The 43,911-nt window shown below is 73.1% G+C and carries 17 protein-coding genes and 2 tRNA genes; 7 read left to right on the top strand and 12 right to left on the bottom strand.

Features of this window, described 5'->3' with window-relative positions; translation table 11 throughout:
* Nucleotides 1-70 precede the first annotated feature (70 nt).
* From ABZW17_RS40495 to ABZW17_RS40485, 3 genes are all read right to left on the bottom strand, one after another.
* Nucleotides 71-910 carry an SAM-dependent methyltransferase gene (locus ABZW17_RS40495; RefSeq protein ID WP_354826374.1) on the bottom strand — a complete coding sequence of 280 codons (840 nt, stop codon included), beginning with the start codon at nt 908-910 and terminating at the stop codon, nt 71-73.
* 140 nt (nt 911-1,050) lie between these two features.
* The gene (locus ABZW17_RS40490; RefSeq protein ID WP_354826371.1) at nt 1,051-2,148 is read right to left on the bottom strand and encodes a hypothetical protein; all 1,098 of its coding nucleotides are present in this window, start codon (nt 2,146-2,148) and stop codon (nt 1,051-1,053) included.
* A gap of 190 nt (nt 2,149-2,338) precedes the next feature.
* Nucleotides 2,339-2,764 carry a helix-turn-helix domain-containing protein gene (locus tag ABZW17_RS40485; RefSeq protein WP_354826369.1) on the bottom strand — a complete coding sequence of 142 codons (426 nt, stop codon included), beginning with the start codon at nt 2,762-2,764 and terminating at the stop codon, nt 2,339-2,341.
* Between the two features lie 157 nt (nt 2,765-2,921).
* Here ABZW17_RS40485 and ABZW17_RS40480 point away from each other — a divergent pair, with 157 nt between their 5' ends.
* Entirely contained in the window at nt 2,922-3,332 is a 411-nt protein-coding gene (locus tag ABZW17_RS40480; RefSeq protein WP_354826366.1) for a hypothetical protein, read from the top strand.
* A gap of 51 nt (nt 3,333-3,383) precedes the next feature.
* Here the strand turns inward: ABZW17_RS40480 and ABZW17_RS40475 are convergent, their stop codons facing one another.
* The 3 genes from ABZW17_RS40475 to ABZW17_RS40465 form a co-directional block, all read right to left on the bottom strand.
* Nucleotides 3,384-3,548 (bottom strand): hypothetical protein, encoded by a 165-nt coding sequence (locus tag ABZW17_RS40475; RefSeq protein WP_354826363.1) that lies wholly within the window; start codon nt 3,546-3,548, stop codon nt 3,384-3,386.
* Between the two features lie 125 nt (nt 3,549-3,673).
* Nucleotides 3,674-4,216, bottom strand: coding sequence for a type 1 glutamine amidotransferase domain-containing protein (locus ABZW17_RS40470; protein ID WP_354826360.1), 543 nt, complete (start codon nt 4,214-4,216; stop codon nt 3,674-3,676).
* A 147-nt stretch (nt 4,217-4,363) separates the two neighbouring features.
* Entirely contained in the window at nt 4,364-5,917 is a 1,554-nt protein-coding gene (locus ABZW17_RS40465; RefSeq protein WP_354826358.1) for a PP2C family protein-serine/threonine phosphatase, read from the bottom strand.
* A 139-nt stretch (nt 5,918-6,056) separates the two neighbouring features.
* On the opposite strand from ABZW17_RS40465, the gene ABZW17_RS40460 reads away from it, so the two are divergent.
* Entirely contained in the window at nt 6,057-10,739 is a 4,683-nt protein-coding gene (locus ABZW17_RS40460; protein ID WP_354826387.1) for a HAMP domain-containing protein, read from the top strand.
* On the opposite strand, the gene ABZW17_RS40455 is transcribed toward ABZW17_RS40460, so the two are convergent.
* A tRNA-Gly gene (locus ABZW17_RS40455) sits at nt 10,691-10,764 on the bottom strand. The genes ABZW17_RS40460 and ABZW17_RS40455 overlap by 49 nt on opposite strands.
* 79 nt (nt 10,765-10,843) lie before the next feature.
* Here ABZW17_RS40455 and ABZW17_RS40450 point away from each other — a divergent pair.
* Nucleotides 10,844-10,920 (top strand) — tRNA-Pro (locus ABZW17_RS40450).
* Between the two features lie 145 nt (nt 10,921-11,065).
* On the opposite strand, the gene ABZW17_RS40445 is transcribed toward ABZW17_RS40450, so the two are convergent.
* Nucleotides 11,066-11,431 carry a helix-turn-helix domain-containing protein gene (locus tag ABZW17_RS40445; protein WP_354826356.1) on the bottom strand — a complete coding sequence of 122 codons (366 nt, stop codon included), beginning with the start codon at nt 11,429-11,431 and terminating at the stop codon, nt 11,066-11,068.
* A gap of 67 nt (nt 11,432-11,498) precedes the next feature.
* Between ABZW17_RS40445 and ABZW17_RS40440 the strand changes: the two genes are divergently transcribed.
* From ABZW17_RS40440 to ABZW17_RS40425, 4 genes are all read left to right on the top strand, one after another.
* Nucleotides 11,499-12,290, top strand: coding sequence for an NAD-dependent epimerase/dehydratase family protein (locus ABZW17_RS40440; protein ID WP_354826353.1), 792 nt, complete (start codon nt 11,499-11,501; stop codon nt 12,288-12,290).
* Nucleotides 12,287-13,114 carry an alpha/beta fold hydrolase gene (locus ABZW17_RS40435; RefSeq protein WP_354826351.1) on the top strand — a complete coding sequence of 276 codons (828 nt, stop codon included), beginning with the start codon at nt 12,287-12,289 and terminating at the stop codon, nt 13,112-13,114. Before ABZW17_RS40440 ends, ABZW17_RS40435 begins: the two co-directional genes overlap by 4 nt.
* Nucleotides 13,111-14,130 carry a pentapeptide repeat-containing protein gene (locus ABZW17_RS40430; RefSeq protein WP_354826348.1) on the top strand — a complete coding sequence of 340 codons (1,020 nt, stop codon included), beginning with the start codon at nt 13,111-13,113 and terminating at the stop codon, nt 14,128-14,130. Before ABZW17_RS40435 ends, ABZW17_RS40430 begins: the two co-directional genes overlap by 4 nt.
* Before the next feature lie 133 nt (nt 14,131-14,263).
* A complete protein-coding gene (locus ABZW17_RS40425) occupies nt 14,264-14,800 on the top strand; it encodes a hypothetical protein (RefSeq protein ID WP_354826345.1) in 537 nt (178 codons plus the stop codon).
* A 57-nt stretch (nt 14,801-14,857) separates the two neighbouring features.
* Here ABZW17_RS40425 and ABZW17_RS40420 read toward each other — a convergent pair whose 3' ends face one another.
* The 4 genes from ABZW17_RS40420 to ABZW17_RS40405 form a co-directional block, all read right to left on the bottom strand.
* A complete protein-coding gene (locus tag ABZW17_RS40420; RefSeq protein WP_354826342.1) occupies nt 14,858-16,426 on the bottom strand; it encodes a carbohydrate-binding protein in 1,569 nt (522 codons plus the stop codon).
* Between the two features lie 110 nt (nt 16,427-16,536).
* Nucleotides 16,537-25,041, bottom strand: coding sequence for an SDR family NAD(P)-dependent oxidoreductase (locus tag ABZW17_RS40415; RefSeq protein WP_354826340.1), 8,505 nt, complete (start codon nt 25,039-25,041; stop codon nt 16,537-16,539).
* A 33-nt stretch (nt 25,042-25,074) separates the two neighbouring features.
* Nucleotides 25,075-40,410: a type I polyketide synthase gene (locus ABZW17_RS40410; protein ID WP_354826338.1), complete on the bottom strand. Its 15,336-nt coding sequence runs from the start codon at nt 40,408-40,410 to the stop codon at nt 25,075-25,077.
* Between the two features lie 32 nt (nt 40,411-40,442).
* A complete protein-coding gene (locus tag ABZW17_RS40405) occupies nt 40,443-43,802 on the bottom strand; it encodes an SDR family NAD(P)-dependent oxidoreductase (protein WP_354826336.1) in 3,360 nt (1,119 codons plus the stop codon).
* Nucleotides 43,803-43,911: the final 109 nt, after the last annotated feature.

Genomic DNA, 43,911 nt, shown 5'->3' with positions numbered 1-43,911 from the left:
GGCCCCCGGTCTTGTTTTTTTTGGGGGGTTACCACCCCCAAAAACACTCACGACGAGCTGCGGCAGGGCTCTACTGTTTGCGGGCGACGCCGCCGAGGGTCAGGAAGTTGAGTTCGCCCAGCTGGTGCAGCCGGGGGCCGTCCGGCCACCACTCGTGCAGGTAGACCAGCCCCGGCCGCAGCAGTTCGGTGCCTTCGAAGAAGCCGGTGATCTGCTCGCGCGTGCGGTGGACGCTGCCCAGCCCGGTGCCCTGGAAACTGGTCTCCAGCAACCGCGCCAGCTCCTGGCGCGGCGAGTCCTCTTCCGGGTCAAAGTTGTGCGTGAGCAGCAGGAACGACCCGGGCGCGAGCGCGGCGACGTACTCGGCGACGATCGCCCGCGCGCGGTCGTAGTCGTCGATGTGGTGCACGATCGAGGTCAGGATCAGCGCCACCGGACGGGTGAAGTCGAGGTATTCCTTGACGACCTCGTCCGCGAGCGTCTCGGCCGGGCGCGTCAGGTCGGCGCCCGTCACGTGGGTCAGGTAGTTCTCCTCGAGCAGCGCCCGGCCGTGCACCTGCACGACCGGGTCGTTGTCGACGTAGACGACCTGCGCGTCCGGGTTGTACCGCTGCGCCACCTCGTGGGTGTTTTCCGCTGTGGGCATGCCGGAACCGAGGTCGAGGAACTGGTCGATGCCGCGTTTCCCGGCCAGGAACCGCACCGCGCGGACCAGCCAGTCCCGGTGTTCCTTCGCCATCGCGCGGGCGCCGGGCGCGATGGCCAGCAACCGCCGCATCGCTTCGCGGTCGACCTCGTAGTGGTCGTGGCCGCCGAGCAGTGCGTCGGACAGCCGCGCCAGGCTCGCCTTGCTGAAATCGAGAGCGGCCGCACCGCCCTCGGTTCCGGACCGCAGGTCGCCAGGCGTCATCGGCTGTTCTCCCACTCGTCGGTGGCGGACGCCGCCCCTGCCCGGGCTCACCCGCCGTGTCCGGCAACGGACAGTGCTCAGCCTACGACATGCGGTGCACCAAGTGAACCGGGCCGAAGGGCCTTACCTGCCAGGGAGAACTACCCGAACCGCAGTTCCCGCCAGGTGCTTCCCCCATCCGTGGTCCGGTACACGGCGGAGCCGCCGTCGGCATCCGGCTGCCCGTCGACGACGACACCGGTGCCCCGGCCGGGGAAGTCGAGATCGGCGAGCGCGAGCCCGCGTTCGGACAGCGCGAGCGTCGTCCAGGTGCGCCCGCCGTCGGCCGTGTGGTGCAGGAACCCGACGCCCCCGCCCATGGCCGCGACGGTCGCGGACGTCGGCGAGGCGGCCGCGAAGCCCTGGTTGATCCCGGTGAACGGCGCGGCCCCGGTCTCGCTGAACGTCCCGCCGAGCTGCGGCGCGTGCCGCAGCTGCCGCTCGGTCGAGCCGGGCTGCGGCGTGCCGGGGCTGCTGCTGCACAACGCCACCACCTGCCGATCCCGGACGCCGGCGAGCGAAGCGACTTCCCCGCCGGGACACGGCGAAGCGGCCGGGGTGAACCGGACGCCGTCGCGCGAGGTCCAGTACCTCTCACTGCCGTAGTCCGCGCCGAGCGCGACCTGCAGGCCGCCGCCGACGGCCAGGTCGCCGTAGGTGAGCCCGCCGGTGACGGCGAACCCGGGCACGGGCAGCAGGACCGGGGACCCGGCGGCCGCCGAGTAGAGGCGGGTCGAGCCGCGCCCCTCGCCGTAGGTGGTCAGCAGGGCGAAGACCCGGCCGCCGGTCTCGGCGATTTTCGAGAGGTAGTACGGCTCCCGCGCGCCGACCAGGGTGACCGGGTGCCAGGTGGCACCGCCGTCCCGGGTGGCGAGGACGTGGACACCGTCGCTGACGTACGCGACCCGATCGCCGACAGCCGTCAGCGCGACGTGGTTGTGGTTGTCGGGCAGCGGCATCGGCGGCGCCCCCAGCCGGCGCCAGTGCTGTCCCCCGTCGGTGGTGCCCAGCAGCGCGGGACACCACGACCCCGCGCACGGCGAGTACCCGAGGACGTAGCCGCTGCCGGGGCCGGTCCAGCTCGTCGACGCGGGCTGGAAGCCGCCGGGGACGGCGGTCGCGGCGGTCGCGGGCGAGGTGAGGGCGGCCAAGAGGGCGAGGACGGACACCAGCAGCGCAGCGCGCCGGGGAGTTCTCATGATCACCTGGACGTCCGGTGCGGGGCGGGGGTTGCCGCCGTCCGCGGAGTTGCGCCGCGCGGCTCAGCGCCGTGCGCCCGGCCGGGGGCGGGCGGTGCCGGATCGGCCGCCACCCGGGCGAGCGGCCCGGCTCGGCCGCGGAGGGAAGAACGTGGCCCGGGTCTTCCGCCGGCGTCCCGGAGATGCGGGGTCAGGTCAGGTTCTCCGCGACCGAGGCGACCCAGCGCAGCAGGTCCGCACCGGCGGCCAGGTCCCCGAGCACGATGATCTTCATCGTGGCCCGCTCCCCGTCGTGGATGGTCTCGACGCGCAGCGGCCGCTCGCCGGTGTCCCGCGGCCCGTTCACCGAGGCCACCACCATGGTGGCGATCCGGTCGGCCGCCGCGCGGTCGACGCCGGTGATCTCGACGACCCCCGACAGCTCGGCCACCGGAGCGGCCGCCCGCTCGGCGACCGGCAGGCCGGTGAACGCCTCGAGGTCGGCGGCGGTGATCCGGTACTGCTTGCCGATCCGGACCGCCTTCAGCCGCCCGTCCCGCACGTAGTTCCGGACCGTCCGGACGTGCAGGCCGAGCTTCGCGGCGACCTGCTCGACGGAGAAGACGTCCTGCGGCATGACCCTCCTCGCATTCCCCAAACGACCCTATCACGCCCCACCACAGGGAACTTTGCAACAACCGCGGTTCACTCACCCAGGTGACGGGTATTCCCCGGTGTTGTTCCTGCCCAGCCCGATACGTCCACATCGGACAGTCGAAAGGACGGCGCCGACGATGCCGTATCCCCCGCCCCCGGAGCCGTACGGCACGCCGTACGAGCCCGCCCCCACCGAAGAGATCGTGGAGCGCACCCATCCGCGCATCCGGGTCGTGCGCACGGTCAACGCCCTCATCCACCTCGTCTGCGCGGTGTTCGCGCTGGTCCTGGCCGTGCACATCGTGCTGGTGCTGGGCGGGGCGAACTCGGCCAACGGGTTCGCGCACCTGATTTCGGAGTGGTCGGCGGGCGTGTCGCTCGGCCTGCGCAACCTCTTCACGCCGGACTCGGCGGGGCTGCGGACGTTCCTCAACGACGGCCTGGCCGCCGTCCTGTGGCTCGTCATCGGCGCCATCCTGACCGACGTCATCGCCCGCATCGGCATCCCGGGCCCGCGGCGGGTCTGGTACCGGCGCAGCTACCGCTGACCGCGAAGAAGGCCTCCCCGACGCGGTCGGGGAGGCCTTCTTCGTGCTCGGTCAGAGCCGGGGCTGGTCGGCGACCGGTTGGACGGGCTCCGGCTCGGATTCGGGCAGAGCCGGCTCGACGGGCTCGCCGCCCCGGGGTGCGGGAACGCCCTCGGCGGCGATCGCGTCGAAGTGTTCACGGCACCAGCGGCCGTAGCGCCTTGCGTGCACAGTCATCGCGTCCACCTCCTCTCCACGGGCGATCCTGGTCACACCCTCAGCGTCCTCCGCGGTGACGCCGAAAGCCAACAGATTTAAGCGCGACTTAACAGACACGATCGGGTGGATATCGGAACCGGAACTCAGCCGGCGAATTCCCGGACGACCGCCCGGCAGAACGCCGGCAGGTCGTCCGGGTTGCGGCTGGAAACCAGTCCGTTGTCCACCACAACCTCTTCGTCGACAACCGTGGCGCCGGCGTTACGCAGGTCCGTCCGGATGCTCGGGTACGACGTCAACGTGCGGCCACGCACGACATCCGCTTCGACGAGCGTCCACGGACCGTGGCAGATCACCCCGACCGGTTTGCCGGCCCGCACGAAGTCGCCGGCGAACTTGACCGCGGCGGGGTCGGTGCGCAGGTTGTCGGGATTCATCGTGCCGCCGGGCAGCAGCAGGGCGTCGAATTCGCCGATTTCGACATCGGCGACCTTCCGGTCCACCGCGAACCGGTCACCCTTGTCGATGTCGCCGTTCATCGCCTGGATTTCACCGGTGTCCAGGGACACCAGCTCGACCGTCGCGCCTTCGTCGAGGACGGCCTGGCGCGGCTTCTCCAGCTCGACCTGTTCGACGCCGTCCGCGGCCAGGATCGCGACCCGGCGTCCTTGCAGTGCGTTCGCCATGGGGCTCCTCCGTCGGAAAAACTGAGTGCACCGGGGTAATTACCCCCTCGCCGAGGCGTCAAACCAAGTCCATAGTGGACAGTGCAGTGTCATCCGGGGCTCCGCCCCGGGCCGGGGGCTCCGCCACCCGGACCCCCGCAAGATGGATCAGTCCGCACATTCGATGGCGAGCACGGCGATATCGTCGTGCGCGGAGTTGCCGAGCCAGTCGCGCACGGCCTGCCGCAGCCGCCGCACCACCTCGCGGGCGGGCTCTCCCGTCGCCGCCGTGAGGACCGCGCGCAACCGGTCGTCCCCGAAGAGCTCCGTCTGGTCGTGCCGGTTGCGGGCCTCGGTGATGCCGTCGGTGTAGAGCAGGCAGACGTCGCCGGGCTCGAGCCGCACCTCCGCCTCCGCGAACCGGGCCTGCGGCGAGATGCCGACCAGCGTGCCCGGGACGGTGACCTCCTCCACCACGCCGGACCGGCGGACGATCAGCGGCGCCGGGTGGCCGCCGGAAGCCAGCGTCAGGCCGACGCCGCCGTCGGACGGCCGGGCGGTGCCGAGCACCAGGGTGGCGAAGCGGCTGCTGCCGCCGGCGATGAGCAGCTCGTTGAGCAGCCGCAGCAGCGTGCGGCCGTCGCGTTCGACCATGGCGAGCGCGGTCAGCGCGTGCCGGACCCGGCCGGTGAGCGCGGCGGCCTCGGGACCCTTGCCGCAGACGTCGCCGAGCACCAGGAACGCGCTGCCGTCGTCGTGGGCGAGCACGTCGAAGAAGTCGCCGCCGACCGCCAGGACCCCGCCCGCCGGCTCGTACCAGGTTTCGAACCGGGCCCCGTCGAGCTCCGGCGGATCGATCGGGCGCAGCGTCGTCTCCAGGCCGCGGGTCGCCTCCTCCTGCCGGGCGTAGCGCTGGGCGTTGGCGAGCGCCGTCCCGGCCGCGTGCGCGAACTCGGCCACCGCGCGCCCCTGCTCGGCGCCGAACTCCGGGTCGCCGCGGCGGCCCAGCAGCAGCGCGCCGGTGACGCCGGCGCTCGCGCTCGGCCCGAGCGAGACGACCGAGACGTCGGCGTGCCCGGCGAAGCGGTCGGCGACGACCGACGGCAGGGTGGCGACCTCGGCCGGGGGCACCGGGGCCGGCCGGGGTGCCCCGGCGGCGCCGAACGTCGCCGCCAGCACCGGCGCGACCTGGGCGGGGACCCGCCGGATCCGGCCGTGGCCCGGCGCGGCCGGGCGCTCGCAGCTCCACCACTCCCACCGGCCGCGGGTGGTCGGCAGCAGCACGAACACGGTCTCGGCCAGCGCGGCCGCGGCCAGCTCGGCGATGACCCGGGCGGTGCCGTGCCGCCCGCGGGCGGCGGCCAGCCGGGGGCCGGCCTCGGCCAGGAAGTCGCCCACGTGCCGCTGCGGGACGTCTTCGGCGGGGACGGTCCAGGCGTGCCAGCCGCCGGGCAGCGCCCGGATCCGGGCCGGACGCCGGTGGCCTGCCGCTTCGACGTGCCCCGAGGTCTCGGTGGCCGCGTGCAGCTGCGGCTCGGCGGCACCGGTCAGGGCGCGCGCCGCCGGGTTCGACCAGCGCACCACTCCCGCCGCATCCTGCAGGAACACCGCGTCCCGGACGTCTTCGAGGGCCGCCCGGGTGAAGGCGTCGATGCCCGGCGGCCCGCCGTCACCGGGCATCGGCGGCAGGGCCGTCGAGGCCGGGGCCGGACGTGACACCATGCACGGACCTCCTGCCTCCGGACTGCTGTCGCACGGCTACCGCGTGAGCGGGCGGGCTGGCTCGAAGTGTAGGGCGAAGCATGGCACGCTGGGTCGACGACCATGGCTGGCGCATGCGTGGTGGAGAGGGTCGGCACACATGACAACGGAATCCCAGAGCGAAGCGGCCGCGCTGGAGCGGGTGCTCGTGGCGGTGCGGGATCTCGGGGACGGCAACTTCCGCCGGCGGCTCGTCCCGCACGGCGACGGCATCTCGGCGCAGCTCGCGGTCGCGTTCAACGACATCGCCGAGCGCAACCAGCGGCTGGTCAGCGAGCTGCTGCGGGTCCGCGCGGCGGTCGGGCAGGAGGGCAGGCTCAGCGAGCGGCTCGAAGGCCAGGTCGGCCCCGGGGGCTGGACCACGGCCGTCGACGCGGTGAACGGCCTGGTCGAGGACCTCACCCGGCCGGCGATCGAACTGGAACGCGTGCTCGGCGGGGTCGCCGACGGCGACCTGTCCCAGCCGATGACCCTCACCCTCGACGGCCGCCCGCTGCAGGGCGCGTACGCCACGCTGGCCAAAACCGTCAACGGCCTCATCGCGCAGCTGTCGCGCTTCGCCGCCGAAGTGACGAGGCTCTCCCGCGAGATCGCGGGTGAGGGACGTCTCGGCGGGCAGGCGGTCGTCCCGGGCGTGTCGGGCACCTGGCGGGACCTCACCGACTCGGTCAACTTCATGGCCGACAACCTCACCGAGCAGGTCCGCAACATCGCCCAGGTCACCACGGCCGTCGCGCGCGGCGACCTGACCCAGAAGATCAACGTCGACGCCCGCGGTGAGATCCTCGAGCTCAAGAACACCATCAACACGATGGTCGACCAGCTTTCGGCGTTCGCCGACGAGGTCACCCGCGTCTCCCGCGAGGTCGGCTCGGACGGCAAGCTCGGCGGCCAGGCCCAGGTCCCGGGCGTCGCCGGGACGTGGCGCGACCTGACCGACTCGGTCAACCTGATGGCCGACAACCTGACCGACCAGGTCCGCGGGATCTCGCAGGTGGCGACCGCGGTGGCCACCGGCGACCTGACGAAGAAGATCGACGTCGACGCCCGCGGCGAGATCCTGCAGCTGAAGAACACGCTGAACACGATGGTCGACCAGCTCTCGGCGTTCGCCGGCGAGGTCACCCGGGTGGCGCGCGAGGTCGGCTCGGACGGCAAGCTCGGCGGCCAGGCCCAGGTCCCGGGCGCGGCCGGGACCTGGCGCAGCCTGACCGACTCGGTCAACCAGATGGCCGACAACCTGACCGACCAGGTCCGGAACATCTCGCACGTGACCACGGCCGTGGCGAAGGGCGACCTGACCCAGAAGATCACCGTCGACGCCCGCGGCGAGATCCTCGAGCTCAAGACGACCATGAACACCATGGTGGACCAGCTGTCCGCGTTCGCCGACGAAGTCACCCGGGTGGCGCGCGAGGTGGGCACGGAGGGTCAGCTGGGCGGCCAGGCGCAGGTCCCGGGCGTCGCCGGCACCTGGCGCGACCTCACCGGTTCGGTGAACTTCATGGCGAACAACCTGACCACCCAGGTGCGCAACATCGCCCAGGTGGCGACGGCCGTCGCGCGCGGCGACCTGACCCAGAAGATCGCGGTGGACGCCCGCGGCGAAATCCTGGAACTCAAGACCACGCTCAACACGATGGTGGACCAGCTGTCCGCGTTCGCGGACGAGGTCACCCGCGTGGCACGTGAAGTCGGCACCGAGGGCAAGCTCGGCGGCCAGGCCACCGTCCCCGGCGTCGCCGGGACCTGGAAGGACCTGACCGACAACGTCAACTCGATGGCGAACAACCTGACCGACCAGGTCCGCAACATCGCCACGGTGACGGCGGCGGTGGCGAAGGGCGACCTGACCCAGAAGATCACCGTCGACGCCCGCGGCGAAATCCTGGAACTCAAGACCACGCTCAACACGATGGTGGACCAGCTGTCCGCGTTCGCGGACGAGGTCACCCGGGTGGCACGCGAGGTCGGCACCGAAGGCATCCTCGGCGGTCAGGCGCGCGTCCGCGGCGTCGCGGGCACGTGGAAGGACCTCACCGACAACGTCAACGTCATGGCCGACAACCTGACCGACCAGGTCCGCAACATCGCCACGGTGGCGAGCGCGGTGGCCAACGGCGACCTGTCGAAGAAGATCCGGATCGAGGCCCAGGGCGAGGTCGCGGCGCTGGCCGAAACGCTCAACGGGATGGTCGAGACGCTGCGCGCGTTCGCCGACGAGGTCACCCGGGTGGCGCGCGAAGTCGGCACCGAAGGCATCCTCGGCGGTCAGGCGCGGGTGCCCGGCGTGGCCGGGACGTGGAAGGACCTGACCGAGAACGTCAACTTCATGGCGCACAACCTGACCAGCCAGGTGCGCAACATCTCGCAGGTCACGACGGCGGTCGCGAAGGGCGACCTGACGAAGAAGATCGACGTCGACGCCCGCGGCGAGATCCTCGAGCTGAAGACGACCATGAACACGATGGTCGACCAGCTCTCGGCGTTCGCCTCCGAAGTCACGCGCGTGGCGCGCGAGGTCGGCACCGAGGGCAAGCTGGGCGGCCAAGCCGAGGTCGACGGCGTGTCCGGCACCTGGCAGCGGCTCACCGAGAGCGTGAACCAGCTGGCCGGGAACCTCACCACGCAGGTCCGCGCGATCGCGCAGGTCGCGACGGCGGTGACCGCGGGCGACCTGACCCGGCACATCACGGTCGACGCGTCCGGCGAGGTCGCGGACCTCAAGGACAACATCAACCAGATGATCGCGAACCTCAAGGAGACGACGAGGACCAACCGCGAGCAGGACTGGCTGAAGACCAACCTCGCGCAGCTGTCCGGGCGGATGCAGGGCCACCGCGACCTGGCGTCGGTGGCGGCGCTGATCCTGTCCGAGCTGGCGCCGCTGGTCCGCGCGCAGCAGGGCGCGTTCTTCCTGGCCCGCGACGACGACCGCGACGGCACGGTGCTGGAGTGCATCGCCGCGTACGGGCTCGCCCAGTCACGCGCCGGCCTGCGGTTCGGCGTGGGCGAGTCGCTGATCGGGCAGGCCGCCGTCGACCAGCGCACGATTCTGGTCCACAACGCCCCGCCGGAGTACGCGCTGATCTCGTCCGGCCTCGGCTCGGCGTCGCCGGTGAACCTGATCGTGCTGCCGGTGCTGTTCCAGGGCGAGGTGCTCGGGGTGCTGGAGCTGGCCTCGGTGAACGAGTTCAGCACGGTCCACCAGGACCTGCTGGAGCAGCTGCGGCACACGATCGGCGTCAACGTGAACACGATCCTGTCGAACTCGCGGACCGAAGCGCTGCTGACCGAGTCGCAGCGGCTGGCGCAGGAGCTGCGGGCGCGGTCGGAGCAGCTGCAGGCCCAGCAGGGCGAGCTGCGGCGGTCCAACACCGAGCTGGCCGAGAAGGCGGCGCTGCTGGCCCAGCAGAACCGCGACATCGAGGTCAAGAACAGCGAGATCGAGCAGGCGCGTCAGGAGCTCGAGGAGCGGGCCGGGCAGCTGACGGTGGCGTCGCAGTACAAGACCGAGTTCATGGCGAACATGTCGCACGAGCTGCGGACGCCGCTGAACAGCGCGTTGATCCTGGCGAAGCTGCTGTCGGAGAACCCGGAAGGGAACCTGACGGAGAAGCAGATCCAGTTCGCGAAGACGATCTACGCGGCGGGGTCGGACCTGCAGCAGCTGATCAACGACATCCTCGACCTGGCGAAGGTGGAGGCGGGCCGGCTCGACCTGCAGATGACCGACATCACGCTGCCGGAGCTGGTGGACTACGTCGAGTCGCTGTGCCGCCCGCTGACGGCGGACAAGGGCCTGGAGTTCGCGGTCCACATCGATCCCCCGGTGCCCGGCAGCGTCCACACGGACGAGCACCGGCTCCAGCAGGTCCTGCGCAACCTGCTGTCGAACGCGGCGAAGTTCACCAACGAGGGCCGGGTGCGGCTGCACATCCGCGCGGCGGACCCGGCGGAGGTGGAGCAGGAGGCGCTGCGTAACGCGCCGGGCATCATCGCGTTCGCGGTCGAGGACACCGGGATCGGCATCCCGGAGGAGAAGCTGGCGGTGATCTTCGAGGCGTTCCGCCAGGCGGACGGCACGACGAGCCGCAAGTACGGCGGCACCGGCCTGGGCCTGAACATCAGCCAGCAGCTGACGGAACTCCTGGGCGGCGAGCTCCGGGTGGTGAGCGAGCCGGGCGTGGGTTCGACGTTCACGCTGTACCTCCCGGTGGCGGCGGCCAACCTGGTGGACCCGGCCCTGACGGCCCTGTCGTCGCCCCGGCTGCCGGCGGTGCCGAGCACGGTCCTGGTGGCGGCCCCGGACGTCACGCCGAAGCGCTTCCACGGCGAGAAGGTCCTGATCGTCGACGACGACCTGCGCAACGTGTTCGCGCTGGCGGCGGTCCTGGAGCAGGCGGGCCTGGAGGTGATCTACGCGGAGACGGGCGTCGACGGCATCCGGGCCCTGGAGCGCAACGAGGACACGGCGCTGGTGCTGATGGACGTGATGATGCCGGAGCTGGACGGAAACGCCACGATCGCGGCCATCAGGGCGGAGGCGGCGAACGCGGACCTGCCGGTGATCGCGGTCACGGCGAAGGCGACGGCGGAGGACCGAGCGAGGACGCTGGCGAGCGGCGCGGACGACTACATCACGAAGCCGGTGGACACGGACAAGCTGCTGGACGTGATAGCGGCGAAGCTGGAGGCCGACGCCGCCTCGACCCGCGACTCCTGGGCCGAAAGTGGAGCGGGTGACGGGAATCGAACCCGCGTAGCTAGTTTGGAAGACTAGGGCTCTACCATTGAGCTACACCCGCGTGCCCCCGGAGGTACCCGGGTGCGTCGCTAGCTTAGCGTGACCCGCTAGGCTGATCACACACCCCCCTGGGGGTGGACCGGGATGTGGCGCAGCTTGGTAGCGCATCCGCTTTGGGAGCGGAGGGTCGCAGGTTCAAATCCTGTCATCCCGACCAGCTTGATCATCGAGCCGGCCGGAAGGCGGGGTCACTTCGCCCGAAGTGACCCCGCCTTTCCTTTTGCCCGGCCACCCTCGAAGTCCCGCACACTTCCCGTACGTCATACGAGATGCTCGGCGGCCGTCGGCAGCGCGGCCGAGGACTACCTCGCCGAACTGCGCTCGTCGTAGGCCTCGCGGGCCGCGGCCACCCTGGCCAGGTTGCCCGACCACTCCGACAGGGACGCGAACAGCGGGCCCAGGCTGCGGCCCAGCTCGCTGATCTCGTACTCCACCCGCGGCGGGACCTCGGCGTGGTAGGTCCGCACGACCAGGCCGTCGCGCTCCAGCTGCCGCAGCCGCTGGGTGAGCACCTTCGGCGTGATCGTCGTGATGCGGCGCTGCAGCTCGACGAACCGCTGGCGGCCGTACTCGTGCAGCGCCCACAGGATCGGTGTCGTCCAGCGGCTGAACACGATGTCCACCACCGGGGCGATCGGGCAGGCCTGCTCGGGTGTGGTCTCGGTCACTTTCGCCGCCTCCAGCCATTACTTTCCTCTAGGTACCTACTATACGACGGGATGTACCGTCGCCTCCATGATCATGGTTGTGGGAGCGACGGGAAACGTCGGGAAGCCGCTGGTGCGGATGCTGGCCGAGGCGGGCGAAGAGGTGACGGCGGTGTCCCGCCGGATCACCGCGGCACCTCCGGGAGTCGTTGTGCGGCAGGGAGATCTGACTTCACTGTCCGTTGAGGATGTGACGTCGGTGTTCCTGGTGGTGCCGCCGGGGTTCGAAGGCCCGCTGGAACCGGTGCTGGCCCGGGCGGCCGGTGTCGAGCGGGTGGTACTGCTGTCCTCTCAGGGCGTCGGAACGGGACGTCATCCGGCGGGGTTCGAAACGGCGGTCCAAGCTTGGGGTCCGAAGTGGACTGTGCTGCGGCCGGCCGGGTTCGCGTCGAACACTTTGCCGTGGGCGGAAAGCGTGCGAACCCGTCGCGAGATCGCGGCGCCGTTCGCGGACGTGGCCCTTCCGGTGGTCGACCCCGAGGACATCGCGGCGGTGGCGGCGGCCGCGCTGCTGGATCCGTCGCACGAGGGCCGGACGTACGAGCTGACCGGCCCGGCGGCGATCTCACCGCGCGAGCAGGCCGCGGCGATCGGCGAAGCGGTGGGTGAGCCGGTGCGATTCGTGCCGCAGACGCGGGAGGAGGCCCGCGCGGCGATGCTGGCCTTCATGCCGCCGCACGTCGCCGACGCGACGCTGGACATCCTGGGTGCCCCCACGCCGGCGGAGCAGCGGGTGAGCCCGGACGTCGAGCGGGTGCTCGGCCGCGCGCCGCGGCCGTTCGCGGAGTGGGCGTCGCGGTTCGCGGGGGCGTTCAAGTGACGATCCTGGCCCACCGTTCGTCCGGTACCGGTTCGCCGGTCGTCCTCCTGCACGGCAATCCGACGTCGTCCCGCCTGTGGCGCAACGTGGTTCCGCACCTGCCGGGCCGGCGGCTGGCCCCGGACCTCATCGGCATGGGCGACTCGCCCCGGCCGGACATCGCCTACACCTTCGACGAGCACGCGCGGTACCTGGACGAGTGGTTCGACACGCTCGGCCTCGACGACGTCGTCCTGATCGGCCACGACTGGGGCGGCGCGCTGGCCGCGGACTGGGCGTCCCGGCACCCGTCGCGGGTGCGCGGTCTGGCGTTCACGGAAGCGGTTCTGAAACCGATGACGTGGGAGGAGTTCCCGCCGGCGGGCGCGGCGGTGTTCCGCGCGATCAAGGCGGCGGGCGAACTTCCGGCCGAGTTCCTGTCCGGGCTCCCGCCGGAGTACGCGACGACGTTCGACCGTCCGCTGCTGCAGTGGGCGCGCTCGCTGCCGCTGGACGGCGAGCCGCCGGAGATCGTGGCGCGGATCGAGGCGTTCGGCCGCTGGCTGGCGTCTTCGCCGGAAGTCCCGAAGCTGCTGGTCACGTTCGAGCCGGGGCGCGACACGATGCTGACGCCGTCGATGATCGACTGGTGCGTCGCGGAGTTCGCGGCCCTGGAGGTGGTGCGGCGCCCGGAGCGAGCGGGTCACCACACGCCGGAAGAGCAGCCGGCCGCGCTGGCGGAGACGTTGGCGAGCTGGCTGACCACCGTCACGGGTCGACCGGACGGAGGTATTCCGCCGATCGGTGTAGCAGGACCGGCCGCGGGGACGACCTGGACGGCATGAGACAGGCGCGAGCGGGGCTGGCGCGGCGGTGGCGCCGCCGCGGGGGTGCGTGGTGGTGGGCGATCGTCGTGATCGTGGTCCCGGTGGCGGTGGTCGCGGCGGCGGCCGTCTCGGTGCTGCTGACGTTCGTCGACACCGGTGATCCGAAGAACCAGATCGAGCTGATCAAGACGGGGCTCACGGTCGGGGCGGGCACCGGCGGCGTGGTCGCGCTGGTCCTGACCGGCCGCCGCCAGTGGGCCACCGAGCACGACGCGGGCGAGCGGCGCCTGACCGAGCTGTACGTGAAGGCGGTCGAGCAGCTGGGTTCGGAGAAGGCGGCGGTCCGCCAAGGCGGGCTGTACGCGCTCGAGCGCGTCGCGCAGGGGAACCCGGACCAGCGGCAGACGGTCGTGAACGTGCTGTGCGCGTACCTGCGCGCGCCGTTTTCGGTGCCCGGCGCGCCCCGGCCCGGCCGGCGCCGGGGCATCAGCCGTCCGGCGGACCCGCCGCGGGTGGCGCTCGACGAGCTGTCCGCCCAGGAACGCGAGGTCCGCCGCACGGCGCAGCGCATCCTCGGGTTCCACCTGCGACCGGGGCCGAACGGCCGGCACCCGGCGGACACGTTCTGGGCGGGCATCGACCTGGACCTCGCGGGCGCGGTCCTGATCGACTTCGACTTCGGCCGGTGCCGCGCCGCTCAGGCGAGGTTCGACGAGGCCAGGTTCCTCGGCGACGTGACGTTCCGCCAGGCGGAGTTCACCGGCGACGCCTGGTTCCGGGACGCGAAGTTCACGGAGGAGGCGTGGTTCCACGGCGCGCGGTTCGGCGGCGCGGCGATGTTCGAATCGGCGACGTTCACCGAGGACGCGATGTTCGGCGAGGTGAGCGTGACGACGCTGACGACGTTCGAAGGAGCGACGTTCACCGGCGAGGCGTGGTTCCGGGGCGCGAAGTTCGCCGGGGTGCCGGTCTTCCGCAAGGCGAAGTTCGCGCGGGGCGTCCCCGCGGAGGTCGACCCGGGCACACCGTCCTGACCCCCGGCAGAATTGCCGCTCCGAGCCGGGCGCTCTTGCCGGATCTGCCCGGTTCGCGCAGGTGGGGGCGCCTGCGCGCGGGCACGTCTCCGATGCGGATTTCGAGCGTGGCGCGGCAGTAGCGTTCGCGGCCATGAAAACTCGAATCGCTCAGGCACTGCTGGTTTCGGCCTTGACGTTGTCCCTGGCGGCGCCCCCGGCCTCGGCCGCGGACGCGGGCATCCTGGTGGAGTGTTCGGGGTTCCTGCACGGCCGGACCGGCAAGAGGTTCCTCTACGCGGGCGACTGCATGTCCCCGGATTCGTTCCTGGAGACCCCGTGGCACTGGGTCGACGGCCGGTACGAGCAGCTGACGCTGGCCTTCCAGGGTGACGGGAACCTGGTGCAGTACCGCTGGATCCAGGGCCAGGGCTACGGAACGGCGATCTGGTCGACGAACACCTACGGTGTACCGGCGGGCTCGGCCACGTTGCAGCGCGACGGCAACTTCGTGCTGTACGACAACGAGGGCGACCCGTACTGGTCGACGAACACCTGGAACTGCCCGGGGCACTGGGACTGGAAGGAAGTGGAGCTGCAGGACGACGAGAACGTGGTCCTGTACATGCAGTCGGTGGGCGGCAACACCCGCTACGCCAAGTGGGACGCCTGGGGCAACGCCCACTGCTGACCCGGAGCCTCCGGGGTGGGCGACGCCGTCGCCGGCCCACCCCGCCGCCGCGGACGGCTACGGTGAGACGTCCAGGTAGTCCAGGTTCGCCGGGCCGTCGGCCGTCGTCGCGGTGAGGCGGACCGTGTGCGAGCCCGCCGGCAACGACACCGCCTTGGCCACCGTGCTCCACGTCGTCCACGCGCCGGTCGCCGGGAACGACACCCCGGCCGCCACCACCGTTCCGTCCACCGCGATGTCCACCGGGCGGTCCCCGGCCGTTCCGTTCGCGTAGCCGAACGTCACCGCCGACGCCGGGCCCGTCACCTGCCACTCGACGTAGCTGCCGACGGCGTTGGCGCCGTTCGCGAAGCCGGTCCCGGAGAAGCCCGGGTGGTTCGAGTCGATCGTGCCGCCGGCCGAAACGGAAGCGGACTCGGCTTCGTAGCGCGTCGCACCACCCGCACGCGAGACGCGGTACAGCACCGTCGCGTGGGAAGGCACCGACGCGCTGATCGTCCCCGAAGTGCTCCGGACGGCCTTGCTCCACAGGTCCTTCAGCGTGTACGAAGACGCGCTGCCGATCCCGGTCGCCGACGCGGTGGTGCCGATCGTCGCCGTCGCCGCCGTTTCGTTGGACAAGGCCACCGCGCGGTCGCCGTTCGCCAGCACCTTGCTGTACACGACCAGGCCCGCGTTCGCGCTCAGCACCGTCGCCTGCTTGCCCAGCGGGTCCTGGTCGAGCGCGATGACGTCGGTGTTCTTCAGGATCGAGAAGTTGTCGTCCGACACCTTGCGCAGGTCGCTGCCGATCAGCAGCGGCGCCGCCATCATCGCCCACAGGCTGAAGTGCGTGCGGTACTCCGCCGCCGTCATGCCGCCGTTGCCGACCTCCAGCATGTCGGGGTCGTTCCAGTGCCCGGGACCCGCGTACTGCGCGAGGCCGCGGTTGGTCTGGGCCTTCGAGATCATGCTCGACCACTTGTCGGAGATGTCACCGGTGGTGCGCCACAGGTTGCCGACCGGCGCGGCCCACGTCCACGGCTGGCTCTGGCCCCACTCGCAGATCGAGTAGGCGATCGCGCGCCCGGACTTCGCGAGCGCGTCCCGCATCGCCTTGTACCGCTGCTGGGCGTCGACGCCCTGGTTGTTGCAGTTGTCGTACTTCAGGTAGTCGACGCCCCAGGAGGCGAACAGGTTCGCGTCCTGCTGCTCGTGGTTCAGCGCACCGGGGAACCCCGCTTTGTTGCACGTCTTCGTGCCGGCGCTGGTGTAGATGCCGAACTTCAGGCCTTTCGAGTGCACGTAGTCGGCGAGCGCCTTGATCCCGTTCGGAAACCGCGCCGGGTCGGGGACCAGGTTGCCCGCCGAGTTGCGCGAGGGCAGCGCCCAGCAGTCGTCGATGTTGACGTAGGTGTAGCCCGCGTCCTTGAGGCCCTTGCTGACGAAGATGTCCGCGATGCCCTTGATCATCGCTTCGTTGAACTCGGCGCGGCACTGCGTCGAGTTCCAGTTGTTGAAGCCCATCGGCGGGGTGCGCAGCAGGCCGTTTTCGAGGGCCGCCGCCGAGGGCGCACCCAGGACGAGACCGCTGGCCGCGATCGCGAACGCGGCGGCCGCGATCGCGAGGCGCCGGAGTGAGGACATGCGTGCTCCCGGAGGTGAGGTGGAGGACCTCCGATTAGTAAAGGTTCCTTCCAATCGAGCCGTCAAGGTTTGGTGCACGAAACATCAGATATGACACCGGATCATCCCGGTCACCGGCACGCGGCGGGCAGCTCCTCGACCAGCCAGGCGTGGAGCTGCCGGGCCGCGTCCGCCACGTCCTCCCCCGTTTTGAGGGTCAGGACCGGCACCCGCGGTTCGGCGCCCGGCGCGGCGAACAGCCGCAGGTACGCACCGACCGTCGTCAGCTCGGCGTCGCTCGCCGTCTCGGGCAGCTCGCCGAACTCCACCTCCGCCGGGTCGGCGAGCACCACGCCGGTCGCGCCGGCCGCGTCCGCCACGGCGGTGGCGAACAGGGCGCCCGAGCCGGCTCCGAGCACGACGAACGGCTCGCCGTCCGCCTGCGCGCGGATCGCGTCGGCCGCCGTCGCGACCAGCGTGTCCAGGTCGGCCGGGGCCGGGGTCTCGCCGTCGAACCCCGGGGCGGGCAGCAGCCACGTCTCGCGGACGCCGTCGAAGCGCGCGGTGACGTCTTCGCACCAGCGGGTCGAGCCGGTGAGGCTGCCGAGGGCGACCAGCAACGGCCGGGCCGCGCCCGTCGTCGCGCGCCGGAGGCGGGGCGTCCACGGGGAGGCGGGCAGGAACTGCGAAGCCGTGCTCAGGAACGTCCGGAACTCGTCCGTGCGGCCGGTCGCCCGGGCCGTCCGGAGCAGCGTGCCCAGTGAGCCGGCCGGATCGGCCGCGGTCAGGACGACGTTGGCCAGGACGTGCCCGGCCAGCTCGGCGACGGTCGGGTAGTCCCAGACGAGCGCGGCGGGCAGCTCCAGGCCGGTGGCGGCGCTGATCCGGTTGCGCAGTTCGACGACACCCAGGGAGGTGAAGCCCAGGTCGGCGAACGCGGATTCCGGTTCGATCGCGTCGGCGGACGGGTGCCCGAGCGTCGCCGCCACCTCCGCCCGGACCCAGTCGAGGAGCCACGCGGGGCGGTCGGCGGCCGGGAGGTCCGCGAGACGCCCGGTGATCGGCTCGGCTTCCGGTGCTTCCGCCGTCTCGGGGGCCACCGTGTCCGGCATGACCATGTCCAGCCAGTAGCGGCTTCGCTGGAAGGGGTAGGTGGGCAGGTCTGCCCGGGCGGCTCCGGGGAAGAACGGCGCCCAGTCGACCTGGGCACCACCGACGTGAGCAGTGCTCAGCGCCGTGAGCAGTGCTCTCTCTTCGGAGCGGTCTCGTCGCAGCGCCGGGACAGCCACGCAGCTTTCCCCGAGGGTTTCCCGGGCCATCGCGCTGAGCACGCCGTCGGGGCCCAGCTCCAGGAACGTCGTGACGCCCTCGGTTTCGAGGGTCCGGAGGGCGTCGGCGAACCGGACGGCCTCGCGGACGTGCCGCACCCAGTAGTCGGCGGTGAACGGCCCGGCGAGAGCACCGCTCACATTCGAGAGCACCGGTATCCGCGCCGGGTGGTAGGTCAGGGTTTCGGCCACCGCCCGGAACTCGTCCAGCATCGGATCCATCAGGGGCGAGTGGAACGCGTGGCTCACCTTCAGCCGCTTGGTCTTCGGGAACTGCGCCGCGATCGCCAGCACCGCAGCTTCCTCGCCCGAGATGACCACCGACGCCGGGCCGTTCACCGCCGCGATCGAGACACCCTCGGTCAGGACGATTTCGGACTCCGGAACGGCGATCGAGACCATCGCCCCACCCGCGGGCAGCGCCTGCATCAGCGACGCGCGAGCCGAAACCAGGCGGCAAGCGTCCTCAAGGGACAGCACCCCGGCCACCTGCGCAGCCGAGATTTCACCGATCGAATGCCCCGCCACGAAATCCGGCCGGACACCGAAGGACTCCACCAACCGGAACAGAGCGACCTCGAGAGCGAACAACGCGGGCTGCGTGAACTCCGTGCGCTCCAACCGCTCGGCGTCATCGAAGGCAGCACGAAGATCCGGGCCGAACTGCGCGCACACCGCGTCGAAAGCCTCGGCGTACACCGGGAACCGCTCGTAGAGCTCCCGGCCCATGCCCGCCCGCTGCGCGCCCTGTCCGGTGAACAACACCGCGAGCCGCCCGGCCCGTTCGCGGCCGACGACGACGTTCGCCGCCGAGCGCGCGTCCGCCAAGGCGGAAAGCCCGCTCCGCAGCTCGCCGGCATCGGCACCGTGGACCACCGCCCGGTGCGCGAACCGGCTCCGCGAGCAGACCAGCGACAACCCGACGTCGGCCGGGTGCTCCCCGACGTCCAGCAGCTGCGCCGCCTGCGCGCGCAACGCGGCTTCGCTCCGGCCGGACAGCACCCACGGCAGCACTCCGGTGTCCCCGCGGTCCGGCACGACCGGCGGCCGGACCGGTGCCTGTTCGATGATCGCGTGCGCGTTCGTCCCGCTGACGCCGAACGACGAGACACCGGCCCGCCGCGGCCGGTCCACCGCCCACTCGCGCGCCTCGGTCAGCAGTTCCACCGACCCCGCGGCCCAGTCCACATGGGACGAAGGGGCGTCGACGTGCAGGGTCGGCGGCAGCACGCCGTGCCGCATCGCCATGATCACCTTGATCACGCCCGCCACCCCGGCGGCGGCCTGCGTGTGCCCGATGTTGGACTTCAGCGAGCCGAGCCACAACGGCGTCGTCCGGTCCTGGCCGTAGGTCGCCAGGATCGCCTGCGCTTCGATCGGGTCGCCCAGCGTCGTGCCGGTGCCGTGGCCTTCCACGACGTCCACTTCGGACGGCTCCAGTCCCGCCCCGGCCAGCGCGGCGCGGATCACCCGCTGCTGCGACGGACCGTTCGGCGCGGTCAGGCCGTTCGACGCGCCGTCGGAGTTGACCGCCGTGCCGCGGACCACCGCGAGCACCGGGTGGCCGAGCCGCCGGGCGTCGGAAAGCCGTTCCACAGCGAGGATTCCGGCGCCTTCGCCCCAGCCGGTGCCGTCGGCCGCGTCGGCGAACGACTTGCACCGGCCGTCGGCCGCGAGGCCGCGCTGGCGGCTGAAGTCGATGAACACACCCGGTGTCGAAAGGACGGTCACACCGCCCGCCAGCGCGAGGTCGCACTCCCCCTGCCGCAGCGCCTGGCACGCCAGGTGCAGCGCCACCAGCGACGACGAACACGCCGTGTCCACAGTGATCGCCGGGCCTTCGAGACCGAACGCATAGGCGACGCGGCCGGACACCACGCTCGCCGAGCTGCCGGTGCCGAGGAACCCCGCGACGCCCTCGGGCACGGCGAGCGGGCGGGACGCGTAGTCGGAGTACATCACGCCGGTGAAGACGCCGGTCCGGCTGCTGCGCAGCGATTCCGGGTCGATGCCCGCGCGTTCCAGGGCCTCCCAGGACGTTTCCAGCAACAGCCGCTGCTGCGGGTCCATGGCCAGGGCCTCGCGGGGCGAAATGCCGAAGAAGCCCGCGTCGAAGTCGGCGGCGTCGTAGAGAAACCCGCCTTCCTTGGCGTAGCTGGTGCCGGGGTGGTCCGGGTCGGGGTCGTAGAGCGCGTCGAGGTCCCAGCCGCGGTCGTCCGGGAGGCCGCCGACGGCGTCGCGGCCGGCGGCGACGAGGTCCCACAGGTCCTCCGGGCCGCGGACCCCGCCGGGGTAGCGGCAGCCGATGCCGACCACGACGATCGGGTCGCCGTCCACCCGCCGTTCCCGCACCGCCACCGGCGCCGCCGCCCCGGAGACGCGCTCGACGACGTACCGCGTGAGGGCCTGCGGGGTCGGGTGGTCGAAGACGAGCGTCGCCGGCAGCCGCAGGCCGGTCTCGGCGGCCAGGCGGTTGCGCAGTTCGAGGGCGGTCAGCGAGTCGAAACCCAGCTCCTTGAACGCGCGTGCCGGTTCGACGGCGGCCCCCGACGCGTACCCGAGCACGCCCGCGACCAGGCCGCGGACGAGCTCCAGGGCCTGGCGGAGGCGGTCGTCCGCGCCCAGCCCGGCCAGGCGGCCGGCGAACGACGACTGCGTGGCCGCCGCCGTCGCCTGCCGCCGGGGCGGCGGGAGCAGGCCGTGGAGCAGCGTGGGCGTCACCGGCTGCCGGCGCAGGGCCGCGAGTTCGAGCCGGACCGGCGCGAGGACGGCCCGGTCCGCGGCGACGGCCCGGTCGAACAACGCCAGGCCGAGCTCGGTGTCCAGGGGTGTCATGCCCGCGCCCGCCATGCGGCGCCGGTCGCCGTCGGCGAGGTGGCCGGTCATCGAGCTGGCCTCGGCCCACAGACCCCAGGCCAGGGCGATGGCGGGCAGGCCCCGGGCCCGGCGGTGCTGCGCGAGGGCGTCGAGGAACGCGTTCGCGGCGGCGTAACCGGCCTGGCCCGCGCCGCCCATGGTGGCCGAGAAGGACGAGAACAGGACGAACGCGGTGAGGTCCGAGGTGAGTTCGTGGAGGTTGAGGGCCGCCTCGGCCTTGGGCCGCAGGACCGCCGCCAGCCGGTCCGGGGTGAGGGATTCGAGGACGCCGTCGTCGAGCACGCCCGCCGCGTGCACGACCGCCGACACCCGGTGTCCGGCCAGGACTTCCACGAGCTGTGTGCGGTCGGCGACGTCGCAGGCGACGGCCGTGGCGGTGGCGCCCAGCCCGGCGAGTTCAGCCGCGAGCTCGGCGGGTTCGCGGCGGGAGAGCAGCAGAAGCTCCCGGACGCCGTGGTCGGTGACGAGGTGCCGGGCGATCAGGCCGCCGAGCAGGCCCGATGCGCCGGTGATCAGCACCGCGCCGTCACCCCAGTCCGCCGTTTCATCCACAGTGGACGCGCGCGCCAGCCGCGGGGCCAGCCATTTCCCGGCGCGCAACGCGAGCTGCGGTTCGTCGAGCGGCAGTTCCGCCGGGACGTCGTCGGCGTCCAGGAGCACGAACCGGCCGGGGTTCTCGGTCTGCGCCGATCGCACCAGGCCGGTCACGGCCGCGGCGGCGAGGTCGGTGACGTCCTCGCCGTCGACGGAGACCGCACCGGTGGTCACGACGACCAGCAGCCCCTCGGAAGCCAGGGCCCCTTGGAGCCGCTCGAGGACCGCCGTGGTCACGTCCCGCACCGGGCCGCCCGGGACGCGGAACACCTCGAAGTCACTCGTCAGCTCGGTGACGGCCACCTCGGGCCAGGTGATTTCGAAGAGCGCGTCGGCACGTGTGGTTTTCGCGGGCGTGCGCAGCGACAGCGACCGCACGGCACCGACCGGCGCGCCGGTTTCGTCGGCGAAGCTCAGCGCGACGGCGTCCGCGGACACGGGTGTCAGCGCGACCCGCAGGACGGTCGCACCGGAGGCCGTCAGGGAAACGCCGCTCCACGCGAACGGCAGCCTCGGCCCGTCCCCCGCCGCCAGCGCACCGAAGCCGGCCGCGTGCAGGGCCGCGTCGAGCAGCGCCGGGTGCAGCCCGAACCGGGCCGCCTCGGTGCGCCGGGCTTCGGGCAGCTCGACCTCGGCGAAGACGTCGGACCCGCGGGTCCACACCGCGCGCAGGCCGCGGAACGCCGGGCCGTAGTCGACGCCGGTGGCCGCCATGGCCGGGTAGAAGCCGTCGAGCCCGACCCGCGCCGCTCCGGCCGGTGGCCAGGTGCCGAGTGGCTCGGCGGCAACGGGCTCCTCGGTCAGGAGGCCGGTCGCGTGCCGGGTCCACGGGGTGAACTCGTCCGGCCGGGCGAAGATCGCGAGCTCGCCGTCCTCGCCCACCGAGACCTGCAGTCGGATCCCGCCCTGGGCGGGCAGGACCAGCGGCGTCTCCAGGGTCAGCTCTTCGAGCGTCCGGCGGCCGACCTGGTCGCCGGCGCGGAGGGCGAGCTCGACGAAGGCCGTGCCGGGCAGCAGGACTTCGCCGCCGACGCGGTGGTCGGCCAGCCACGGCAGGCTGTGCAGCGAGAGTTTGCCGGTGAGCACCGCGCCGCCCGAGCCCGCCAGGGCCACGACCGCGCCGAGCAACGGGTGCTCCGCCGACGTCAGGCCGAGGCCGCCCGCGTCGCCGACGGACACCAGCCGCGGCCAGTAGCGTTCGTGCTGGAACGGGTAGGTGGGCAGGTCGGTGCGGCGGGCGCCGGGGAACGCGTCGTCCCACCGGACGTCCACGCCGTGCACCCAGGCTTCGGCGAGGGAGGTGTGGAAGCGGGCGAGGCCGCCGTCGTCGCGACGCAGCGAGCCGAGCGCGGTCACCTCGTCGCCGCCGATCGCCATGGTCAGCACCGGGTGCGGCGAGGCTTCGACGAAGGTCCGGAAACCCTGGCCCGCCAATGCTTCCACGGCGGTGTCGAGCCGGACCGGACGGCGGAGGTTGGTGTACCAGTACCCGGCGTCCAGCTCGGGGCCGTCGAGCCAGGTGCCGGTGACCGTCGAGAAGAAGCCCGTCGTGGTGGTGCCCGGCCGGACCGGGGCCAGTACCGCGAGGAGGCGGTCGCGGATGCGTTCCACCTGCGGGGAGTGCGAGGCGTAGTCCACCGGGACTCGCTTCGCGCGGACATCGGTGCAGGCGGCCAGGAGTTCGTCCAGGGCGTCCGGTGCGCCGGAGACGACCACCGCGGACGGGCCGTTGATCGCGGCGAGCGACAGGCGGTCGCCCCAGGGCGCGATCCGGGCCGCCACGGCGTCGGCGGACTCGGCGATCGAGACCATGCCCCCGTCGCCCGCGAGTTCGAGGATGGCCTGGCTGCGCAACGCGACCACGCGGGCACCGTCCTCAAGCGACAGTGCACCCGAGACGACGGCAGCGGCGATCTCCCCTTGGGAATGACCGACGACCGCGGCGGGCTCGACGCCGTACGAGCGCCACAGCTCGGCGAGCGAGACCATCACGGCGAACAAGGCGGGCTGCACGACGTCGACACGGTCCAGCATCGCCGCGTCCCGGATCACTTCGGTCAACGACCAGTCCACAAAGGATGACAGCGCCTCGGCGCACTCGGCCATCCGCGCGGCGAACACCGGGGCCTCGGCGAGCAGGTCCACCGCCATCCCGGCCCACTGGGAACCCTGGCCGGGGAACACCATCGCGACCTTGCCCGTGACCGCCGTCCCCTTGACGACAGCGGGCGCGGGCACGTCCCCGGCGAGGGCCGTGAGCCCGGCGAGGAGACCGTCGCGGTCGCCGACGATCACCGCGCGGTGGTCGAACGCCGACCGCGTCGTGGCCAGCGACAACCCGATGTCGCCGATGGGCCCGGTGACGTCGGCGATCGCGGCCGCCTGGGCGCGAAGGGCCTCGGGCGACCGGGCCGACAGCACCCAGGGCACGACCCGGCCGGGCTCGTCGGGGCCGGCGGCCGAATCGGCCTCGGCCTGCTCCAGGATCGTGTGCGCGTTGGTGCCGCTCATGCCGAACGCCGAGACCGCGGCCCGGCGCGGCCGGTCCGAGAGCCACTCTCGGCGTTCGGTGAGCAGTTCCACGGACCCCGCCGACCAGTCGACCCGCGACGACGGTTCGCCGGCGTGCAGGGTCGGCGGCAGAACGCCGTGGCGCATCGCCTGCACCATCTTGATCACGCCGGCGATCCCGGCCGCGGCCTGGGTGTGACCGAGGTTGGACTTGACCGAACCCAGCCACAGCGGCGTTTCCCGGTCCTGGCCGTAGGTCGCCAGCAGCGCCTGGGCTTCGATCGGGTCGCCCAGGGTCGTCCCGGTGCCGTGCGCTTCGACCACGTCGACGTCCGAAGTGGACAGACCGGCGTCGGCCAGCGCCGCCCGGATCACCCGATGCTGCGAAGGACCGTTGGGTGCGGTCAGGCCGTTGGACGCGCCGTCGGAGTTCACCGCGGAACCGCGGACGAGGGCGAGCACCGGGTGGCCGTGGCGGCGCGCGTCGGACAGCCGTTCCACGACGACCATGCCGCTGCCTTCGCCCCACGACGTGCCGTCGGCGGCTTCGGCGAACGCCTTGCACCGGCCGTCCGGGGCCAGTCCGCGCAGGCGGCTGAACGCGATGAACGAGCCCGGCGTCGGCAGCACGGTGACGCCGCCGGCCAGCGCGAGGTCGCACTCCCCCTGCCGCAGCGCCTGCACGGCCAGGTGCAGCGCGACCAGCGACGACGAGCACGCCGTGTCGACGGTCAGCGTCGGCCCCTCGAAACCGAACGCGTACGCGACGCGTCCGGAAAGGACACTCGCCGCGTTGCTCGTCGCGAGGTGCCCTTCGAGGGCTTCGGCGGAACTGAGCATGAGGGTGCCGTAGTCCTGGCCGTTGGAACCGACGAAGACGCCCGTCCGGCTGCCTTTCAGCGACGGCGGCCGGATTCCGGCGTGCTCCAACGCTTCCCACGACGTCTCCAGCAGCAGCCGCTGCTGCGGGTCCATGGCCAGGGCTTCGCGCGGGGAGATGCCGAAGAACCCGGCGTCGAAGTCCGCGACGCCGTCGAGGAAACCGCCTTCGCGCACATAGGACGTTCCCGGTGTCTCCGGGTCCGGGTCGTACAGCGAGCCGAGTTCCCAGCCGCGGTCCTCGGGGAAGCCGGAGATCGCGTCCCGGCCGCCCTCGACCAGGTCCCACAGCTGCGCCGGGGTGCGGACGCCGCCCGGGAACCGGCAGCCGAGGCCGACGATCGCGACCGGCTCGGTGGTCTGCGCCTCCTGGAGCCGGCGGCGGGTGTCCTGCAGATCGGCCGTGACCCGCTTGAGGAAGTAGCGGAGCTTTTCCTCGTTGTCCATCGTGTTCACTCCATGCAGTCGCGAGACGCCGGGTCAGGAGATGCCGAACTCTTTGCCGAGGAGGTCGAACATCTCCTCGTCGCTGGCGGATTCGAGGCTCGGGGCGGCCGGTTCGCCCGCCCAGCCCGCGGTGAGCAGTCGCAGCTGGTCCGCGACGCGCGCCCGGTCGGCCTCGCCGAGGGTGGCGCCGACGCGGCCGAGCTCGTCGAGCAGCCCGTCGACCCCGCGCTCGTCCTCCCGCAGTTCCGCGGTCAGGTGCCGGGCCAGCGAGGACGGCGAGGGGTGGTCGAAGATGAGCGTCGCGGGCAGGTTCAGGCCGGTGACGCGGTCCAGGCGGTTGCGGAGCTCGACCGCGGTCAGCGACGTGAAGCCGGTTTCGCTGAACGCCCGGTCCGGGGCGACGTCGGCCGCCCGGCCGTGGCCGAGCACCGCCGCGACGTGCTCGCGGACGACACCCAGCACGAGGTCGCCGGCGTCGGCCGCGGACAGCCCGGCCAAGCGGTCGCCGAGCCCGGCGGGCGCCTCGACGACGGGCGCCGCGGGGGCCAGCTCGGCGTAGAGCGGCCGGTTCGCCGGGTAGCTGTCCCAGTCGATGTCGGCGACGACCTGCGACCGGGTGAGCCGGCCGAGCGCCGCCGCGGCGTCGGCCGCGGGCAGCGGGGTGACTCCGGCGCGCCGCATCCGGTCGGCGTTTTCCGCCGCCATGCCTTCGCCCGCCCAGGGACCCCAGGCGATCGAGACGGCCGCGCGGCCGTCCGCACGACGGCGCTGCGCGAGCGCGTCCAGCTCGGCGTTGGCCGCCGCGTAGTTCGCCTGTCCCGCGGCGCCGACCGCGCCGGCGAGCGAGGAGAACAGCACGAAGGCGTCGAGGTCGCCGGTCAGCTCGTCGAGGATCCGGGCGCCGGTCACCTTGGCCCGCAGGACCGCGGCGAAGCGGTCGCCGGTGAGCGTGTCGACGACGCCGTCGTCGAGAACGCCCGCCGCGTGCACCACCGCGGTCACCGGGTGCTCGGCCAGCAGGGCCGCGACCGCGTCCCGGTCGGCGACGTCGCAGGCGACGGCCGTCACCCGCTCGTCCGGCGCTTCGCCGCCGCGGCGGCTCGCCAGGACGACGTGCTCGGCGCCGTGGTCCAGGAGCCAGCGGGTGACGTGCCCGCCGAGGGCCCCGGTGCCGCCGGTGACCAGCACCGTGCCGCGCGGAGTCCACTGTGGACCACCACGGTGGTCGCGGACGAGCCGGCGGGTGAAGACACCGCTGGGCCGGACGGCGATTTCGTCCTCGCCGCCCGCGGCCAGGACGGCGCAGAGCCGCTCGCCCGCCTCGGCGCTGAGGGTGTCCGGCAGGTCGACCAGGCCGCCCCAGCGGTTGGGGTGTTCCATGGCGACCGTGCGGCCGAAGCCCCAGAACTGGGCCTGGGCCGGGTCGGCGACGGGCTCGCTGTCCGCCGTCGCGACCGCGCCGCGGGTGGCGCACCACAGCGGCGCGGTGACGCCCGCGTCACCGAGGCCCTGGACCAGGGCGAGGGTCTGCGGGAGGCCGGCGGCCACGGGCGACGCCGGGGCGCCGGCGGCGAAGGCCAGCAGCGAAAGCGCGCCGACCGGCGTGGCGGATTCTTCGGCCAGCTTGGCCTCGACCAGCTTCGCGACCGTGATGCGGTCGGCGTCCTCGGGCACCCGGACGACCAGGGGCCGCGCTCCGTGGGTCGCGAAAGCACCTGCCACCGCTGTCGCGGCCGATGGGTCGTCGAGGGTCTCCGGCAGGACGAACAGCCAGTCGCCCGATACCGCGGCCGTCTCTTCGCGCACCTTGCGCCAGACGACCCGGTAGCGCCAGGTGTCGGCGCTCGCCCGCGTCTCGCGCCGCCAGCCGGAGAGGGCCGGGAGCGCGGCGGCGACGGCGGTGCGCTGGTCACCGTCCAGGCCGAGCAGGGAGCCGAGCGAGTCCAGGTCCTCGCCTTCGACCGCCGCCCAGAACTCGGTGTCCACTTCGGACATCGGCGCGGCGGGCGCGGGCTCCGGCCAGAACCGCTGCCGCCGGAAGGGGTAGGTGGGCAGGTCGACCGCGCGGGCCGGCGGGTAGAACGCGGCCCAGTCGACGTCGATGCCCTGGACGTGAACAGTGCTCACCGCCGTGAGCAGTGCTCTCTCTTCGGAGCGGTCTCGCCGCAACGCCGGGACCGCGGCGGCGCCGACCATCGGGCTGAGCACGCCGTCCGGCCCCAGCTCCAGGAACACGTTCACGCCCGCGGCTTTCAGCGTCTCGATGCCGTCGGCGAACCGGACGGCTTCGCGCACGTGGCGAACCCAGTAGTCCGCGGTGAACGGCTCGGCGAGAGCACCGCTCACATTCGAGAGCACCGGTATCCGCGCCGGGTGGTAGGTGAGAGTCTCGGCCACCGCCCGGAACTCGTCGAGCATCGGGTCCATCAGCGACGAGTGGAACGCGTGACTCACGGTGAGCCGCTTGGTCTTGATGCCGCGCTCGGCCAATTCCGCGGCGAGCTTCAGCACTGCGGCCTCGTCGCCCGAGATCACCACCGACTCGGGGCCGTTGACCGCCGCGATCGAAACGCCTTCGGTCAGGGTGACAGCCGATTCCGGGGCGGCGATCGAGACCATCGCCCCGCCCGCGGGCAGCGCCTGCATCAGCGTCGCCCGCGCGGCCACCAACCGGCAGGCGTCCTCGAGGGACAGGACCCCGGCCACGTGCGCGGCGACCAGTTCGCCGATCGAGTGCCCGGCGACGAAGTCCGGGCGCACGCCCCACGCCGTGACGAGCCGGTGCAGCGCGACTTCGATCGCGAACAGCGCGGGCTGGGTGTACCCGGTCCGGTCGAGCCGCTCGCCGCCGTCGAAGACGATCTCGCGCAGCGGGGCGTCGAGCAGGCCGTCGAACTCGGCGCACACGGCGTCGAAGGCGTCGGCAAACACCGGGAACCGGTCGTAGAGCTCGCGGCCCATCCCGGCGCGCTGCGCGCCCTGGCCGGTGAACAGCACGGCCAGCCGGCCGCCGGGGACGGCGGTGCCGCGCACGGCGTTGTCCAGGTCCGCGAGCCCGGCCAGGAGCTGCTCCCGGTCCCCGAGGACGACGGCCCGGTGTTCCAGGGCCGCCCGCCCGGTCGCCAGGGTGCGGCCGACCTCGACCGCCGGAGCGTCCTCGCCGACCGCGGTGCGGAGGCGGCGTGCATGCTCGTGCAGGGCTTGCTCGTCCTTCGCCGACAGTGGCCAGAGGGTGAGCCCCGGCGGCACCGGGGACGTGGGCTCGGGCTCCCCTGCTTCGAGGATCAGGTGGGCGTTGGTGCCGCTGACGCCGAACGCCGACACGCCCGCCCGCCGCGGCCGGGCGGCCGGCCACCCGCGCGGCTCGGTCAGCAGCTCCACGGCTCCCGCCGACCAGTCCACTTGGGACGAGGGCGCGTCGACGTGCAGTGTTTGCGGGAGCACGCCGTGGCGCATGGCCATGACCATCTTGATGACCCCGGCGATGCCCGCGGCGGCCTGGGTGTGGCCGATGTTGGACTTCACCGAACCCAGCCACAGCGGCGTTTCCCGCTCCTGGCCGTAGGTGGCCAGCAGGGCCTGGGCCTCGATCGGGTCGCCCAGCCTGGTCCCGGTGCCGTGCGCCTCGACGGCGTCGACGTCCGAAGTGGACAGACCGGCGTCGGCCAGCGCGGCGCGGATGACCCGTTGCTGGGAGGGGCCGTTCGGCGCGGTCAGGCCGTTGGACGCGCCGTCGGAGTTCACCGCCGAACCGCGCACGACGGCCAGCACCCGGTGGCCGTGGCGGCGGGCGTCCGACAGCCGTTCCAGCAGCACCAGGCCGGCGCCTTCGCCCCAGCCGGTGCCGTCCGCGGCGTCGGCGAACGCCTTGCAGCGGCCGTCGGACGCCAGGCCGCGCTGGCGGCTGAACTCCACGAACGTGGCCGGGGTGGACATCACGGTCGCGCCGCCGGCCAGCGCGAGGTCGCACTCGCCGCGGCGCAGCGCCTGCGCGGCCAGGTGGATGGCGACCAGCGACGACGAGCACGCGGTGTCGACGGTGAGCGCCGGGCCTTCGAGGCCGAAGGCGTAGGCCAGCCGGCCGGACACGACCGCGGCGGCGTTGCCGGTGCCGATGAAGCCGCCGACCTCCTCGCCTGCCGAGCCGAGCAGGCCCGCGTAGTCCTGGCCGTTGGTGCCGGCGAAGACGCCGGTTTTCGTGCCGCGCAACGACTGCGGGTCGATCCCGGCCCGTTCGAAGACCTCCCAGGTGATCTCCAGCAGCAGGCGCTGCTGCGGGTCCATGGCGAGGGCTTCGCGCGGCGAGATGCCGAAGAACGCCGCGTCGAATTCGGTTGCGGTGTCGAGGAACCCGCCGTCGCGGACGTAGCTGTGGCCGCTCTTGCCCGGGTCCGGGTCGTAGAGCGCGCCGAGGTCCCAGCCGCGGTCCTCGGGCAGGCCGGTCATGGCGTCGACGCCGTCCGCGACGAGCCGCCAGAGCTCCTCCGGCGTGGCGACCGAGCCGGGGAACCGGCAGCCCATGGCGACGAGCGCGATCGGTTCGTCGGCCCGGACGGGTGCCGGGCGGGTCTCGGCCGGTTCCGGGTGGCGGCCGAGCAGCTCGCGGTGCAGGTGCCGGGCCAGTGCGGCCGGGGTCGGGTGGTCGAACACCAGCGTCGCGGGCAGGCTCAGCCCGGTCGCCGCGTCGAGGCGGTTGCGCAGCTCGACGGCGGTCAGGGAGGTGAAGCCGCTGTCGGAGAACGCTCGCTCGGCGTCGACGGCCGCCGCGTCGGCGTAACCGAGCACCGCCGCAACGTGCATGCGGGTCAGGTCGAGGACCCTTCGATTGCTGTCCTCTTCGGATAGTCCACTCAGGAGTCCGACGGGTTCGGTCGTGTGTGGACTTTCGAGCGGCCCGGCGAATCCGGCGAACAGTGGCCGGGGCCGGACGGCCCGCAGCGCCGGGAGGTAGACGTCCCAGTCGAGGTCGGCCACCACGGCGTCGGCGGCCGTCTCGAGGAACAGCGCGTCGAGGGCGAGGGCGGGCTCCAGGGCGCCGACGCCCGCGGCACGCAGCCGTCGCCGCGTTTCGGCGTCACCGGCGGCCATGCCTTCGCCCGCCCAGGGACCCCAGGCGATCGAGACGGCGGGCAGCCCGGCAGCGCGCCGCTGCTGGGCGAGCGCGTCGAGGTGCGCGTTGGCGGCGGCGTAGCTGCCTTGGCCGGCGGCGCCGAACGCGCCGGCCATGGACGAGAACAGGACGAACGCGTCGAGACCGGAGGTGAGCGCGGACAGGTTGTCGGCCGCGGTCGCCTTCGCGCGCAGCACGGTATCGAAGCGCTCGGGCGTGAGGGACTCGATGACGCCGTCGTCGAGGACGCCCGCGGCGTGCACGACCGCGCGGAGATCATCGGGGAGGACGGCGGCGAGCGCGTCACGGTCGGCAGCGTCGCAGGCCACGATGGAGACGTCGCAGCCGAGGCCGGTCAGTTCCCGTTCGAGATCGGCGGCCCCGGGCGCCTCACGCCCGCGGCGGCTGAGCAGCACCAGCCGTTCAGCGCCGGTGGCGGCCAGGCGGCGGGCGACCTGTGCGCCGAGCGCGCCGGTACCCCCGGTGACCAGGACGGTCCCCCGCGGTCGCCACGCTTCGGCCGACGCCTCCCGACGTTCCAGCCGTCGCGCGAAGACCCCGGAGGCCCGAAGGGCAACTTCGTCTTCGGCACCGGCAAGCACGGCGGCGAGCCGCCCGCGGGCGCGATCGTCGAGGTCGGCGGGGAGGTCGATGAGGCCACCCCAGCGTTGGGGCAGTTCCATGGCGGCGGTGCGGCCGAGGCCCCAGACCTGGGCTTGCGCCGGGGAATCGACGCGGTCCGCGCGGACAGCGGCGACTGCGCCGCGGGTGAGACACCAGAGGCGGGCGGAGGTTTGGAGGTCGCCGAGGGATTGGAGGAGGGTGGCGGTGCCGGCCGCGGCGCCTTGGGCGCCTTCGGTGAGGGCCAAGAGGGAGAGGACACCGTCGACCGCCGCGACCGCCCCGGCCGGAGCTGGCGATGGAAGCGCACCGGCTGCTGCCGCGATCCCGCCGCCATCCTCGGCGGGGGTCGACGAGGAAAGGGCACCGTCCGCCACGACCTCGCGGCCATTGTCGGCCGGGGTCGGCGATGGAAGCGCACCGGCTGCCGCCGCGATCCGGACGCCATCCTCGGCGGGGCCCGACGAGGAGAGGGCACCGTCCGCCGCTGCGACCCCGCGGCTGCCGTCGGGCAGAGCCGGCGAGGAAGGCACACCAGCCGCCGCGATCTCGGCGCCGTTCTCGGGCGGGGCTGGTGATCGATGCGTGCCGGGGCCTTCGGAGGCGGTCAATGCCTTGCGGAGGCGGTCGGTGAACTCCGCGCGTGGCAGTCGGGGGTCGATTCGGACCGGGGTGATGCGGGCTCCGCGTTCGATCATTGTCTGCGCGATGGCCGCCGCGACGCCCGGCTCGGCCTCCTCCGGCACGACCAGCAGCCAGTTGCCGGTGAGTGCGGTCGGCTCCGTCGGTACCGGGCGCCACGTGGTGGTGTAGCGCCAGGAGTCCACTGTGGATTTTCGGGTGCGGCGCCGGTACCAGGCCGACAGGGCCGGGGTGACTGCCTCGGCGACGTCCTCCGGCAGTTCCAGCTCGGCAGCCAGCTCGCCGCTGCGCACGACGTCCCAGAACCCGGAGTCACCGCCGGGCGCCGCGCCGGGGTCTGCCGTGAGCCAGTAGTTCCGGTGCTGGAAGGCGTACGTGGGCAGGTCGACTCGCCGGCCGCCGGCGACGAACGGTGTCCAGTCGACCTCGATGCCGTTGGCGTGAGCGGTGCTCAGAGCTGTGAGCAGTGCTCTCTCTTCGGAGCGGTCGCGTCGCAACGCCGGGATCGCGAGGCCGTCGACCATTGCGCTGAGCACGCCGTCCGGGCCCAGCTCCAGGAAAACGTCCGCTCCCGCGGCCTTCAAAGCCGAGACGCCGTCGGCGAAGCGGACGGTTTCGCGCACGTGGCGGACCCAGTAGTCCGCCGTGAACGGCTCGGCGAGAGCACCGCTCACATTCGAGAGCACCGGTATCCGCGCCGGGTGGTAGGTCAGGGTCTCGGCCACCGAGCGGAATTCGTCGAGCATCGGATCCATCAGCGGCGAGTGGAACGCGTGGCTGACCGTGAGGCGCTTCGTCTTGGGGAACTGCGCCGCGATCGCCAGCACCGCAGCCTCGTCGCCCGAGATGACCACCGACTCGGGGCCGTTCACCGCCGCGATCGAGACACCCTCGGCGAGGGGGATCTCGGACTCGGCCGCGGCGATCGAGACCATCGCCCCGCCCGCGGGCAACGCCTGCATCAACGAGGCCCGCGCCGAAACCAGGCGGCAAGCGTCCTCAAGAGACAACACCCCGGCCACCTGCGCAGCCGAGATTTCACCGATCGAATGCCCCGCCACGAAATCCGGACGGACACCGAACGACTCGACCAACCGGAACAGCGCGACCTCAAGAGCGAACAACGCGGGCTGCGTGAACTCGGTCCGGTCGAGCAGCTCGGCATCCTCGAAAGCGGGCAGCAAGCCCGGAAAGTGGCCGCAGACCTCATCGAAGGCCGAGGCGTAAACCGGGAACCGCTCGTAGAGCTCAAGTCCCATGCTCACCCGCTGCGCACCCTGGCCGGTGAACAACACCGCCAGCCGCCGATCAGGCCGCGCAACCCCGGACACGGCCGGATTTTCCAGAGCGGCCAAGAGTTCCCCGCGGTCACCGCCCAAAACCACGAGCCGGTGTTCGAGGGCGGCGCGCTCGGTCAGAGAAAACCCGACGTCGACGGGCGCAAGCTCCGGCCGAGCCTCGACGTGCCTGCGAAGACGTTCCGCCTGCGCGGCGAGCGCGTCGGCATCGCGAGCTGACAGCAGCCACGGCACCAGGCCGGCGGGCGCGGCGGGCACCGGCTGAGGAGCGACCGGGGCCTGTTCGATGATCGTGTGCGCGTTGGTGCCCGAAATACCGAACGACGAGATGCCCGCACGGCGCGGCCGTCCCGTATCGGGCCAGCGCCGGGCGTCGGTGAGCAGCTCGATCGCGCCGGACTCCCAGTCCACACGCGACGATGGCGCGTCCACGTGCAGCGTCTTCGGCAGGACGCCGTGCCGCAGCGCCATGACGACCTTGATCACCCCCGCGATACCCGCGGCGGCCTGCGTGTGCCCGATGTTCGACTTGAGCGAGCCCAGCCGAAGCGGCTCCTCGCGGTCCTGTCCGTAAGTGTCCAAAAGGGCCTGGGCCTCGATCGGGTCGCCGAGCGTGGTGCCCGTACCGTGCGCCTCGACGGCGTCCACATCGGACGGCGCCAGGCCCGCGCCGGCGAGCGCGGCCCGGATGACCCGCTGCTGGGAGGGACCGTTGGGGGCGGTGAGGCCGTTGGACGCGCCGTCGGAGTTGACCGCGGAACCGCGGACGAGCGCCAGGACTTCGTGGCCGTGGCGACGTGCGTCCGACAGCCGTTCGAGCAGCACCAGGCCGGCGCCTTCGCCCCAGCCGGTGCCGTCCGCCGCCTCCGCGAACGCCTTGCAGCGGCCGTCGGACGCCAGGCCGCCCTGGCGGTCGAACTCCACGAACATGCCGGGCTGCGCCATCACCGCGACACCCCCGGCGAGGGCCAGGTCGCACTCGCCGCGGCGCAGCGCCTGGGTCGCCCAGTGCAGCGCGACCAGGGACGACGAGCACGCGGTGTCGACGCTGACGGCCGGGCCTTCGAAACCGAAGGTGTAGGAGACACGACCGGAGACGACGCTGGTGGCGTTGCCGGTCAGCAGGTGCCCTTCGACGCCGGCCGCCACCTCGGCGACGCCGCTGCCGTACGCCTGGTGCGCGGCGCCGACGAACACGCCGGTGCTGCTGCCGCGCAGCGAGCGCGGGTCGATCCCGGCGCGTTCCAGTGCCTCCCAGGAGACTTCCAGCAGCAGCCGCTGCTGGGGGTCCATGGCCAGGGCTTCGTGCGGCGAGATGCCGAAGAACTCGGCGTCGAAGCCGCCGGCGTCGTGCACGAACCCGCCCTCGGCGGCACCCAGCGCGGCGAGGTCCCAGCCGCGGTCCGCGGGCAGCGGCGTGAGGGCGTCGCGGCCGGTTTCGACCAGGCGCCACAGGTCTTCCGGCGACGTCACGTCCCCCGGGTAGCGGCAGCTCATCGCGACGATGGCGATCGGATCACCGTCGACGACCGCGGTGACCGCCTTCGCCGCCGGCCGGTCGTCGCCGGCGACTTCGGCCTGCAGCAGCGCGGCCAGCGCCTGCGGGTTCGGGTGGTCGAAGACGACCGTCGCGGGCAGCCGCAGGCCGGTCACCGCGGTGAGCCGGTTGCGCAGCTCGACGGCGGTCAGGGAGTCGAAACCCAGGTCCTTGAACGCCTTCTGCGGCTCGACGGCGTCGGCGCCGTCATGGCCGAGGACCGCGGCGACGTGCGTGCGGACGAGGTCGAGCAGGAACCGGCGGACGTCGTCGCCGCCGAGCCCGGCCAGGCGCGCGGCGAGGCCGTCGGTGCCCGGCGCCGCCCCGGCCGCGCGGCGCGTGCGCACGCGGACCAGGCCGTGCCACAGCGCGGGCAGGTGCTCGGCCTGGGCGCGCAGGGCGGCGAGGTCGACGCGGACCGGGACCACGCACCCGGCGCCCGCGACCAGCGCGGCGTCGAACAGCGCAAGCGCTTCCGCGGTGTCGAGGGCGCCGATGCCGGACCGCGCGATCCGGGAGAGGTCCTCGTCGCCGAGCGTGCCGGTCATGCCGCTCGCCTCGGCCCACTGGCCCCAGGCGAGGGAGACACCGGGCAGGCCCTCGGCGCGGCGGCGGGTGGCGAGCGCGTCGAGCGCGGCGTTGGCGGCGGCGTAGTTGGCCTGGCCGGCGGCCCCGGCCACGCCGGCGAGCGAGGAGTACAGCGCGAACCAGGCGAGGTCGCAGTCGAGGGTCAGCTCGTGCAGGTTCAGCGCGGCGTCGACCTTCGGCCCGACGACCGCGTCGATCCGGTCCGGGGTCAGGGAGTCGAGGACGCCGTCGTCGAGCACGCCCGCGGTGTGGACGACGCCGGTGAGGTGCACCGGGTCGAGGAGTTCCCCGAGGGCGGCGCGGTCGGTGACGTCGCAGCGCTCGACGCGGACGTTCGCGCCCGCGGCGGTCAGTTCGGCGGCCAGTTCGGCCGCGCCCGGGGCGTCGAGGCCGCGTCGGCTGGTCAGCAGGAGGTTCTTGACGCCGTGCGTGGTCACGAGGTGGCGGGCCAGGAGGCCGCCGAGGGTGCCGGTGCCGCCGGTGACGAGGACGGTGCCGTCCGGGTCCGGGGTGGCCGGGACGGTCAGGACGTTCTTGCCGACGTGCTTGGCCTGGCTGATGAACCGGAACGCGTCGGGCGCGCGGACGACGTCCCAGACCCGGGTCGGCAGGGGGTTCAGCTCGCCGCTCGCGAACAGCGTCAGGAGGGTGTGGAGGATCTCCCGGATGCGCTCGGGGCTCGGGTCGCCGAGGTCGAACGGGAGGTAGGTGACGCCTTCGGGGTCGCGGAGGTCGGTCTTGCCCATCTCGAGGAACCGGCCGCCGGGCTTGAGGAGGGCGAGGGAGGCGTCGGTGAACGGACCGGTCAGGGAGTTCAGGACGACGTCGACGGGCTCGAACCGCGTCGCGAACCCGAGGTCCCGTGAGGACGCGATGTGCTCGACGCCGAGCGCGCGGACGGCGTCCTGCTTCGCCGGGCTCGCGGTGGCGAAGACCTCGGCGTTCTTCCAGCGGGCGAGCTGCACGGCGGCCATCCCGACGCCGCCGGCGGCCGCGTGGACGAGCACGGACTGGCCGGCTTCGAGGCCACCGAGGTCGAAGAGGGCGTAGTAGGCGGTGACGAAGGCGACGGGGACGGAGGCGGCCTGCGCGAAGGTCCAGCCGTCAGGCACCTTCGCGAGGAAGCGGGCATCAGTGGTCGCCGTGGGGCCGAACGCGCCGGTGAACAGGCCGAAGACACGGTCGCCGACGGCGTGCCCGGTGACGTCCGGCGCGACTTCGGTGACGACCCCGGCGGCCTCGGACCCGAGAACGGCGGCGGGATCGGGGTACATGCCGAGGGCGATGAGGACGTCCCGGAAGTTGACGCCGGCCGCGCGCACGGCGACCCGGACCTGGCCCGGAGCGAGGGGCTGCGGGGGTGCGGGCCGGAGGGCGAGGCCGTCGAGGGTGCCGCCGGTGGTTGTCAGCCGCCAGGGTTCGTTCGGGAGGCTCAGGGCACCGGCGTGGGCCCGGACGAGCCGCGGTGCGGTGAAGGCACCGTCGCGAACGGCGACCTGGGGTTCGGCGGGCAGGGTGGCGAGCTCGGGCGGCGGGGTGTGGTCGAGGTCGAGGAGCTGGAAGCGGCCGGGGTGTTCGGACTGGGCGGACCGGACGAGCCCGTGGGCGGCGGCCGCGGCGGGGTCGGTGCCGGCATCGCGGGTGACGACGACGAGGCGGCCGGGACGGTCTTTTGCCAGCCAGGCTTGGAGGAGGGCGAGGGTGCGGTGGGTGCTCGCCTTGACGTCTCGGCCGTCGATGGCGGCGAGGACCGCGGTGGCGTCGGTGTCCATATCGGACACTGGGGGGAGGTCGAGGTGGAAGGGATTGGGTTCGAGGACGACGGCTTCGGTTCGCGGGCCGGCGGGGATGGGGGTGTGGTCGAGGCGGAAGAGGGAGCCGTCTTGGGCGGGGGCGGTGGGTTCGGCCGAGATGGGGCGGAGAACGAGGGAATCGACGGAGGCGACGGGCCCACCGGCGAGATCGTGGACGGCGACGGAGATGGTGTTGTCGCCGGCCGGGGCGAGGTGGACGCGGAGGGCGGTGGCGCCGGTGGCGTGGAGGGAGACGCCGCTCCAGGAGAACGGCATGCCGCCGGTGGGGGCCGGGGAGGTGGGGGCGGCACCGGCCGGGTGGGCGGGGCCGGCCGCCGAAGCGATGGTGGCGAGGTTGGCCGCGCTCGCACCGGCCGGCGAGGTAGGGCCGGCCGCCGAAGCGGCGGTGGCGAGGTGGGCCGCGCTCGCACCAGCCGGGTGGGCGGAATTCGGCGGCGCGGCGGCGAAACCCGCATCGCCGGGCGGGGCCGCCAAGCCCAGCGGGTGGAGAGCCGCGTCCAGCAACGCCGGGTGGAGGCCGAATGCCTCCGCGTCCCCTCGGAACTCCTCCGGCAGCGCCACCTCGGCGAACGTCTCCTCGCCGCGGCGCCAGACCGCCTGCAGCCCCTGGAATGCCGGGCCGTACGTGAAACCCAAGCCCGCGAGCTGGTCGTACAGGCCGTCGAACGGCACTCGCTCCGCGCCCGGCGGGGGCCACGTGGTCAGCTCCGATGGCTGGGCGCCACCCGTGGTCAGGAGGCCGCTTGCGTGGCGGGTCCAGGTGTCCTGGCCGGGGGCCGCTCCGTCGTCCGGGCGGGCGTGGAGCGTCAGTTCGCGGCGGCCCGCGCCGTCCGCCGGGCCCACGAACACCTGGACCGCCACCCCTCCCCGCTCGGGCAGGACCAGCGGCGCTTCAAGCGTCAGCTCCTCGACCACATCGCAGCCGACCTGGTCGCCCGCGCGGATCGCCAGCTCCAGCAAGGCCGTCCCCGGCACCAGAACCGTCCCGCCGAGCGCGTGCCCGGCCAGCCACGGCTGCGTTTCCAGCGACAACCGGCCGGTCAACACCACACCGTCGTGGCCCGCCAGGGTGACCGCCGCGCCGAGCAGCGGGTGGTCCAGCGCGCCCAGGCCGAGCGAACCCGCGTCACCCTGGACGGCGCCGCCGCGTGGCCAGAAGCGGTCACGCTGGAACGCGTACGGCGGCAGGTCGACGCGGCGGCCGCCCGGGAAGAACGCCGCCCAGTCGACGTCCACGCCGCGAGTGTGAACAGTGCTCAACGCTGTGAGCAGTGCTCTCTCTTCAGAGCGGTCTCGTCGCAACGCCGGGACCGCCGTGCCGCCGGCCAGCGCGCTGAGGACGCCGTCGGGGCCCAGCTCCAGGAAGATGCGCGCGCCCTCGGCTTCGAGCGTGGCCATGCCATCGGCGAACCGGACCGCTTCGCGGACATGCCGCACCCAGTAGTCCGCCGTGAACGGCGACGCGAGAGCACCGCTCACATTCGAGATCACCGGTATCTGCGCCGGGTGGTACGTCAACGACTCGGCCACGGCCCGGAAGCCGGCCAGCATCGGGTCCATCAACGGCGAGTGGAACGCGTGGCTCACCGCAAGCCGCTTCGTCTTGACACCACGCTCGGCGAATTCCGCGGCGACGGCCAGCACCGCGGCCTCGACACCCGAGATCACCACGGACTCCGGTCCGTTCACCGCCGCGATCGAGACGCCCTCGGGCAGGTCCACAGCGGACTCCGGCGCGGCGATCGACACCATCGCCCCGCCCGCGGGCAACGCCTGCATCAGCGAAGCACGCGCCGAAACCAGCCGGCAAGCGTCCGAAAGGGACAGCACACCGGCCACATGAGCGGCCGAGATTTCACCGATCGAATGCCCGGCCACGAAATCCGGGCGGACACCGAACGACGAAACCAGCCGGTACAACGCCACCTCGAGCGCGAACAACGCCGGCTGCGTGAACTCCGTCCGGTCCAGCAGCGAGGGGTCGTCGAACGCCTCCCGCACCGAAGGATCGAAGTGCGCCAGCACCTCGTCGAAAGCCTTGGCATACACCGGAAACCGCGAGTACAGCTCCAGCCCCATCCCGGCCCGCTGCGCACCCTGGCCGGTGAACAGCACCGCCAGCGCCGCATCCGGATCGGCGGTCCCGACGACGTCCTCGCCGTCCGCGAGCCGCGTCAGGCCGTCCCGCAGCGAGTCACGATCGGCGCCGAGCACCACCGCCCGGTGACCGAGCGCCGCGCGGGTGACGGCCAGGGAATACCCGCCGTCGACCGGGTCCGGGTCGGCGGCCAGCAGTCGCCGAGCCTGCGAACGCACCGCGGCCGCACTCGCCCCGGAAACCACCCACGGCAACAGCCCCTCCGCAGGCGCAGCAGGCGAAAGCGGAACAACCGCCGGTGCCTCCTCGACGATCACGTGCACGTTCGTCCCACTGACCCCGAACGCCGAGACACCCGCCCGCCGCGGCGAATCCCCGGCCGGCCACGGGCGTGCCGTAGTGAGCAGCTCCACCGCACCCGCCGACCAGTCCACTTCGGACGAAGGGGCGTCGACGTGCAGCGTGCGCGGCAGCAGTTCGTGCCGCAGCGCCAGCACCATCTTGATGACGCCCGCGATCCCGGACGCCGACTGCGTGTGCCCGATGTTCGACTTCAGCGCCCCGAGCCACAACGGCCGGTCCGCGGGCCGGTCCTGGCCGTAGGTCGCCAGCAGAGCCTGCGCCTCGATCGGGTCACCCAAGGCCGTTCCGGTGCCGTGTGCCTCGACCGCGTCCACGTCCGAAGTGGACAGTCCCGCACCGGCCAGAGCCGCGCGGATGACCCGTTGCTGCGATGGGCCGTTCGGCGCGGTCAGGCCGTTGGACGCGCCATCGGAGTTCACCGCGGAACCCCGGAGCACGCCGAGGATCTCGTGCCCGTTGCGCTGGGCGTCGGACAACCGTTCCAGCAGGACCATGCCGACACCTTCGCCCCAGCCGGTGCCGTCGGCGGCGTCCGCGAAGGACTTGCACCGGCCGTCGGACGCCAGCCCGCGCTGGCGGCTGAACTCCGCGAACGCCAGCGGGCTCACCATCACCGTGACGCCGCCGGCCAGCGCGAGGCCGCATTCGTCCTGCCGCAGCGCCTGGCACGCCCAGTGCAGCGCGACCAGTGACGACGAGCAGGCCGTGTCCACGGTGATCGAAGGGCCTTCCAGCCCGAAGGTGTACGACAACCGCCCCGACATGACGCTGGGCGCCTCGCCGGTGAGCAGGTAGCCTTCGGAGCCCGCCGCACCCTGCAGAGTGCTGCTGTAGCCGGACGCGTTGGCGCCGATGAACACACCGGTCCGGCTGCCGCGCAGGGAAAACGGGTCGAGCCGGCCGCGTTCCAGGAGCTCCCAGGACGTCTCCAGCAGCAGCCGCTGCTGCGGGTCCATGGCCAGGGCCTCGCGCGGCGAAATGCCGAAGAGGCCGGGGTCGAAGGACGCCGCGTCGTGGACGAACCCGCCTTCGACCGCCCGCGCGCCCTCCGCGCCGTACATGCGCTCGACGTCCCAGCCGCGGTCCTCCGGGAAGGCCGACATCGCGTCGGTGCCGCTCGCGACGAGGCCCCACAGGTCCTCGGGCGAGGCCACCCCGCCCGGGTACCGGCAGGCCAGGGAGATGATGGCGATCGGCTCCTGCTCGGCCGCCTCCGCCGCCTGCAGCCGCTGCCGGGTCTGGTGCAGGTCGGCGGTCACGCGCTTGAGGTACTCGAGGAGCTTGTCCTGCTCTGACATCGCCAACCTCATCCGTTCGTCCAGTCAGGGCGTCACTGCGCCGGCGGCGGGGAAATTCCGAGCTCGTTGTCGATGAAGGCGAAGACCTCGGCCGCGGAGGCACCGGCCAGCTCCGCCTGCGGAGCCGGAACCGGAGCGGGGGCCGTCTCCGCGCTCCAGCGGTTCAGCAGCGACTTCAGCCGCATTTCGACGCGCATCCGGACGTTCTCGTCCGGCTCCGCAAGGTCCGTAAGCGACGCCTCGAGCCGGTCGAGCGCGCCGAACGCCGACTCCGCAGGCGTGCCGCCGGGCGCGATCTCCGCCACCAGGAACCGGGCCAGCGCGACCGGCGTCGGGTGGTCGAAGACGGCGGTGGCCGCCAGCCGCAGGCCGGTGACCTCGCGCAGCCGGTTGCGCACCTCGACCGCGGTCACCGAGTCGAACCCGAGGTCGCGGAACGGCCGGGTGCTGCCGATCGCCTCGGCGCCGCGGTGGCCGAGCACGGCCGCGGCCTCGGAGCGGACCAGGTCGAGCACGGCCCGGTCGCGTTCGGCGGCCGGCCGCCCGGCCAGCCGCTCGCGCCACCCGGCCGCGGCGCCCTCGTCGTGGCGCTCCTGCTCGGCGGCCAGCCGGTCCAGCACGTGCCGGACGGCCGGCAGGTCCTCGATCAGCGGGCGGCGCCGCGACGCCGTGAAGGCGGGCACGAACCGCGCCCAGTCGACGTCGGCGACGGCGAGGAAGGTCTCGTCGCGGTCGAGCGCGCCCTGCAGCGCGGCCACGGCCCGCTCGGGTGCCATCGGCCGCAGGCCGCGGCGGCGCAGCTGCTGTTCGCCCTCGTCGGACGCCATGCCACCGCCGGCCCACAGGCCCCAGGCCACCGACGTCGCCTTCACCCCGCGGGCGCGCCGCTGTTCGGCCAGGGCGTCCAGGTAGGCGTTCGCGGCGGCGTAGGCGCCCTGGCCCGCGCTGCCCCAGACGCCGGAGTTGGAGGAGAACAGCACGAACGCTTCGAGGTCGTCGCCGAGCAGCGCGTCCAGGTGCGCGGCGCCCGCGACCTTGGCCGCGAGGACGTCTTCGAACTCGTCCAGGCCGGTCTCGGCGAGGGTGCCCGACTGCGGCAGCCCGGCCGCGTGCACGACCGCCACCGGCGGCTCGCCGAGGTCGTCCAGCAGCGCTTCGACCGCCTTGCGCTCGGCGACGTCGCACGCGGCGATGGTCACCGCGCAGCCGTACCCCCGCAGCTCTTCGGCGAGTTCGGCGGCGCCGGGAGCGGCCTCGCCGCGGCGGCTGGTGAGCACGAGGTGTTCGGCACCCGAGCGGCCCAGCCAGCGGGCGACGTGCGCGCCGAGCGCGCCGGTGCCGCCGGTGACCAGCACGGTTCCCCGCGGCCGCCACGGCTCGCCCGCCGGTGCGGGACGCGCCGGGCGCAGCCGCCGGGCGAGGATCCCCTGCTCCCGGACCGCGAGCTGGTCCTCGCCGGACGGCTCGGCCAGCAGCCCGGCCAGCCGGTCCGCGGCGCGCTCGTCGAGCACCGCGGGCAGGTCGACCAGGCCGCCCCAGAGGCCGGGGTACTCCAGGCCGATCACGCGGCCGAGCCCCCACAGCTGCGCGGGCACGCTCGACGCCGGCGCGTCGCCGGGCCCGGCGGCCACCGCGCCGCGGGTGAGCAGCCACAGTGGAGCGTCGATCCCGGCGGCGGCCAGCGCCGGGGCCAGCGCGGCCGTCGCGGCCACGCCGGTCGCGATCAGCGGGTGCCCCGGCAGCGGCGTTTCGTCCAGGCCCAGCAACGAAACCACACCGGCGTACTCCCCCGGCGGTAGCTCGTCCGAAGGGGCGGAGACGACGTCGGCACCGCGCGAAGCGAGCGCGTCGAGCACCGCGGTGACGAACCGGCTCACCCCGGCGGGCACGAGCGCGAGCCAGCGCCCGGACAGCAACGGCAGCGCGGGTTCGGCGACGGGCGTCCAGCCGACCTTCACGCACCAGGAGTCCACAGTGGATTCCTCGGTGCGCCGCGTGCGCCACCGCGTCAGGGCGGGCAGCACCTCGTCGAGCGCGCCCTGGTCCACGCCGAGCACACCGGCGAGGTCACCGGTTTCCTCCAGGGCCGTCCAGAGCCCGTCGCCGGGGGCGGCCGCCGGGGCCGGGTCCAGCCAGTACCGCTGGTGGTCGAAGGCGTACGTCGGCAGCGGAACCAGCCGCGCACCTTCACCGAACGCGGGTGTCCAGTCGAGGTCGACGCCGTGCACCCACGCCTCGGCGAACGACGTGTACAGCCGGTCGAGGCCGCCTTCGCCGCGGCGCAGCGTGCCGGTGACGACGGCTTCGTCCACAGTGTCCTGGACGCTCATCGTGAGCACCGGGTGGGGGCTGCATTCGACGAAGGTGTCGTAGCCGTCCTCGGCCAGCCGCCGCGTGGTCGCGTCGAACAGCACCGGGTTGCGCAGGTTGGCGTACCAGTAGGGGCCGTCGAGCCCGGCGGTGTCGATCGGTTCGGCGGTCACCGTGGAGTAGAAGGCGATCTCCGACGACCGCGGCGTGATCGGGGCAAGTAGTTCGCGCAATTCGGCTTCGATCGCTTCGACCTGGGCCGAGTGTGACGCGTAGTCCACCGGAACCCGCTTCGCGCGGATGCCCTGGGCCTCACAGGAAGCGATGAGCTCGTCGAGGGCGGCGGGCGAGCCGGACACCACCACCGCGGCCGGGCCGTTGACGGCGGCGATCGAGGTCCCTTCGGTCAGCCGCTCCTCGACGTCGGTCAAGGGCGCCGCGACCGAAACCATCCCGCCGTGACCGGCCAGCGCCAGGATCGCCTTGCTGCGCAACGCGACCACGCGGGCACCGTCCTGGAGGGACAGTGCGCCCGAGACCACGGCCGCGGCGATCTCACCTTGGGAGTGGCCGAGCACGGCGTCCGGGGAAACCCCGTGGGCGCGCCAGACCTCGGCCAGCGACACCATCACGGCGAACAACGCGGGCTGCACGACGTCGACCCGTTCGAGCGATGCCTCGTCACCGAGCACTTCGGACAGCGACCAGCCGGCGAACGGCGCCAGCGCGCGTTCGCAGTCCCGCATGCGGGCCGCGAACGCCGGCGACGTGTCCATCAGGTCCAAAGCCATCCCCACCCACTGCGAGCCCTGCCCGGGAAAGACGAAGGCGACCTTGCCCCCGTGGCGGGCGCCGCCCCGCACCAGGCCGGGGACGGCCCGGCCGTGGGCGAGCGCGCCCAGCGGGTCGTGGCCGCCGTCCTCGCCGGTGGTCACGAGCACCGCCCGTTGCTCGAACGTAGCCCGGGAGTTCGCGAGCGAGTACCCCACATCTGCGGCGCGGACCCCCTGTGCGGCCCCTACGTGCGCCTGCAGCCGCCGCGCCTGCGCGGCCAGCGAGGCCGGCGTTTTCGCCGACAGCACCCAGGGCACCGGGCCGGGGGGGGGGGGGGGGGGCGGGGGGGGGCGGGGGCGGGGGGGGGGGGGGGGGGGGGGGCCGGGGGGGGGGGGGGGGGGCGGGGCCGGGCGCGCC

The sequence above is a fragment of the Amycolatopsis sp. NPDC004625 genome, from assembly GCF_040609695.1.
Classification (GTDB): Bacteria; Actinomycetota; Actinomycetes; order Mycobacteriales; family Pseudonocardiaceae; genus Amycolatopsis.
This window is presented reverse-complemented; position numbering and strand designations above follow the sequence as displayed.

Coding starts and splice junctions, on each gene's coding strand:
- ABZW17_RS40495 (WP_354826374.1), bottom strand. CDS start 910: ATGACGCCTGGCGACCTGCGGTCCGGAACCGAGGGCGGTGCGGCCGCT.
- ABZW17_RS40470 (WP_354826360.1), bottom strand. CDS start 4,216: ATGGCGAACGCACTGCAAGGACGCCGGGTCGCGATCCTGGCCGCGGAC.
- ABZW17_RS40485 (WP_354826369.1), bottom strand. CDS start 2,764: ATGCCGCAGGACGTCTTCTCCGTCGAGCAGGTCGCCGCGAAGCTCGGC.
- ABZW17_RS40410 (WP_354826338.1), bottom strand. CDS start 40,410: ATGTCAGAGCAGGACAAGCTCCTCGAGTACCTCAAGCGCGTGACCGCC.
- ABZW17_RS40475 (WP_354826363.1), bottom strand. CDS start 3,548: ATGACTGTGCACGCAAGGCGCTACGGCCGCTGGTGCCGTGAACACTTC.
- ABZW17_RS40490 (WP_354826371.1), bottom strand. CDS start 2,148: ATGAGAACTCCCCGGCGCGCTGCGCTGCTGGTGTCCGTCCTCGCCCTC.
- ABZW17_RS40425 (WP_354826345.1), top strand. CDS start 14,264: ATGAAAACTCGAATCGCTCAGGCACTGCTGGTTTCGGCCTTGACGTTG.
- ABZW17_RS40480 (WP_354826366.1), top strand. CDS start 2,922: ATGCCGTATCCCCCGCCCCCGGAGCCGTACGGCACGCCGTACGAGCCC.
- ABZW17_RS40465 (WP_354826358.1), bottom strand. CDS start 5,917: ATGGTGTCACGTCCGGCCCCGGCCTCGACGGCCCTGCCGCCGATGCCC.
- ABZW17_RS40420 (WP_354826342.1), bottom strand. CDS start 16,426: ATGTCCTCACTCCGGCGCCTCGCGATCGCGGCCGCCGCGTTCGCGATC.
- ABZW17_RS40440 (WP_354826353.1), top strand. CDS start 11,499: ATGATCATGGTTGTGGGAGCGACGGGAAACGTCGGGAAGCCGCTGGTG.
- ABZW17_RS40460 (WP_354826387.1), top strand. CDS start 6,057: ATGACAACGGAATCCCAGAGCGAAGCGGCCGCGCTGGAGCGGGTGCTC.
- ABZW17_RS40415 (WP_354826340.1), bottom strand. CDS start 25,041: ATGGACAACGAGGAAAAGCTCCGCTACTTCCTCAAGCGGGTCACGGCC.
- ABZW17_RS40430 (WP_354826348.1), top strand. CDS start 13,111: ATGAGACAGGCGCGAGCGGGGCTGGCGCGGCGGTGGCGCCGCCGCGGG.